Source organism: Marinoscillum sp. MHG1-6, assembly GCF_024714475.1.
Taxonomy (GTDB): Bacteria; Bacteroidota; Bacteroidia; order Cytophagales; family Cyclobacteriaceae; genus JAMZMI01.
This window is the reverse complement of sequence record NZ_JAMZMI010000002.1, coordinates 1-57,671: the sequence shown is the minus strand read 5'-3', so window position 1 is coordinate 57,671 and position 57,671 is coordinate 1. Positions and strand designations below refer to the sequence as shown.

Sequence of the window (57,671 nt, the reverse complement as noted above, 5' to 3'; positions counted from 1 at the left end):
ACTGGAGTTCGATTATACTGACAGCAGTGGCTTCTTACTTTGTGATCGATTTGATACTTCCGGAAACAATGCAAATGAAATTGTTTGGAGAAGGTATTGTTTCGATTGCCTCTATTAGTGTTTTCTATGCTGTATTAGTTGGACTGGCAGTTGGAGGTTTGATTTCATATTTCACAGAATACTATACCGGGTTAGGAAAGCGACCAGTATTGAATATTGTTGAAAACTCATCTACTGGTGCAGCGACAAACATTATTGCAGGACTGGCAACAGGTATGATTTCTACTTTTGCGCCAATCATCTTATTTGCAGGTGCCATTTGGGGCGCTTACGAGTTTGCTGGATTTTATGGGGTAGCTATCGCAGCATCAGCGATGATGGCAACCACTGCGATGCAGCTGGCTATTGATGCTTTCGGTCCAATTGCAGATAATGCCGGTGGTGTGGCTGAAATGAGTGAGTTGCCAAAAGAAGTTCGTGAAAGAACTGATATTCTGGATTCCGTTGGAAATACTACTGCAGCGATAGGAAAAGGCTTTGCGATAGCGTCCGCAGCATTGACAGCATTGGCTCTTTTTGCTGCATATGTGACTTTTACTGGAATAGACGGTATCAATATTTTCAAAGCGGACGTGTTGGCGGCGCTATTTATTGGAGGAATGATTCCGGTTGTCTTCTCTGCTTTGGCGATGCAATCCGTAGGGAAAGCTGCTATGGAAATGGTGAAGGAAGTGAGGAGACAGTTTAAAGAAATACCTGGCATCATGGAAGGAACCGGAGTGCCGGAATACGGAAAATGTGTAGATATTTCTACTCAGGCTGCGTTGAAAGAAATGATGCTTCCAGGGGCTATTACTATCATCACACCTGTGATTATTGGTTTCTTGATGGGACCTGAAGCTTTGGGTAGTTATATGGCTGGAGTGGCCGTATCTGGTGTGCTTTGGGCTATTTTCCAGAATAACGCCGGTGGTGCATGGGATAATGCTAAAAAATCATTTGAGGCTGGTGTAGAGATCAATGGTGAGATGACTTATAAAGGATCTGACGCACACAAAGCAGCGGTTACAGGAGATACCGTAGGTGATCCGTTCAAAGATACTTCTGGACCTTCAATGAACATTCTGATCAAATTAACCTGTCTGGTTGGATTGGTAATTGCACCAATTCTGGGTCAGGTATATGGTTCTGGTGAGCATGCAAACTTGAAACAGGAAGAAGTGAAGGTTGAGGTGTTGGAAAATACAGACACCGTAGCCATAGAAGATCAGAAATAAGATTTCTAATGAATATTTTGTTGAAAGACCCCGGGGACTTAGTGCCTCGGGGTTTTTTGTTGAACTAAGTACCGCCCAAACCGGAGTAATTTCACTCAAATAAAATTTTCACTAACTGTTAAGTAGTTTTAAGATTTGTTCCCAATTTTGAGAACATGAGAATACCTTCGGTTGCGTGCCTTCTGGGATTACTAGTCACACTTCTGTCTTGTTCTGAAGACAAAAATCACTCGGATCAGCCCTATGTTATTCTGATCTCCTTTGATGGATTTAGGTATGACTATGCTGAAAAATTTGGGGCAAAGAATATTATCGAATTTGCACAGAAGGGTGTAAGAGCAGAAAGAATGATCCCTGCATTTCCTTCCAAGACTTTTCCTAATCACTATACTCTTGTGACTGGCTTGTATCCAGATCATCATGGGATTGTTGCGAATGCCTTTTACGATAGAAAACGAAATATATGGTATGAGGTAGGTGCGCCGTCTATGTATGATTCATCTTTATATGGCGGAAAACCTTTGTGGTTGCTGGCTAACAAGCAAAACATTATTTCTGCGTCCTATTTTTGGCCCGGTTCAGAAGTTGCGATAGATGGAATTCGCCCTGAATATTTTAAGAAATACGATGAAAAGGTCCCGGGAGAAGATAGATTTGGTCAGGTGATCGAATGGTTGAAATTACCTGAGAAGGATCGCCCACATTTCATTTCGCTGTACTTCTCTCTTATCGATAATATGGGACATCGGTATGGACCTGAATCGGTGGAAACGAGAGAGGCGGTACTGACCATGGATTCACTATTTGGGATATTCATTGATGATTTGAACAACCTGGAAATAGCGACCAATGTTGTTTTGGTTTCTGATCATGGCATGTCTCCGGTGAAATATGGGGCAGTGTTGCCAGAAATAGCAGATCTGGAGGGGTGCCTTATTTCTGATTCTTACCCACCGATGATTTATTGCGCAGATACATCGAAGGTAGAACAGGTTTATAAGTCTCTAAGGTCAGATGATCGTATTGAAGTCTACCGGAAAAATGAAGTTCCCGATCATCTACATTATGGGTATCATGAAATGGTTGGCGATTTGGTCTGCTTATCGACCTCGCCCGTGATCCTGCTCGATGAACCAAGGCGGGTATATGGTGGTAATCATGGATTTGATCCTACCAGAGACATTAATATGTCGGCATTTTTTGCAGCTTCTGGTCCAGCGTTTAAATCCGGAATAGAAATCGGCCCATTTGAAAACATTCATATTTATCCCATGCTGGCGGAAATACTTGACCTTAGTATTCAGGACAGCATAGATGGTAGGATAGAAGTGCTGGCACCTATATTGAAATAGTTTCAGAAGCCAAGGTATCATGATTTTCCTGGATTATTTCTTAACAATTTTTCATTCACTTTTCATCCTGTTTGTCCTTGCAGGTTGGGCGTTTCCTCAAACCAGAAAAGTGCATCTACTGGCACTTATTTTAGTACTGGCTGCCTGGGTTGTATTAGGGTTTTTTATTGGAACCTGGGGCTATTGCCCGCTGACGGACTGGCACTGGGATATCAAGCGATCACTAGGTCAGGGAGATCTCCCGTCTTCTTTTGTGGAGTATATTCTTGAGCAACTTTTTAGAACGGATCTTCCTTCCGGGTGGGTGGATATTGGGACAGTGGCAGGATTGGTATTTTCAATTGCCATGGCTGCCTATCAAAATACCATTCGTAAATAATCGCTAGAGCTTTCTTTATAAATCTTCGATATTTCGTTTTCGTTTAATGAAGCATGGAAGCGATTAGCATATTCGAAATCCTGAAAATTGGCATTGGCCCATCAAGTTCTCATACCCTTGGTCCCTGGAAATGCTCTTTAAGGTTCTTGAATGAGCTTCAGGAAAAGGGAGTGATCAAGAACGTTTCGCGAGTTCGTGTTACCCTCTATGGTTCCCTCGCATTAACTGGGAAGGGGCATGGGACGGATGTTGCGGTGATGATGGGTTTAACTGGTGCAGACCCCGAGACCGTAGCACTTAATTTGGTGAAGGAAACACCTAAGGATGCTCGAGATCATAAGGGGCTACAATTGAATGGAAACCAGAAGATCATTTTTGATCCGGAGGAGGATATTCTATTCAGGAAAAATGAGCGCCTGGAATACCACTCCAATGGGATGAAATTTTCAGCTATTGATAGCGCTGGAGGACTCATTTGTGAGTCGGTTTACTATTCGGTAGGTGGAGGTTTCATCTTGCATGAATCTGAGACCAATGCTCAAAATGGAGAAGAGGAGGAGGATGTTCCTTCTGTTCCTTACCCGTGTGTTAATTCAGGTCAGCTGCTTGGACATTGTGCAGGCTTTGATGATATCAGCTCGATGGTATTTCAGAATGAATTGATTTGGAGAAATCGCGATCAGATCAACAAAAGGTTAGATAGGATTTGGCAGGTGATGAAAGAATCTATTTATCAGGGGTGCCAGACAGAAGGGAAACTGCCGGGAGGTTTGGATGTGTCCCGAAGATCCTTTGCATTAAATAAAAAACTTATTCGTAGTGAGCATTATTCTGATGCCGATACCTGGGTGAAATTGATCAAGAGTCAGAAATATGAATTTTCAGATATCATAAAATGGATTGGGTGTTTTTCTATGGCGGTAAATGAACAGAATGCCAGCTTTGGAAGAATTGTCACAGCGCCAACCAATGGCTCCGCCGGGGTGATACCGGCAGTCTTGTTATACCTGATTTGCTTTGGAAAGCAGGATACAAGCGAGCATGACATAAGGAGGTTCTTACTGACTGCAGGTCAAATTGGTATATTGTTTAAGTTGGGTTCCACTCTTTCTGCGGCCATGGGCGGTTGCCAGGCCGAAATAGGAGTGTCGTCAGCAATGGCAGCCGGAGCACTAACAGAATGTTTGGGAGGTACCCCGCAACAAGCAGTAATGGCTGCGGAAATGGCTATGGAACATCACCTGGGGTTAACATGCGATCCTGTAGGCGGGCTGGTTCAGATACCCTGTATTGAACGTAATAGTATGGGAGCTGTTAAGGCCGTAACTGCGGCAAACATCGCCATGGACAGCGATCCTGAAGATGCGAAAGTGTCCCTGGATAATGTGATCAAGTCAATGTGGGAAACGGCTAAAGATATGAATAGCAACTACAAGGAAACATCTCTTGGAGGATTGGCAGTAAATGTTTCTGTGCAGGTGTCCGAGTGCTAATTAAATCTTTAGATCAAGGTGATATCCTTCTTTACTTAACTGCTTGTATTTTTCACTATCAAATTTGTAGAGGAAGGCTCCTTTTCTAGACGACGACTTATCTTTTTTGTCCAGCTTGATCAGTAATTCAGTTTTGAGAATTTGCTTTCTGAAATTTCTATCATCTACTGAACCACCATAAATGGTGTCATAAAGTTGTTTGAGTTGAGGAAGCGTAAATTCCTGTGGCAATAATTCAAAACCTATAGGCTTTAGCTTGGCATCAGTGATAAGCTCCTGCCTTCCCAAATTAACCATTTCTTTATGGTCTAGAATTAAATCGGGAAGCTCGCTCAATGAGAACCATCTGGCACCATGAATCTTAGCCTTATCTTTTTTGAGGTCATGAATTTTGATCAGGCTCCAATAAAGTACGGAAACCACACGCCCAGCAGGGTCGCGGTTCACATTACCAAAAACCTGAAGCTGTTCAAGAAAAACATTGGAAAGGCCGGTGAAATTATCAAGGATTCTAACCGCCGCATTTTCAAGGTTTTCCTCTTCTTCCACAAACCCCCCGATTAAGGACCATTCCCCTAAGAAGGGTTCAACTTCCCTTTTAAAGAGCAGTACTTTTAATTCGCTGGCATTGGTGTCATACCCAAATACCAGACAATCAACACTCACCCAAATTTTAGGAGCTAAGTAAGTCATAATTAAAAGAGGTAATTGTGATTCAGAATTGTAATATACAAGCCTGAAATAAAATCATATTGACAAATATACATCATATTAAAATAACCGTTATATTTACGGTTATAATTTAGCAACAACCCAAGTAATTATGAATTCAACTATCGTTGAGGCGGTTAAAGAAGCCTTTCAGGAACATTTTGGTCAGGAACCTGTACTTTTCAATTCCCCGGGTAGAATCAATCTTATTGGTGAGCATACAGACTACAATGCTGGTTTCGTTCTTCCGGCTTCTGTAGGGCAGGGTATTTATTTCGCCGTTTCGCCATCTGGTTCAGACACTGGCTGTAGCCTGGTTTCATTGGATTTTGATGAACGCTATGATTTCGATCTTTCCGAATTAAAGCCTTTGTCTCAGAATTCATGGCAGAACTACATCTTAGGTGTGGTGGCTGAGATCCAAAAGGCTGGAAAGCGTGTTCAGGGTTTCAATATGGTTTTCAGTGGAGATGTGCCAAGGGGTTCAGGGATGTCCTCTTCAGCAGCATTGGAGTGTGGAACATGCTATGCACTTAACACCATCTTTTCTCTTGGTTTTGAAAGGGTTGATATGGTTAAAATGTCACAACTCGCTGAGCATAATTATGCTGGTGTGAAATGTGGTATTATGGATCAGTTTGCAAGCATGATGGGCAAAGCAGATCAGGTTTTGTTGTTGGATTGCCAAAGTCTGGATTATCAGTACTATCCTTTGCAGTTGGAAGATTATTCACTGTTGCTGTGCAACTCTAATGTTAGTCATAACCTGGCTAGTTCAGAATACAATGTTCGGAGAGAACAATGTGAAAGTGGGGTGGCGGTCCTTCAAACCAAATATCCTGAGATAGCATTCCTTAGGGATGCTTCCCTTGAGCAGCTAGAGGAAGTGAAAGGCGATATGGATGAGGTTGTTTACAGGAGATGTAAATATGTGATTGAGGAAAACGAGCGTGTGATATCCTTTACCCAGGCGCTTTCAAATGGAGATTTAACCGGAGCAGGAAACTTACTTAAGGTTGCTCAGGAGGGCATGAGATATGAGTATGAAGTAACATGTCCTGAAATAGATTTTATGGCCGATTTTGCTAACTCAAGAACAGATGTACTTGGAGCGCGAATGATGGGCGGGGGCTTTGGCGGATGTACGCTGAACCTTATCAAAAAAGGATCTGAAGATCAATTCGTTGAGGAGCTTTCAGAGGCTTATCAGCAAAAGTTCAATATGCAAATGACTCCAATTCAAGTACAATTGGAGGATGGTTCTCGCAAGTTGTAATTCCGGTTTTTGAACTTTATCTGAGTATGTTTGCGCCATAAAATGGCGCAAACATTATGAATGGATTGGAGCAAACATGGCGATGGTACGGACCTAATGATACCGTCTCTCTGGCACATATTAAAATGGCGGGTGCGACTGGCGTAGTGTCCGCGCTGCACCATATTCCTAACGGGGAGGTATGGACCGTTGAAGAGATTGAAAAGCGGAAATCCGAGGTGGAAGCTGGGGGACTAGTCTGGTCCGTAGTGGAGAGTATCCCTGTTCATGAGGACATAAAAAGACGTTCCGGTAACTATCAGGAATACATTCAGCGCTATCAGCAGAGTATTCGTAACCTGGCAGCCTGTGGGATAGACATTGTCTGTTACAACTTTATGCCTGTTCTGGACTGGACTCGTACCGATCTGGCTTATGAAGTCGCTGATGGCTCAAGGGCTTTGAGATTTGATGCTGTCGAGTTTGCTGCTTTCGAACTGTTTTTGTTGAAGCGGCCGGGAGCAGAAGCCTCTTATACCGAAGATCAAATTTCCAAAGCTGAGAAGGTCTTTGCTGATATGAGCGAAGCCTCCAGACAACAACTTGTCAATAATATTATCGCCGGTCTTCCCGGAGCAGAGGAGGGTTACTCGCTGGACCAGTTTCAGACTGTTTTGGATTCATATGCTGAGATTGGAGACGGTCAGCTTCGTGAGAATCTTTATGCCTTTTTGCAGGAGATCATTCCTGTGGCTGAAGAAGTTGGGGTGCTCATGGCCATTCATCCGGATGATCCTCCATTTCCTATTTTGGGACTTCCAAGAGTAGTGAGTACCGAGGCAGATGCGAAGCAATTAGTGGAGGTTATCGACAGTCCTAGTAACGGACTTTGTTTCTGTACGGGCTCATATGGAGTCAGGGCAGACAATGACCTTTCCGGTATGGTAAGTCGTCTGGGACATAGGATGAATTTTATTCATCTAAGAGCGACCAAAAGAGATGATGAGGGCAATTTTCATGAAGCAGATCACCTGGATGGAGATGTGGATATGTATGCTGTGATGAAGGCTTTGGTGGAAGAGCAGGAGAGAAGAGTTTCGGAAGGCAGAAAAGATATTCGTATGCCTATGCGTCCTGATCATGGACACCAAATGCTCGATGATCTGAACAAAAAAACCAATCCGGGGTATTCGGCGATAGGCAGATTGAGAGGGCTAGCAGAGCTCCGCGGACTAGAACTGGGGATTAGGAGGAGCAGGTAACTCTTATGGATGTATAGATTATTGAGATAGAATCAAAAGCCACAACCAGTACTGGTTGTGGCTTTTGATTTATGTGATATCTCGGGTCTCTTTTCCGTACCAGACCTTTTTGATAAAGGCTCCAATAGCTGCGAAACCAATTAATATGAATTTCCAAAACTTCGCCAGGAATAGCCCAACAACTTTAAGTATTCCGGCCTTTGCTGCCAGCTTCCCGGCCACCAAAGCTCCAATACCATAAGCAGCTACCTTATCGACTGAGGGGTCAAAGTCAAAATAGGTGTTTCCTTCGGAAAACTCAATCTTACTCAAGAGGGTCTGCATCGCAGGCTTGACCATTTCTAATTGGTCCATGCCAGCTACGGCATTCAGCTGGAGAAATCCTTCTCTACCTAGTACCCTGATATCATAGTTGAGCGTGTGGATTTCACTTCCATCAAAAGCGAGCTCTTTTGCCCAGTGTAATTTTTTGCTGTCCTGATCATAGTAAGGGGATTCAGCCCATCCAATAACCTCGTATCCTGAGTATCCTTGCTCACGTCGAATTTCGTTTTCTTCCGCTGCTTCTTCTTGCATGGTTTCCAGAAGTTCCGCGTAATCAATGTCAGATGCATCATCATCTTCCACGTGTCCATCTTCATCATAATAAAGAACGACACCCCATCCTTCAGGTAGGTACGGGTTAACAGAGTCCGGGAAGATCATCCCAAGTGTTTCCTGAGGCGGGTTTCCCCATGCCTCCGAAAGAATTTTGTTAGCCTCATTCGGGTCCAGGTACTTAAAGTCATCTCCAAGATTAACCTCAGCCAGTCCGTCTCCCAGTTTAATATTTCCATGCTGGTAGGCTAGCATCGAGTCCATTGCATAAGCTTCTTCATAATAGGCAATGAGTTCTTTTATTGCCGCACTATCGAGTCCAAGTGAGTCTTCACCCTGTGCCATGACAAATGAACATGGCAGTAGCCCAATTAAAATTGATGTGATTAAATAATATTTCATACGGTTAGGTTTAATGTTTTGTAAATAATTACATCTCGCCATTAACCGCAAATTGATCAACTATAAATTTTGAATTTTTTTGTTGAGGTGGGAATGAAGGAGCATACTGAAATCCCTAAAAAGTCAAAAAGCATATCAACCAGATCAAAGGATCTGGTTTCAAGAAATAGTTGGCTGAACTCTTCTGTTATTGCGAAAAGAGCAATGGCCATTGAGCCAATCAATATTGTGCATTTTAAGACTCTAATCTTTTTGAAATCAAGTGCAAAGTTGGTGAGGAGTGCCAGGACCCCGAAGGCCATAAGATGACCTAATTTATCACTTTGTGGAAGTCCTGGAGCCAGGCCCTGCAATGTATTTGTTCCGTATATATCTGCAATCAAAATGATGAAGCAGACGAATGTCAAGAATATTGAAACAGGTAAAATCTTGAAATATTTTTCCATTGTGCTAACTGTTTAATCGGCCCGGAGATTAATCCGGGCTGATTGTTCTTAATTAAAATTTGTTTGTAGTTGGTACCAATTAATATTTCGAGTGAAATACATCGTAGTGCTCAGGATAAGAGATAGTCCTATGCTACCCATTAAGAGTGCATAATCTGCCAGTTGGATGGTCACAAACAAAAAGCCGTAAATACCGATGAGCGTAGCCAGAAGCACTAAGGCAAGTTTCTTGTTTTTGAATACACTGAGCGAATAAGAACAGATGGATGCTATGGTGATCATAGAGGACATTGCGTAAGCTAGATTGAAATCAATGTGTTCTGATATAGAAATAAGCAGGACATAAAATAGACAGAGTGCCAGGCCAACCAGGGTATACTGGAAGGGATGTATTTTTCTATTGTTAAGGATTTCGACAAGGAAGAAGACCAGAAAGGTTAATGCAATGGTCATAATGGCATACTTGGCCGACCTCATTGCTTTTTGATAGTCGTCAAGAGCTAAGATCAGGTTTACTCCGAAGGCAGCATTTTTCAAGCTACTGGCATACTTGTTATCAATCCAACTTTGAGGGAAGTTCCTGTTCAAATGTAGAATTTCCCAATCCGAATTGAATCCACTATCTGATACTGAACGGCTGTCCGGTAAGAACTTTCCCTCAAAACTCGGCGACGACCATTCAGATTGTACTTTGACTTTGGTTATCCCTCCAACCGGAACAAACGAGATGTTTCCGCTGCCCTGAAGGTTCAGGTTGAGTGAGAATTCGATTGGCTTTTCGAGGTTTTCGGATAAGTCGGGCAGTTCCACGGTAATCCCAGACGGAACCATTTGAGGAATTCTTGATCCGGGTTTTGGGTACAGATGCTGTTTGTTAAATTCAATTTTCAAGGCTTCGTTGATACCCCTTAAATCAGATATACCTAAAGTGAGAAAGGCTTTGTTCCAATGGATTGATTTCAACCCTTTTGGGTCAATGTCCGGATTAATGATGAAGTGGCCTTCTATTTTGGAGTCCGACCTGTACACGATGATATCATAGATTCCTCTGTGCAGCTGCTCTGTCTTTAATGTACCATCGACATAGAGCTCTTCAGGAAGAATATGGAGAAGTCTGGTTTCTTCATGCTTGATAATTTCTTTCACTATCTCCGTTCTGATCTCTTTGCCATCCTTGAATTTTACTTCTTTTTCAACTTCCTTATCGAATTCATAGAGTAATGGAATACTAATAATAGGGCCATTGATTGTTTGTTCATTGGCCCATTTCGAACGAACCTCCTGATTGGCCTCCTGATTGATTGTTTCCCTTTCTTCGATCAGAGACTTTACGTAAGAAGTTGGAATTAGGAGAAGCAGAATAAGTGAAAGAATTAAGATGAGCTTGATTGAAATGGTGTTTTTCAAAATTGATTGTGCTCTGTCTGGGATAGAATGTTCATTTTTCATTTATATATTATTTAAAAGTACTTTGTAATTCAAAGTTTATGCATAAAATTTTTTATTTGAGTAGTTGTTCTATGGCCTTGATATGCTTCATGAATGCCTTTTTTCCAGCCATGGTTGCTTTATATTTTGTGTTGGGTTTTCGGTTGATAAACTCCTTTTTGACACTGATATATTCATTCTTTTCAAGGGCTTTCAAGTGGGAGGCCAGGTTGCCATCGGTCACATCAAGTAGCTCTTTCAAATTATTAAAATCCAAATGATCGTTGACTACGAGGGCAGACATGACTCCCAGCCGAACCTTATTTTCAAAAGCCTTATCTAAATCTTTGAGGATATTTTTCACGATCCGTATTTGACGTGCATGACTATACCATATATGATGTGAAGGACACCAAATCCTACTGCCCACAAGATTAGTCCATATCCAATAAACTGGCATCCAAATAACCCCAGGAGTATTTCAAGTATACCCAGACTTCTGATATCAGATAGGGTGAATTTGCTGGCATTAACAAGTGCCAGTCCATAGAAAAGTAACGTTAGAGGTGCGATCAAACCAATGAAACCTTTGAATAGTAAAATAATGCACAAAGTACCTCCTGCTATTAAGGGGATAGCCAGATTTACGATGAGTCTTCTGGACTGACTGTCCCATAGTTTTTGGTTGTGTTTGCGAGCTTTCTTCTGAGTAAAATAGATGCCGCTGACAATTGACAGGATTAATACTCCGGAGGCAATCCCAATTAATGTGAGAACAGTTTGCTGATTGAGAATGGCCTTGCGATAGCTGAGGTAATTCTGGTCAAAGTACACGGTTTGATAGGCGAGGTAGGCGCCGATCAATGCAAGGCATCCGGCAAGTACACCGGATATTCCGCTTAACGAAATGAAGCGAGAGGAGCGCTCCATGATTGACTTGATGTCTTTTAGATCTTCGAGGTATTTTTCTTTTGTCATTTTAAAGTACTTTGAATTTCAAAGTAAATATACGAATCTTATTTTGACAAGGTTTAAACGATTAAGTAGAAAGATTTTTTCTCGAGCAAAAGTCATTTTACATCTGATCAGTGTATCACTTCATTCAATTGGCTCTTTAATAAGTCATAAGATCAATTTTATTACAGACTTTGTGTAATCGTTTGTATTTTACTGGAATTATAAGACTATAAATAGTGTAGCAGTATTTGGTGTTATCAATTTTTAAGCTGTAAAGGCTTAACTTTTAGCTTGTTAAGGTGATTATCCTTTGATCTGTGCAACAAAATGAATATTGTTGCGCAGAAAATCAGAAAAGTCAACCAACCTGCTTTACAAGAATATTATGAAAAATAAACAGACTACCATTAATGATTTGGCCCGGGAGTTAGGGGTGACCCCATCAACCATCTCTCGTGCGCTGAATGACCATAGTAGAATTAGTGATGCTACCAAAAAGAAAGTAAGGGAGCTTGCTAAAAAGATGAATTACCGCCCGAACATTATTGCCTCTAGTCTAAGAAGGGGAAGGGGCTCTACCATAGGGGTAATCGTACCGCAGATCAACAGATATTTCTTTGCGAACGTGATTCACAGCATTGAAGAAGTATTAAATAAGAAGGGGTATAATCTTTTAATATGTCAGAGTAATGAAACTTTGGAGCGTGAAAAGCTTAATGTAAAGACGTTACTGGATAGTCGTGTAGATGGGATCATTATGTCCCTTTCCAGCCAAACCAATGATTATCATCATTTGCAGCAAATTTTGGATGCTAATACCCCTTTGGTGCAGTTTGACAGGGTGGCGATGGATGTGGAAACGAGTTATGTAGTCAATGATAATTACGACATGGCCTATGAGGCTGTGAAACATTTGATTGATCAGGGATATACTAAAATAGCTCATCTGGCGGGTCCAACGACGCTCTCTATTTTCTCTGAAAGAATGAAAGCTTATCGTGATGCCCTAAAAAATCATGGACTGGATTTTAATCCACTTTACATGCAGGAGGCTATTATAGAGGCAACCGGAACAAAAGCAGCCAAGGAATTGCTCACCATGGACGATAGACCAGATGCGTTCTTTTGCTCAGGAGATTATTCAGCTTTGGGAGTAATGAATGTTGCTTTGGACATGGGGCTGAATGTTCCTAAGGATTTGGGTATAGTAGGTTTTGCTAATGAGCCTTTTACCACCATGGTTCGACCACAAATTTCATCTGTAGACCAGCATAGTTCTGATCTTGGAACACAAGCCGCTAAATTAATGGTAGATCACGTTGAGTCTGAGGAAGAGATCATAAAAACGGAAACTCATCGGTTCAGAGGGGAATTGATCATTCGGGAATCAAGCCTTAGAAAAGAATAATAGTAGATCAGATTTGATCTACTATCATCAATGTGGCAAGCGCATCTTCAGTTTTGCCTGCAGCAATCAAACTTTTACCAAGTTTGTGTATGCCGTCTTTGATCATGTCTCGCTCGGTTTCGAATTCAAGGAATAGCTCCTTTACTTCATCCTGATTCATAGCGCGATCAATTTTTTGGCTATCTGGTAACGATGCAGATGAAGCCAGCATATCCAAATCTTTTTGACTTAGAATATTGCTGTTTCTGATACTCTGGGAGAGGCTTTGAATACCAATGCCTGTCGTATTGTTATAATCTTTATGTAATTCAAATAGCGCCTCTGGTGTGGTTTTGCAGTAATAATCATCACCCAGACGTCCTACCAAATCGAGCTTACTTGAATTCGGAAGATCGGACGGTTCCATCGCAGATTCGGAAATGTTTATTTTCAGAATTCTAGCCAGCACGAGATTTCCAGCACCTTCCTGATCACCCAAAGAAATTATTTGATCGACTTTACATTCAAATGAGACCGGTGATTCAAGAACGCTTGGTGGGGTGACTACCGATGAGGCTTCAGGGGTAAGCTCTGCCTTTACAAACTCATCTACTCCTTTGTCATATTCTCCACTGGTCAGGTACATTTTATCAGCGATCTCATAATTGACCATATTGATTACCAGTTCGGGTACCTCCCTAAGGTTCTCCAATGTATTTTTTTCCAATCCGCCTTCTTTCAAAGTAGGAGAAAACACAAGAACAGGGGGAGTTGTGGAAACAAAGCTGAAGTAGCTAAATGGACTTAGGTTTACTTTACCATCCTTATTAACCGTGCTGACAAGGGCAATTGGCCTTGGCGCAACCGTGGACTTTAATATAGCTTCAATTTGAGTGTTATTTAATGAAGATATGTCAAAGGTTTTAAAGGACTGGCTCATATAATATAATGTAGGTTTATGAAAAGAATTTGAATGATTCGGACGGTGAAAATCCTTACACACTCAAAAATAAGACTCAGATGTTTCTGAATTCAAAATTGGTAACTTTTTTACAAAATTGTTTACATAATCAATTCGAGAACGATTGATTATGTTAGGGTGATGGTGATTCTTTAGGTTTGTCTGTCCAGATCGTCCATTTTTTTTGTAACATTGAGCTTTTATCTAAATAAGCAATGACTCAACCCATATTTAGCCTCGAAGGGAAAAAGGCAATTATTACCGGCGGCGGTAGCGGAATTGGAAAGGCAATAGCCAAGCTTTTTGGTAAGCAAGGTGCATACGTTTGTATTCTTGATTTTAATGAAGAGTCAGGAAGGGCCGTAGTCCAGGAAATAATTAATGAAGGCGGTCAGGCAACTTTTGCTTTTTGTGATGTTGCTAAGCCCGACAGTGTTTCAAAAGCTTTTAAGGATGTACTCGGAAATGACTCCCTCGATATACTCGTTAACAATGCGGGTGTTTCTCATATTGGAACTGTAGAGTCAACGACGGAAGAAGACCTGGATAGAATTTACCAAATCAATATCAAAGGTGTTTACTTAAGCACGAAAGAGGCAATACCCTATTTTAAAACTGGAGGTGCTATTCTCAACCTAGCATCGATAGCCTCAGTCGTCGGTTTATCAGAACGGTTTGCCTATAGTATGAGCAAGGGGGCGGTTTTAACCATGACTCTTTCTGTTGCGAAGGATTATTTAGATAAAGGCATCCGGTGTAATTGTATGGCACCGGCCAGAATACATACCCCATTTGTTGATGGATTTCTCAATAAGAATTATCCCGGCAGAGAAGCAGAAATGTTTGAAGCTTTGTCGAAAACCCAACCAATTGGAAGGATGGGAAAACCGGAGGAAGTGGCTGCGTTGGCGCTTTACCTTTGCTCTGATGAGGCATCTTTCATTACAGGCTCATGCTATCCAATTGATGGTGGATTTATTACATTAAACTCATAATAACTTACAATGAAATTATTTAGACACGGTGTGGCGGGTTCGGAAAGACCTGGTGTAATGGTAGATGATAAACATTATGATCTGGGTGATCATATCAATGATATAAATGAGGATTTCCTTGCCGATGAGGGAATCTCAAAAGTAGCTGCTCTGGTAGAGAGAGGTGGACTTAAAGAAATTTCGCCTGATCGGTTTGGGTCGGCAGTTCATCGTCCTGGTAAAATCATTTGTATTGGTTTGAATTACAGGAAGCATGCCGAAGAGAGCGGTATGGCCGTGCCGACCGAGCCGGTAGTGTTTTTTAAAGCTTCATCATCAGTAGTTGGGCCAAATGACAATATTATAATTCCAAAAGGGAGTGAGAAGACTGACTGGGAAGTGGAATTGGCAGTCGTTATTGGAAAGAAGGCTAGTTATGTATCTGAAGAGGAGGCACTTGATTATGTTGCCGGATATGTGTTGCATAATGATGTCAGTGAAAGGGCTTTTCAACTGGAGCGTGGAGGGCAATGGGTGAAAGGGAAAAGTTGCGACACTTTCGCTCCGCTTGGACCATACCTGGTGACAAAGGACGAAGTAAAGGACCCGAACAACCTAAAACTTTGGTTGACCTTGAATGGTGAAAAGGTTCAGGATGGCAATACCGATGATTTCATTTTTAACGTACAGGAAGTTGTGAGTTATCTTTCTCAATTTATGTCTTTACTTCCTGGTGATATTATTTCTACAGGTACCCCTGAGGGGGTAGGGCTCGGGATGAAACCACCGAGATATCTGGTGCATGGAGATGTGATAGAGCTTGGAATAGAGGGATTAGGCACTGCTAAGCAAAATGTAGTGGCTTATGAAAAGCTCTGATTGGCGCATTGATGCACATCAGCATTTCTGGCATTATGACCCTATCAAGGATGCCTGGATAGATGAGATCATGAGCAGGATCAAACAGGATTTTTTACCTGAAGATCTTGAGCCAGTTCTCAAATTAAATGATATCGATGGTTGTGTTGCCGTTCAGGCAAGTCAGACTGAGTTGGAAACGGAGTTCCTGATTGGGCTGGCTCAACGACATGATATTATCAAGGGCGTCGTCGGCTGGGTGAATCTTTTGGCTCCTGATTTAGATGAACGGTTGACTTATTATTCAAAAGACCCTTACCTGAAAGGAATCAGGCATGTGGCCCAAGGAGAGTCAGATGATTTTCTGTCCCGAAAGGATGTAAAAGAAGGAATAGGTAAATTGGGTAAGTATGATCTGGTCTACGATATCTTGATATTCGAAAGGCAGTTGCCCGCAGCGATCGACCTGGTCAAGTCGTGCCCGGATTTACCTTTTGTTCTGGATCATATCGCTAAACCTTTGATAAAGGATCAGGTAATTAGTCCGTGGAAAGAAAACATAAAGGAGTTGGCGGCATTCGACAATGTCATGTGCAAGGTTTCCGGAATGGTAACAGAAGCTGATTGGAAGGGGTGGAGAAGAGAGGATTTCGAGCCTTATCTGGATGTAGTTTTTGAGGCCTTCGGTGCTGATAGAATTATGTTCGGATCAGACTGGCCTGTATGTCTTTTAGGCGGCGAATATTCGGAAATAAAGGGCATTCTGTCCACCTACACGGAATCTTTTTCATCAGAGGAAAAGAGGAAAATATGGGGAGCGAATGCTGTCAGGTTCTACAAATTATAACGAAACAACATTACCCAAATTATTCCATCATGGAACTAAATCTTAGAGGAAAAGTAGTTGTGATCTCCGGTGCCGCAGGTATACGTGGCAGCATTGGAGAAACCATACTGAGAGCACTGGCTAAGGAGGGCGCACTTCCTGCCATCATTGATCGCAACGATCGTGGATTTGAATATCAGAAGGAATTACAGGAGCAAGGTGTTGATGCCCTTTTTGCTCAGGCAGATGTTACAGATCATGATCAGATCAAGTCTGCTGTGGAGCGCATCATAGAGAAGTACGGAAGAATTGATGTCGTCATTAACAATGTTGGAGTCAATGATGGTGCAGGTCTTGATAACACGTATGAGGCCTTTGTGAATTCATTAAAGCTCAATCTGATAAGTTATTTCTGTGTGGTGAAATATGCGTTGCCTGAATTGATCAAATCTAAGGGCAACATTCTCAATATTGGGTCCAAGGTAGCTTATACCGGCCAAGGTGGCACCTCTGGATATGCCGCCTCTAAAGGAGGGGTGTTGGCACTTACCCGTGAATGGGCAGTTGATCTGATCAAACATCACATCAGGGTTAATGCAATAATAGTCGCGGAGAGTTGGACGCCGGCTTATGATAATTGGCTGAAAACATTGGAAAATGGAGAAGAGAAACTTCAATCTATCGTTAGTAAAATCCCATTTGAACAACGTATGACCACTCCGGAAGAACTAGCGGATACAGCACTTTTCCTGATTTCTGATCGGTCGTCTCATACCACCGGTCAGCATATTCATGTCGATGGTGGCTATGTACATCTCGATCGTGCTTTGCTTACTTCTAAAGAACAGTAACCCAATATTTATTAACTCATGAAAGAAAAAGACTCTACCCCGGTCGTCAGCAAGGAATATCTTGTGCCGTTTATTTTAGTGACCACATTATTTGCGCTGTGGGGGTTTGCAAATGATATCACCAATCCAATGGTGGCCACTTTCAAAACGGTAATGGAAATTTCCAATACGCAAGCCTCTCTGGTGCAGTTTGCATTTTATGGAGGATATTTTACCATGGCGATTCCTGCGGCATTGTTTATCAAGAAGTATACATATAAGTCAGGGATTCTCATGGGGCTGGCACTTTACGCGGTAGGGGCTTTGATGTTCTATCCGGCAGCAAGCTTCGAGATGTTCGGCTTGTTTCTTATCTCATTATACATACTTACGTTCGGACTGGCATTTCTCGAGACCACTGCCAATCCGTTTATTCTGGCCCTTGGTGATCCAAAGACAGCTACAAGGAGGCTTAACCTGGCACAGGCCTTTAACCCAATTGGAGCCTTACTTGGACAATTTGTGGCGATCAACTTTATATTGGTGGCCTTAAGGTCATCAAATGGTGATTTTTCCGCTTTGGAACTGGCGGAAAAAGCAGTAATCCGGACCCATGACCTGATGCTGATCAGAAATCCCTATGTAGTTCTTGGTCTGGTAGTCGTGGGAATTTTGGTGGTCTTCTTTGTTTCCAGGATGCCTACGAAAGGAGATAAAGTTCATGACCTGAATGTAGGAGAGTCATTTAAGCGCTTGTTTGCTAATTCAAAATACATGTTCGGTGTGGTGGCTCAAATGTTTTACGTGGGGGCTCAGATCATGTGTTGGACCTACATCGTTCAATACGGTGAAAGCATCGGTATGACCAAGGCGGAGGCGCAGAGCTACAATCTGGTAGCTACTTCGATGTTTTTGGCCTCACGTTGGATTTGCACTTTCTTACTGAAATACATCAGTGGACCAAAGCTTATGATGATATTCTCATTTGGAGCTATCATAATGATGCTAGGTACTATTTTTATCGGAGGTACAGCTGGGCTTTATACGCTGATAGGTGCCTCGGCATTCATGTCACTGATGTTCCCGACAATCTACGGAATAGCGCTGGATGGATTAGGTGAGGACGCTAAACTGGGTTCGGCCGGTTTGGTGATGGCCATCGTCGGAGGTGCAGTGATGCCTGTTTTGCAGGGAGCGATACTCGATTTTGGAGGGCCAGCGTATGACGATTTGTTAATTCTTGGGGTTCCCGAAGTTAATTTTTCCTTTGTGCTGCCTCTTGTTTGTTTTATCGTGATTGTGTTTTACTCCCTGTTTGCATCTCGTCAATCAAAAGGATCCTTGGAGTCCACACAGAGCTAAATCATAAGGTTTTTTAAAAACTATGACTTTGTATGAATAATGATTCAAAGTCATTTTGTATGTTTGTAAGAACAATCGATTGCATTAATCGGTTTTAACCCTATATCTTTAAATGATGATTTTGCGCATTTTCCCCGTTATCGGATTATTATCCATTCTTTTCGCCTGTACTGGATCCCAGGAAGCCCCTTTGTCTACTTCTGAAACTAACGATGAGACATCATCTCTTTATTCAAACCTTGAATTTGAAATGCCTCTGGTGAAAGCACCGGCGTTCCCGGATTATGCTGTAAACATTAAAGACTTTGGCGCACAGCCAGGCGGTCTGTTTGATAACTCAGATGCGATTGCCAGTGCCATTGAGGATGTTTCTGAAAATGGAGGTGGAAAAGTGATTGTTCCCAGGGGAATTTGGCTGACAGGACCGATCAAGATGAAAAGTAATATCAATATACATCTGGAGGATGGTGCACTGGTTCAGTTTTCGGCTGACTTTGATTCGTACCCCTTGGTGGCGACCAGTTTTGAGGGGTTAGAGACCTATAGATGTATTTCTCCAATTAATGCCGTTGGTTTGGAGAATGTAGCCTTTACCGGAAATGGAACATTTGACGGTGCCGGGGATGCCTGGAGATTTGTCAAAAGAGGAAAAATGACTGAAGGACAGTGGAAAGCACTCCTTAGTAAAGGGGGAGTACTTAGTGATGACGGCAACGTTTGGTTTCCTACAGAAAAATCGAAAAAGGGATATACCGGTGGTCCATTTAATGTGCCTAATGCCGATAGCAAGGAGCAGCTTGAGGAGATCAAAGATTTTTTGAGGCCCGTGATGGTAAGTATTGTCAGCTGTAAAAACGTGCTTTTAGATGGCCCAACATTCCAGAACTCTCCAGCCTGGAATATCCATCCATTAATGTGTGAAAATGTAATTATCAGAAACCTGAGTGTGCGTAATCCATGGTACTCTCAAAATGGAGACGGACTGGATTTGGAGTCATGTAAAAATGCGCTGATCTATAATAATACTTTCGATGTGGGAGATGATGCCATTTGTATTAAGTCAGGTAAAAATGAAGATGGAAGGAAAAGAGGAATGCCCACAGAAAACGTCATTGTTAAAAACAACATCGTATATCATGGACATGGTGGCTTTGTGGTTGGAAGTGAAATGTCCGGAGGAGTTAGAAACCTTCATGTTTCTAGTTGCACTTTTATGGGAACGGATATTGGACTCAGATTCAAAAGTACACGTGGCAGGGGAGGTATTGTAGAAAATATCTACATCTCGGATATCGATATGATCAATGTTCCGGCTGAAGCTATTCGGTTTAACCTATTCTATGGAGGACAATCTCCGGTATTGGAAGAGGGTCAGGAAGAGAGCAATAAGAGCCCGGAAACACCGGCTATGCCTGTGACCGAGGAGACCCCCTCTTTTCGAAACATCTATATGAAAAATATCAATTCGGTCGGATCCAGCGTGGCCGGGTTTTTTCAAGGGCTACCAGAAATGAATCTCAAAAACGTAGTGCTGGAAAATGCAGTGCTGCACGCGAAAAAGGGAGTGACATTTATAGATGTTGATGGGGTGACCTTTAAAAATGTGACCATTCTCAATGAGCAGGGGGCACCTCTGACTGTATACAATGGGAAGAATGTGAGTATTGATGGTTTTGAATATTCAGAGGAAATGGAACGAGCATTGAGAGTTTTTGGCAGTGGAACGGCTAGCTCTAGCTATAGTATTGATCAGTCTAAGGTCTTCATCGGAGAAGAGGTTGAGGCTGAGGAACTGACCTTCAAATAACAGATGATAAAGATGAAAACTGTAGTTGTGTACATAGCAATGGTCATTAGCTGTATGGCCTTTATTCAGAAGGATGTGATAAGTATTCATATGATTGGAGATTCTACTATGTCAATTAAGGAGACCAAAGCGCGCCCGGAAACCGGGTGGGGGGAGCCCTTCTCAATTTTCTTTGATGAGTCTGTTCGCGTGGTCAACCATGCTAAAAACGGCAGAAGCACCAGATCCTTTGTAGAAGAGGGGCGTTGGGATGTTGTCATGAAGGATTTGAAGAAAGGAGATTATGTCATCATTCAATTTGGTCATAATGACGAGGTGCAAACGAAAAAGACATCCACCAACCCGGATGAGTTTAAGGCAAACCTTGTGAAGTATGTTAAGGATACCCAATCACAAGGGGCGATTCCCATATTGCTCACATCAGTGGCACGAAGGCATTTTGATGAATCTGGGTTTTTAATTGATACACATAAAGAGTTTGCGGATATTGTCAGGAGAGTGGGGTCGGAAGAGGAGGTATACTTTATAGATATGGATAGCATATCACGTGGTGAACTGACTCGATTAGGGGATGAAGCGTCCAAACTGCTGTACCTGCAATTGGAGGCAGGAGATCATCCCAATTATCCGGAAGGGAAGATAGACAACACCCATTTTTCTGAATACGGGGCCAGAGTATGGGCTCAAATGATATTGGATGAAATGGAAAAACTTGAATTAGAACCCGCCAATAGATTGACCAAAGGCAGGTACGTGAAGTAGTAGCATTAACCTCTCCCAGCAATAGGAAAGTCACTCATTCTGAGTGGCTTTTTTTATGTCAGCCTGTTGATGAGTTGGTATTGTCATTGGTTTGCAGTTCAGATAAAATCGTTATCAAAATCATAATAAACGCATATTTTTTATGTGATTTGATAAAAAATCATCAATAGACCCCTGCTTTTTAAAGTCTTTTGTTTGGTTTTAAAAATTAAATATCTAAATTGGTCAACCAGTTTATGGTCAACTAATTTAGAATTAGCATGGATTTATTAAACAACTTTAGTGAAATCGTCATTGAGAAGCCTGTTGATAAGATCATTAAGCAGATTAAGGAGCTTATTTCAACAGGACAGCTCAAAGCCGGTGATAAACTTCCTTCAGAAAGAATGCTTAGTGATAGGTTTGGTGTTGGACGTACTTATGTTCGTGATGCCATCAGAAAGCTTGAGTTTTATGGAATTCTAAAAACCCTACCTCAGAGTGGTACCGTAGTGGCAGGGTTTGGGATTACAGCGCTTGAGGGCTTGATTACCGACGTTCTTGAGTTGGAAGGAACTGATTTTCATGCCCTGGTGGAGACTCGTGTTTTATTGGAGATCAACTCTGCAAAGTTTGCAGCGATGCGTCATACACGAGAAGACATTGTAAGCATCGCCAATGCCCTGACAACCTATGAACAGGCGGTAAAAAATGGTAAGGATACGGTAGAGCATGATTTGCTTTTCCATCTGAAGATCGCTGAAGCCAGTAAAAATCCAGTGTTAAAGTCTTTGATGTTGATCGTGACGCCGGATATTCTCACTTATTTCAAAGAGAATAATGTTTGTGAGGGGTCTCGACCCTTATCTGCTCTGGATGAGCATTATAAAATTCTAGAATTTATTGAGAAGCGAGACCCGGATAGTGCAGAAGAAGCAATGAGGGAACACCTCAGCGATATTCTGAATTTTTCATTGACAAAAAACAAATTGATAAATGGCGGATAGATAAAGAAAAATGGATTAGCAAAGGCTAATCCATCTGGGCAGATTTTCTGAAAATTCTCGATCAATTGGAACCTGAAGAGTATTTTCTTAGTGCAAATCCGCGGGGTAAAGATAGCAAATTAATTCCTTTTATCCCCAGGAGTCACCCCCAGTCTGTTTTTCTGTTTGCTATCAGAACCCTTAAACAACTTAACGTATGATGAAGCCTCTACATTTCATGATTCGAGGTAAATCCTTGATTCTGGTGTGTCTTTTGATGCTGGGCACAGCGCTTTCCTGGGCACAGGAAAAAACACGCGTCGAGGGACAGGTTCTTTCCAGTGATGGTGAGCCTCTTCCCGGAGTGACAATTTTAGTGAAAGGAACTAAAGGTGGGACGGTAACGGACCTTGATGGTAATTTCAGCATTTCTGCGAACCCCGATGACATTCTTATTACTTCCTTTATTGGTTTTACAACAGTAGAGACGGAAGTTAATTCCCAAACAAGTTTACAAATCTCAATGGACCCTGACTTGCAGGAACTTGAGGAGGTGGTAGTTGTAGGATATGGTACTCAGAAGAAATCCCATTTGACCGGGTCTGTATCCAAAGTGACTAATGAAACCCTTGATCAAATCCCATCCGGACGTATGGACGATGCACTGGTTGGACAGATTTCAGGGGTCAATATTCAACAAACCAATCCTTCGGCAGGAGAAGCACCCACCATTACGGTGCGAGGGCAGGGGTCCATTTCCTCATCTGGATCGCCGCTCGTAGTGGTTGATGGGATTGTTGTTGGTAGCGATTACCTAGGAAGTGTGGATATGAATGATGTTGAGTCGATTGAATTGCTCAAAGATGCGGCGTCTTCTTCTATCTATGGTTCGAGAGGTGCTAATGGAGTATTGATGATCACTACCAAAAAAGGAAAAGAGGGACCCACCAGATTTACTTATAATGGATACACGGGATTTAAATCTGTTCCGGAAAATGACATTCTTAAAACAGTTGACGAGTGGGCAGATTTTGTCAGAGCCAATAACAATGGCGAGCTGACAGATAAGATGGAGTACATCATGTTACTCGGAACAGAAACTGACTGGCAAAAAGTAATGATGGATGGTGGTATGATTCAGAGCCATTCGATTTCTGCTAGTGGGGGTACAAAGAATACCAGGTTCCGAGCTTCTGTCAACTATTTGGATGATGAGGGTGTGTTGCTAACGGACTCTTACAAAAAGATAAACTTTAGAATGACCGTGGATAGTAAATTGAACAAAAGAGTTCGGTTTGGCGCTACCATCAACCCAAGTTACACTTCTCAAAGAAGGTTTCCTTTAAGAGTGCACGATGCCACAAGACAACAACCATGGACGCCTTTATATCTGGATGAGAATACTATCAGATATGTCAATCCGTATTACAATAATGGACAATTCGCTGATGCCCAAATAGGTGATTATGCCTGGGAAAGAATGTTTGATAGATATGATCTTGCGACCGGGGAGCCTGTAGCCTCAGGTGGAACCACAATCAGTTCGACCTCCAACAATAACCCATTGTCAATGGTACTGGAGCGTGAAAATTGGCTTTACTACACAAAAGTATTTGGTAATACTTATTTGTCGGCAGAGATCATTGATGGGCTTATCGTGAAAACGTCAGTCGGAGGCGATTTTCGGTATAGAAGAAACACCTATTGGACCGGTATCGAGGGTACTAGAAATGGTCCCAGAGACTCACGTTCCAGGCAGGCTACCGGAGAGGATGTTCACGTGGTAAACGAGAATACGATTAATTATAATCGAACTTTTGGTAATCATGAGTTCGCGATTCTTGGCGGGATAACCTTTGAAAAATGGCAAGGTTACGACTCTGACATTGATGCTTCCGGCTTTGATTTTGACTACATCCAAACAATACCTTCAGCAAATGTTACCGGAGCATCTACAAGTGCCGATGAAGAGGCTCTGGTATCGTATCTGTCCAGAATTAACTATGCCTATGGTGGAAAATATCTGGCTTCTGTAAGCTTTAGAGCGGATGGAAGTTCCAAATTTGGTCCGGATAGAAAGTATGGGTTTTTTCCGGCATTTTCTGCAGGATGGAGAATATCCGAGGAAGGATTTCTACAAAATAACCCGATTATATCAACTTTAAAACTGCGGTTGAGCTATGGAGTTTCCGGCTCAAATAGTGGCATTGGTCGATATGCACATATTGGTTTAGTTGAGCCTATTGCTGCCGTTTTAGATGGTGGTCTGGTTTCAGGCTTTAATGTTGGTAATATTTCCAATTCTGAATTGGGATGGGAGAAGCTGGTAGAATATAATCCTGGGTTAGAATTTGGCGTGTTTGATGATCGACTGTATATGTCTATTGATGTCTATAATCGTCGTAGCAAAGACCTCTTGCTATATCAGGAAATCCCATCAATTACCGGATTTACTGAAGCGCTGGTCAACTTAGGTGTGGTTGAAAACAAGGGAGTGGAATTTGAATTGATTTCACGGAATCTGGTTTCACGCAGATTAAAGTGGAACACATCAGTGATTTTAACTCATAATAAAAATACACTTGTTGACTTCGCAGGGGCTGATGGTTTGATTTCGGTAGTAGATGATAAGCGACCTGCTCAATGGATCGCCAAAGAAGGACATCCAATATCTTCTTTTTATGGATATGTCTACAAAAAGGATATTCCACTGGAATACATCAGGGATCCTTTATACCCGATCAATTCGGAGTCAAAAGACGTTTATGTAAAAGATTTGAATGGAGATGGGATAATTGATGATGATGACCGTACCATCCTGGGCTCTCCATATCCTGATTTGATCTGGAGTGTTACAAATACCTTTAGAATGGGACCTGTGGATTTGAGCTTCATGTTTCAGGGAAGCCTGGGAGCCGAAGTTCGTAACATGGATCCACAGTATTACGGTAACCAGTTCTCAAGCAGCAGCGACTACACAGGAGATTTTCCGGATGCTGCTTTTGTACGTGAGAGAATATTTACTAATGACATTGTAATGGATGCTTCGTATGTAGCCCTTCGAACCTTTAATATCGGTTATACACTTCCCGGGAAATTCACCAATGCAGCGGGAATCAGAAGTGCGAGGTTTTATGCCAGTGCGCAGAATTTGATCTACATCATGTCGAATGGATACCGTGGATGGAATCCTGAGGGTATCAACGAAGGGCAGGCTCAGCCCGTAACCTACGGATATCAGAGAGGTGTACCGCCTATTTACAGATCAGTATCCCTCGGTTTAAATCTTGAATTTTAATAATGAATGCCATGAAAAATATATTTAAGACAACGATCATCGCATCATTAGCAATTGCACTTGGTTCATGTGACCTGGATCTGGAACCTGTATCAGCAATTGGAGAAAATGCATTTTTTAATACTACTGAAGAAGTAGAAGCCGGAGTAATAGCGATGTACGATGGTCTTCAGGATGTAGTATCCAGAGAGTTTGCTCTGACTGAAATGAGATCAGGGAATACGGAAAGTCGTAGTGGGGAAGGCGATTGGGCGCAATTTGAATCTTTTGAGGTTAGACCAACCAATGTGGCGATAACCAACTACTGGACATACAATTACAACGTTATTTTCAGAGCCAATACAGTTTTGAAACATCTTGACGTAGTAAGTGATTCTTCATTGTATAACCAGTACGAGGCTGAAGCCAGATTTGTGCGTGCACTTGCCTATTTCAACCTCGCAAGGACCTATGGAGGAGTACCATTAATTGATCAGGTGGTGATTCAGTCTGACAAAGAGTTCTTCGAACGTAAAACCTATGATGAAACCATGGAATTCATAGTGGATGATCTCGAGTTTGCGGTTGATAATCTGCGTTCCAGATCCGAGATGATGGAAGGGAGAGCGACAAGCGGAGCAGCGAAGACTTTACTTGCTAAAGTGTACCTAACATTAGATAATTATGCTGATGCATTACCGTTGTTAAATGATGTTACAGCAGATGCTGATTATGCGCTTGTTGACAATTATTCAGACGTATTTTACAATGAGAATAACTCGGAAATCATCTTCAATATTCAATTCGTAAATGACAACACTACCGAGAGTCAGGACTTTTCATTCGAGATGACCCTGGTGGGAGCGATTGTGCTGAACCAGGTAACTGACCATTTTAAAGCAGCTGTTAGTGGAGATGATACGGAGAGATTACCGGTGCTTATCAATCCTTTAGTAGATACAGAGGTAGGAAAATACATTAGTTCTTCGAGTAATGCCAGACAATGTGGCAATGACTGGATTGTGCTGAGGTTAGCGGATGCGCTGCTATTAAAAGCAGAGGCAATTATGGCAGGAAATGCTAGTACCACCAATTCAGATGCTATTGATGCGTACAATTTGGTACGCGCAAGGGTTGGTTTGAGTACCCTGGCGACGGATGGTTCGGAAACCCTGACAAAGGATATGTTGCTGAATGAAAGAAGGGTAGAACTGGCTTTCGAAAATCATTATATCTATGACCTGATCCGGTTTGGTGAGGCTGAGAATGTTTTGGGCGCTATTGCTGCAAGTAATGGAGACACATTCACGCCTACAGATTTGATCATGCCTATACCTCAAAGAGAAATTGATACGAGTGATGGGTTATTGACCCAAAACCCGGGATATCTATAAAAAATTAGTTGGAGTGAGTCAATATCAGTCTGAATCCCGCGGTTTGTACCGCGGGAACGGCTGACTCATGTCAAAAGAAAATCTTGAAACAATGAAAATTAATAGAAAATATAAGTTGAATGTATGGGCTGGTTTACTGGCTGTACTATGTGTAATAATCACCTTCTATGGTTGCAAAGAGGATTTGCCTGAGGAAGGGTCACTAGGAGATGATACTCCTCCGGAAGCAGATTTTAGTTATGAACCAGATGGCTCGGATTATCAGTTGATCAATTTCACTAATCTTTCGATTAGTGCAATCAGTTATGTTTGGGACTTTGGCGATGGAGATACAACTTCTGTCGAGCACCCTTCACATAAATATAGTGCTGATGGCACTTACACAGTTAGTTTGTTAGCTATGGATGGTAAAGGTGATACGGATACCACAAGTATGGATGTGGTGATCATGATGAATACGGTGCCGGAAGCAGGCTTTACTTATGAAGCGCAAGCGGGTGATTTTAAAACGATCAACTTTACCAATAACTCTAAAAATGCTACAAAATACCTTTGGGACTTTGGTGACGGTAATAAGTCTGTAGAGATCACTCCATCGCATACTTACGCCTCAGAAGGTACTTATACCGTCTGGTTGTTTGCAGAAGATGCTGATGAAGATAAGGACTCAATTTCTCATGTGGTGGTGGTGACAGATCCATTAGGTCCTCCGGTAGCCGCTTACAGCTATGAGGCTGACGCAGGAAATTATCAATTAATCCATTTTACCAATGCTTCAGCGAATGCAGATTCCTATGAATGGGATTTTGGTGACGGTGGTTCGTCTACAGACGAAAGCCCATCATACACTTTCACAGTGGATGGTACTTATGATGTACGCCTGATCGCAATCAATGCGAGCACGAAAGATACGCTTACTCAAAGTATTGAAATTAAGGACAGGGTACTCATTACACCGGAAATTGCCAACCCTTCTTTCAGTAAGGATTTGGTAGACAAAAATGCCAATCGTGATGAGTGGAGAAACACGGCGCTGGAGACCAGTGCAGATGCTCTGTTTGGTAATGGTACATGGGTGATCCAGATGTCTAGCTCCGACAATACAGGTGACGGCGGTTGGTGTGGAGCGCTTCCATTTGGTGCTGATCCTCTGGTAAGTAGAAGATGGGCCTATCAGGTAGTGACCGTCCAGGATAATGTTGATTACACACTCAATTTCTTTGTCAGACAAGATGCGGGTAATACGCTTTATGTGGACATCTATGATGGAGCATTTGATGATGCAAGTGTAATTGATGATGCAAGTAGAATTGTTGCTTCCGAAACGTTTGATGATGCCAGTGGTCATAGCACAGGCAGTTATGTAGCAGCGAGCTTCAACTTCAACTCCGGTGACAACACTGAAATCGTTATATTCATTACGAATGACTATGCAGGTGGAAACAACACCAGTCGTTTTGACGATTTCGAATTGATAGTGAATCAATAATTTTTAAACCAGCCCGGAGTCAGGAGCTTCGGGCTTATAAAATGAAGTATATGAAATCGATTTTAATGGTATTTGTACTATTTGTATCACTGGCATTTATGCCTAAAGGCGAACAGGCTACTGGTTCGGATACAAACGAAAATGGTAAGAGAAAGCCAGTCATTTTGAATGCTGGTTTTGAAGAAGAAGGAGAAACAGGCTTTAGGGACAATTGGTTGAACAAGTCTTTGGGTGGACCCATCCAGATCACCAATGGCCCCATTTTCGAGGGGGTGAAGGCTGGCAAATTACCTGATGAGGGGGATAGAATTGCCTATCAGCTAGTTAGGGTGGAACCAAACACGGATTATGCCATTTCATTTTACTACCTGTTGAGAAGTGAGCCAGCGGGAAGTTTGACTGTATCCATTTTGAATGGCGACGTTCAGAGTAAGGCCCAGGTTGAGGGTGGAACAATAAGTACGCTAAAGCTGAGTAATGAGGACTATGATAAAAGGTACCGTCCCGCATCTATTCAGTTTAACTCAGGAGACAACGACGCTATTGGTTTATTCCTAACAAATGAGGGCGTTGATGCAAGGTTTGATTCATTCAAGATTGAAGAAACTGTAGAATAGGATGAAAGGATTTCTGGTCATAGGTGATTTAGTATCTCATTTTGGTTTATGGTTCGTAGCCGTAATCGTTTTTGAAGCCATGATTGGTGCTGGTTGCAAAAAAGATGATTATCTGAAGCGTCCCAGTGGAGATATTAAGGTGTCAGATAATTTGAAGGATGATGACCAATCAATTTCAGGTTCTGATACCACTGGCGAGCAGTCTAATAGCGGGCAAGAAGGAATCGATTACTTCCTGCCAAAGGTAGACCTATCGCACTGGAAGGTCTCCCTGCCCATTCCGAGGGAGTCCGATGGCAAACCCTATGAGGTACAACCGCCGGAAATTTTGGATTATGCCACCAATGAAGTGCTACTCCCTTTTATGCGCAATGATTCTACGGATGGCTCTCTGGTATTTTATTGTTATTCCAATGGTTCCTCTACTGGTAACTCCACTTATTCGAGAACCGAGCTTCGCGAGCAAATGGAGCCGGGAAGCAATCATGTGAACTGGACTTTTGCACAAGGGGGTCATTTAAGAGGTACTTTGGCTGTTCCCGAGGTGACCAAAGATGCAGAGGGAAAATTCCACCGGATCATTATCATGCAAATTCATGGGATCCTTACTGCCGAACAACAAGAGGCCATAGGTGCGAAGGATAGAAACGCTCCTCCGGTACTGAAGATATTGTGGACTTACGGAAAGGTTGAAGTTCGGGTGAAATACCTAAGAGATCCTGAGACCACCGGCAACGACTTGTTGTACACAGATGCCTGGACGGACAAAGGAGTGTTTTTCAATGAAGAAGTGGGACACGATCCATTTACCCTTGATGTAAAGGTTTCTGCAGGTCGTTTGGAGGTCAGCCTCAATGACTCTGAAACTCAGGTCTATGAAGGAGTAGATATGGATAAATGGGGTGTCTTTGAAAATTATTTCAAGGCAGGAAATTATTTCGTAACGCATGATGACGGAGCCCATGCCGTGGTTAAGTATTATGACCTGTTAGTAGCGCATTAATAATTGTAGAAAAGAGCAGAATGAAAGTATATAAGTACATATTAGCGATAACCGGATATCTGATCTTCACTCAGCTATTTGCTGAGGTGAGGCTTCCGGGCGTCTTTTCGGACCACATGATCCTTCAAAGAGATCAACCAATCAACATTTGGGGATGGGGAGAAGCAGGTCATGAAATTGAGGTTACGGTGGATGGTGTTTTAGCTTCGAGTACTGTGGAAGAAACTGGCAGATGGAGTGTTGAATTACCTGCACATCAGGCCGGAGGACCGTACAATGTATCAATTGTTGACGGTAATAACGAAACCCTGCTTAAAGATGTCATGTATGGTGATATCTGGTTTTGTTCTGGTCAATCTAATATGGGGTGGAAGCTGTCCAATGCTACCGGGGCCAAAGAAGAAATGGCTAAACCTGACCAACCCATGATAAGGTTGTTGACAGTGAGGCGCACTATGAGTGCCCAACCGCAAGATGATGTCAAAACAGAAGGATGGGAGATATGCTCATCTTCCTCTATGAAAGATTTTACAGCTGTAGGTTACTTTTTCGGACAATACCTTCAGGAAAACCTTGGCGTGCCGATTGGACTTATTAACTCTTCCTGGGGTGGAACCAACGTACAATCCTGGATGGGTGAAGCTGCCATTAAGCCTTTTGATCAATACGAAGAGAAATTGACTGAAATGGAGGGAATGGATGCTGACCAAATGAATCGCGAGGGAAAAGATGCTTATTACAGTTGGTTGGATGATATGGAAGCTCAGGATGCCGGTTCGAAGGAGGAATGGTTCAAAACTTCTTACGACAAGTCCGCCTGGGATCTCATTCATATTCCTACTTACTGGAAAGACGTGCCGATCAACCCAAGAACGGGCATTGTCTGGGTGACGAGAAAGTTTGAATTAGGGGAGGAGGAGCTGGCAGGTGATCTTCAACTGAGTATTGGACGCGTGGATGATGAAGATATTACTTTCATCAACGGTCAGAAAGTTGGGGAAAGCACTACCAAGGACCTGGAACGACTCTATAAAATATCTCCTGATGTATTGGTGGCAGGGGAAAATGAAATCACGATCAGGGTAAAAAATAAGAAGACCATTGGCGGCTTTAGAAGTGGTGCTGATAAGCTCTATATAAAATCCGGGAAGGCAAAGACATCTCTGGCTGGAGACTGGAAATATTGTTTGGGTACGCCGGCCGATTTCCCGGAGCCTCCTTACCGACTTCATCCAAATGATTATCCGACACTGCTTTACAATGGAATGGTGAGCCCGGTAATTCCAATGTCGATCAAAGGAGTTATCTGGTATCAGGGTGAGAGTAACGTAAAGGAAGCAGATATCTATGATGACATGTTTAAAGGCATGATCGCCCAGTGGAGAGAAGCATGGAATAATGATGATATGCCTTTTCTATTCGTTCAGTTGGCCAATTATGGGTACCCATCCTCCAAAAAAGGTGAATACTATGCCCAGTTGAGAAATGCTCAGTTGGCTGCATTGGAGCTTGATAATGTGGGTATGGCGGTTGCCATAGATATAGGTGAGTCGGATAATATACACCCGGCTAATAAAAAGGACGTTGGAGTGCGCCTGGGGCTTTCGGCTATGAAGATAGCCTATGATAAGGATGTAGTAAACTCCGGTCCTATGATTAAGTCTTTCAAAAACAAGAAAGGCACCATGACCATCTCCTTTGACCATTGCGAAGGATTACACACCAGCGATGGTATGAAAAAAGTGCTCGGTTTTGAGTTGGCGGAGATAGATGGTGAGTTCAAGCCGGTTACGGGAGAGGTTGAAGGTAACAAAGTCATTTTAAATACTGAAGGTATGAGTGGGCCCCTTAAACTGAGATATGCCTGGGCAAATGATCCAATGCCATTGAATTTGGTCAACGGAGCGGACCTGCCGGCTGTACCATTTACTTCAGAAAACCCAAACCTGTAGAATGATTTTAGACAGTATTAAATATTGTTCAATTACACTTCTTACGTTGGCTCTTTTAGCCTGTAAGGCGGGGAATTCCAATGTTGTTCATGATATGGAATCTCTGAGAGCTGCTATCAAATCCGCAGTTCCCGGTGATGAAATCATTATGGCGAATGGAACCTGGGAAAATGCAGAAATCAGGTTTGTTGGAACTGGCAGGGAAGATGCACCGATTACCCTTCGGGCTGAGGAGAATGGGAAAGTGATCCTGTCGGGACAGTCAAATTTGAGACTCTCGGGAGAATACCTCGTGGTTTCCGGTCTGGTATTCAAGCGTGGTTATACGCCAACAAGTGCGGTAATTGAGTACAGAACATCCAGTAAAGATCTTGCTCATCACTGTCGGGTAACGAATTGTGTGATTGATGATTATTCAAATCCGGAGCGATTTGATGTGGATAGTTGGGTTTTGATTTTCGGGAAAAACAATCGATTTGACCATAACAGCCTGATAGACAAGCGCAATCTGGGTGTGACCCTGGCAGTAAGATTAAAAGGGGAGGAAAATCAGGAGAACGGACACATCATAGACTACAATTATTTTGGTCCAAGACAGAATCTTGGTGCAAATGGTGGAGAAACCATTCGTATCGGAACCAGCCATTACTCGCTGAGTTATTCAAATACTGTTGTGAGTAACAACTACTTTGATCGTTGTGATGGCGAGCATGAGATTATCTCCAACAAGTCATGCGGTAATATCTATCGCGATAATGTCTTCGATCAATGTCGAGGTACATTAACCATGCGACATGGTCACTATACTCTGGTGGAAAACAATTATCTATTGGGTAGAGGCAAGCCAAATACGGGAGGCATTCGAGTTATTAACAAAAATCAAACGGTGCGAAACAATTACCTTTCAGAAATAACGGGATACAGGTTTCGCGGAGCTTTGGTGGTCATGAATGGAGTGCCAAATTCCCCACTCAATCGATACGGTCAGGTGGTTGACTCAAAAATTGAAAACAATATTTTGGTGGACTGTGATCACATTCAATTATGCGCCGGAAGCGACACCGAGCGGTCCGCCGTCCCAGTGGGCACATCTATCTCCGGCAATCTGATTTTGTCTAAAACCAACTTAAACCCATTCACTATTTACGACGATGTATCGGGTATCAAGCTGGAAAATAACATCATTAACGATGATGCTGAGGTTCCTTTCAAAACTGGCTTTAAATTCGAAAAATACGAGGTAGAATCTACGGGTGATGGTCTGAAGGTGCCAACCAAAAAACTGTTGAAAAGAGCAGGTCTGGACTTACCTAGGTTGCCAGTAGAAAAAGTAGACGTCGGAGCCGATTATTATACTAAAGATTGGGAGCGCGTTGAGTTTAGGTCAGGTGAGTTGATCGCAGTACCTCCCGGAACGAATACCATATTAGAGGCATACAACAATAGCAATGCAGGAGATGTACTTGTGTTGGAGAATGGAGGAGAATACCCCTTTACTAAACATATGGAAGTTAGGCATACCGTGACAATTAGGACTAAATCGGGTGAAAAGGCCAGGATTTCCTCCGAAAAGGAGTCCTTCTTCCGAATCGTAAATGGTGGATCTCTGGAGCTTGACAACCTGTTACTTGATGGATACATGTCCCCGGATATGGCTGGCAATAGTGTGGTAAGCACCAGCAAATATTCCATGAATCAAAACTATAAGCTCTTCGTCCGGGACTGCGATATACGGAACCTGGACGTTAACCATTCATTTAACTTTCTGAAAGTATTCAAAAACACATTTGCCGATACCATTCGGCTGGAGAACAGCAGCTTTAAGAACATTACGGGAGCTGTGCTCCACATTGCTGAAGAGACGGAGGATATTGGGCGCTATAATGTGGAACACGTTCAGATAGCTGATTGCCGATTCGAACAGGTTCAGGGTGCAGTGGCATTTATTTATAGAGGAGGAACTGATGAAAGCACTTTCGGGCCAATCGTGAGCCTGGAGGGTAATAAATTCAATGAATGTGGGATGGGAGTCAGAAATAAGGTAGGAGCCTCAGTGAAATTTCATGGTGTACAAAACCTTTCGGTGGAGAATTGTTCATGGACGGATAGCGCCCCATTGAACATATACCTAACCAATGGTGAGCCGATTACTTTGATAAAAGATTGTGTTTTTGAGCGGTCCGGTTCAATCGAATACAATAGGGCAGAGTTCGAAAGGGAAAATATTGAGATCATAAACTAGAAAGCATTGAAATTAAGGTTATACATATTATTCCTGGTTTGTTGTAGCGGGGTTAACCCTGGATTTTCTCAACCTGGTCCTTCATTGATCATGACTCCTTCAGGAGTGAGGACCATCCAGGAAAACCGGGGGAAAGCCCCACTTTTTGACCAGACCTTGAGTGAGTTGGTTATAAGGGTTGATCAGGCAATGTCCGAGGGGATTGACGTACCTGTGCCTAAGGATCTGGCAGGAGGGTACACTCATGAACGTCATAAAAGTAACTTCTTCCTGTTGCAGGAGGTTGGTATTCTCTTTCAGATCACAGGAGATGAAAAATATGCGCTGTTCATTAAGGAAACACTATTTGCCTATCGAAAAATGTATCCTACGCTGGGGCTGCATCCCGAAGAGCGATCTTATGCGCGAGGTAAAATCTTTTGGCAATGTCTGAACGATGCGAATTGGCTGGTTTATGTAAGTCAGTCTTATGACTGCATCTACGGCTGGTTGACAGAGGCAGAACGAGAGGAATTGAATAATGAGCTTTTCCGACCGATGGCAGATTTCCTGTCTGTGGAAACACCACAGTTTTTCAACAGGATACATAATCACAGTACCTGGGGAAATGCTGCTGTTGGGATGATAGGTCTGGTGATGAACGATTCGGAACTTGTGGAACGTGCACTTTATGGGGCAGGAACTACGAGTCTTTCCACCACTGCTGAGGACAATGACGGAGCTCGCATCAAGACGAATGACGAAATGGGATTTTTAGCCCAGATAGATCATGCATTCTCACCGGATGGCTACTATACCGAAGGTCCATATTATCAGCGATATGCGATGTATCCATTCCTGATTTTTGCTCAGGCCTTGCATAACAAGCGACCTGATCTGGGTATTTTTCAATACAGGGATGGTGTACTCCTGAAAGGTGTCTATGCGCTCCTGAACCAAACTAATTCGGCAGGGGAGTTCTTCCCAATCAATGACGCACAAAAGGGCATGTCCTGGTTGTCGCGGGAATTGACCACGGCAGTGAGCATGGCTTATTACTATGATGATCGAAATCCCTCATTGCTATCAATTATCGAAAAGCAGGAAAGGGTGCCTTTGAATCAGACCGGTATGTCAGCGGCTTTGGCTATTGCTGGTGGCAAATCTCAACCGTTTCTTAAGAAAAGTGTCGAATTACGAGATGGAGCCAAAGGAAACGAAGGAGCTATAGGGATACTAAGAGCAAATTCAAATGAAGATCAGGTAACTCTGGTAATGAAATACGCCAAGCATGGCATGGGACATGGTCACTTTGACGAACTGGCGATTTGTTCCTATTTCAATGACAAGGAAGTACTGGCGGACTATGGAGCCGCCCGATGGGTCAATATTGAATTGAAAGATGGAGGAGGTTACCTGAAAGAAAATAAGACCTGGGCCAAGCAGACTATTGCGCATAATACCCTGGTGGTTGACTCAAAATCACAATTCAATGCCAATGTTCGCAAGGCTGATGAGTATCATCCTCGGCCATATCTCTTTGATGTGAACAACCCTGATGTTCAGGTGATGAGTGCTATTGATACGAACAGCTATCAGGGCGTGACCATGCATCGTACGGTAGTGCTGATTAAAAACGAGTCCTTTGAAAACCCGGTAATGCTGGATTTGTTTAAAGTGACTACTAGTGAGGTACATGATCTGGATCTTCCTTTCTATTTCGATGGGGAGTTATTGAAAACAAACGTAAAGCTGACTCCTGAGAATGAGGTTTCCGTATTGGGTGACAAGTACGGGTACCAGCATTTGTGGAAGCAGGCTATGTCGAAGGGTGAAAAGGTGCTCAAGGGAACCTGGTTCAATGAAGAGGTATTCTACTCGATCACAACTACGAGCTCAGATGAAGATGAAGTGATCATGGGTTTGCTGGGGGCAAATGACCCCAATTTCAATCTGAGAAGAGAACAGCCATTGATCCTTAGACGTCCGAATGTTACGAATACATTATTCGCATCTACAGTGGAGGTCCATGGTCACTATTCTCCAGTGACCGAACGCCCGATTAATAGTCACAGCAAGGTTGAATCGGTTGAGGTGTTGCTGAATGACGACTGTTACTCAGTGGTGAGTTTCACAGCTATCAATGGTGCATCATGGACTTATGCGATGTGCAGTTCGGATTCTTCGGGTGAAACAAAGCACAAATTGAAACTGAAAGATCAAAAGCTCGAATGGGTCGGTCCATTTATGCTAACATTTAATAAAATAAATAAGAGTAAAAATGACAAGTAGAGAATTTCTATTTACCAAGGAATTGCCATGGGAAGAAGTCGCTCCGGGAGTGAGAAGGCAGTTGATGGGATATGATGAAAGTATATTAATGGCTCGTGTTTTATTCGAGGAAGGAGCGATTGGTAGGGTCCATGAACATCATCATAGTCAGGTGACTTACGTGGTGAAGGGCAAGTTTGAATTGCAGGTTGGCAATCGTAAAAAAGTGATTGGTCCTGGGGATGGTTTTTATATCCCTCCTCATGTAGATCATGGTGCGGTTTGCCTGGAGCCCGGAGAACTAATAGATGTTTTTAGCCCGATCAGAGAGGATTTTGTCAGGCTCAAGGAAGAAGAACTACCTGTAGACTAACAGGAATAAAGAGATAAGACTATGTATGAAGTCCAAGAAAAAGTGATAGTAGAACAGACCGAAAAGCCGCGCTCCGAATTCCCCGATTCACAATCTGAGGAGCGTGGTTTGAAGGTCAAAGGTCTAAGATGGTGGATCATTGGACTGATCTGTCTTGCCACGATCATCAACTACATTGATCGGTCAGCCCTTGGTATTATGTGGCCAAGCATATCCGGGGATCTGGGCATGGATAAAGCTGATTACGCGTTGATCCTCAATGTTTTCATGGTAGCATACGCAGTGGGGCAGTCAGTTTCAGGTCGTATGTTCGATAAGATAGGAACAAGGATAGGCTTTGTCATTTCCATTGGGGTCTGGGGCATTGCTACCATGCTACATGCTTTGGCGCGGGGTATATTTTCCTTTGCTTCCTTTCGGGTCTTACTGGGGCTTGGAGAGGCTGGAAACTGGCCAGGGGCTGTCAAGAGTAACGCGGAATGGTTTCCGTCTGATGAAAGGGCTTTTGCTCAGGGGATATTCAATACGGGAGCCGCATTGGGCTCGGTAGTGGCACCACCATTAATTGCATTGCTGTGGGTGGCTTTCGGGTGGAAGATGACCTTTTTGGCGGTAGGAATGTTGGGTTTGCTATGGATAGCTCCATGGCTATTGGTTAATAAAAAATCGCCTGCAAATCATCCGTGGATCACTAAAGAGGAAAAGCTGCATATCCTTCGAGGACAGACTCAGGTAACGCAAGAGGTTGAAAAGAGTGAGAGAGGCTTGAGTATGAAGCAAATACTTTCCTACAAAGAGTCATGGGCGGTGTTGATCTCAAGGTTTTTTGTTGAACCGATTTGGTGGCTGTTCGTTGGTTGGATGCCTATTTATTTGGCAGATACTTATGGCTTTAATGTAAAGGAGATAGGCTTTTTCGCCTGGGTTCCATACGTGGGAGCAGCCCTTGGAAGCCTGTCGGGAGGCTATTTTGCCGGCAGACTAATGCTGAAAGGTGCATCGGTGGATAAAGCACGCAAGACCACCATTACGATTGGAAGTACAATTATGTTTTTAGGCCTTCTGGCTACCATTTTTCTGGCCAATAGCCCTGAAAAATTTGTGGCGATTGTGGCATTTGTGTTGTATGGTTTTCAGTTTATCATTAGTAATATTCAGACGATGCCCAGTGATTTATTCAGTGGCAAGTCTGTAGGATCGTTGGCAGGTCTGGGAGGTACCGTTGGGGTGTTTTCGGTAATCATTATGAACTTCCTGGTGCCGGTCATTTCGAAATTTTCATACATACCCATTTTTATACTCATTGCTGCCTTCGTGCCGCTTGGAGTCCTGTCAGTGTATTTGCTGGCAAAAGAGATTAAACCATTAGAAAGAAAGTAAAGTAATATTCAATAACGCAATTAAATTTTATTAAGATGATACTAGAGAATAGGGTAGCTATTGTCACAGGAGGAGCACGTGACATTGGTAAGGCTGTTTCCAAAAAATTAGCTCGTGAAGGAGCAAAGGTGGTGGTCAACTACTTCGATAATGAAGAGCAAGGTAAAGGCACCGTAAAGGAGATATTGGAGGAAGGAGGAATTGCTATCGCGGTGCGGGGAGATATGACCAAAAAGGAAGATGTTCAAAATCTGGTTGATCAGGCAGTGACTGCCTTTGGAAACGAAATTCATGTGTTGGTAAACGTAGCCGGTGGTCTGGTAGCGAGAAAGTCGATTGAGGAGATGGATGAGGACTTCTTCAATTTCTTATTGAGGTTGAATCTCAACTCAACTTTCCTGACCACTCAAGCAGTGGTAAAACATATGCCGGAAGGTGGATCAATAATCAACTTTGCTTCTCAGGCGGCGAGAGATGGTGGCGGACCGGGAGCCTCGGCCTATGCTACAGCTAAGGGAGCAGTGATGACCTTTACCCGCGCCATGGCTAAAGAACTGGGTCCTAGAAACATTCGAGTCAATGCACTTTGTCCTGGAATGATCGCTACCACTTTTCATGATGTATTTACCGCAGATCAGGTAAGGGAAAAAGTGGCTAATGGAACACCTTTAAAGAGAGAGGGTAATGCCCAGGAAGTAGCTAACCTCGTGGCATGTCTGGCTTCTTATGAGACATCTTTTGTTACTGGGACCAACATTGATATTAATGGAGGGTTAGCATTCTCGTAGTTTGTTATGGTGTGAAATGGGGTCGGTTTGACGTGCCAGCTGTAGAGCAAGTAGGTTGATTTTTTCTAAGCAGTCATTCCGGCCTCTGTTTCTTTTATTTCTAACAACCAGTCTATTTTTCAAGGGTTTGGCCCTTTTAAGAACAACCAATTATTATGTTAAAAAAGAATAGGATAGGCATTGCTTTGATTATGCTTATTGTGTCTCACTTAAGCGGATACGCTCAGACAAAAACAGTAGTAAGCAACTCAACTGATTTTAGTAATGCAATTAAAAATTCAGGATCGGGTGATACGGTTGTTATGCTCGATGGAGTTTATAATGGAGTCTATTTATCCGTCTACTCCAGCGGAGAGGAAGGCAACCCGCTAGTCATTATGGCGGAGAATATTGGAGGGGTTGAATTCACCGGAACTTCCGGTTTCGTTTTGAAAGCTGTGAGCCATGTGGTGATACAGGGTTTTAAGTTCTCAGGAGGAACCGCAACGGCCATCAAACTAGAAGGGTGTAACAATATTCGCATTACGAGAAATATTTTTGATCTGCAGGAAACCACCTCTCTGAAGTGGGTCTTGATTGGAGGAAAATGGGATGCTCCTGATTTAATTAGCCATCACAATAGAATAGATCATAACACTTTTCAAAACAAGTCAGAAGCAGGTAATTACATTACGGTTGATGGCTCCGGAAACGGTCAACAATCGCAGTATGACTTGATTGATCATAACCTTTTTAGAGATAACACACCTCGTATCCCAAATGGTAAAGAATCTATTCGGGTGGGTGTCAGCACGCTTTCCAGATCCAGTGGTTTTACGACCCTTGAGTTTAACTATTTTGAACATTGTCATGGTGACCCCGAGATCATCTCGGTCAAATCCTGCGATAATATTGTACGCCACAATACGCTGGTCGATAATCAGGGGACCATTACTCTTAGACAGGGAAGCAGGAGCAGAGTGGAAGGAAACTATATTTTTGGAAGTGAGGATGCCTGTAACCTTGATGGTAACTGCCCTGGCGGTATAAGAGTTTATGGAGAAGATCATGTAGTGGTTAATAATTATTTGCAGGGATTGAAAGGGGATCGATGGGATGCTCCGATCACATTGACTTATGGGGATGCTAAAAGGGGAGGAACCAGTCTGGCAGCTCATTACCGCCCTGATAATATCATTATCGCCTACAACACGCTCGTGGATAATGACTATGGAATTCAAATAGGTTTTGACAATGGGGGTAAATATAACCTTCCACCTAAGGATGTGATCATGGCATTTAACCTGGTGACGGGAAGCACCAATGAACTAATCAAATATTATAACGATCCTGAGGGAATGGTATGGGTTGATAACGTTTTTTACCCTACGGGTTCAGCGGTACTCACGCAGGATGGCACAAAAACATTTGGTTCCGATGAAATATCGGTGGCGGATCCTCAACTGACATTCGATGCAACTACCTCCTTATGGAAATCTACTGAGAGTACGCAGCAGTATTTGAAAGATGATGAATTAATTGGATCAATGATTAAAGATGTTCATGGCGACCTCAGAGGCAGTATGACAACAGTGGGTGCTGATGAATTCAGTATGGAATCCATCCGGTTTGCACCGCTAGCAGTTGATGATGTGGGACCATTTTCTTATCACCTGGAATATGAGGAAAGTACGGTTTCTTTTGATCAATCATCATTGATTTTACCAGTGATGGGGGGCGCAAAATCCGTTACGGTTGAAGCTAATGGGGACTGGTCAATCACCAATACCGCTGACTGGATTACTTTGGATAACGCTACCGGAACAGGTAGTTCAACTATCGAGGTAACAGTAGCGGAAAATCAAACGAGCGCCAACAGGATTGCCACAATTGTGCTTGTGGGAACATACCGTGTTTCGTATTTGACGATTGAGCAAAGTGTCAATGAATATACTTTGAGTAGCTTGGGTAATAAAGGACTATTCGTTTTTCCGGTGCCATCAGATGGAAAGATTCAAATTAAAAGCCAGCAGCTTAACGAAATTCGAACTTATGAGATCAATGACCTTTCAGGACAACTAATCAATAAGGGTAATCTCAATACTGATGTTCTTGATATCTCTCATCTAAAGCGTGGGGTCTATATCCTATCCGTGGTAGGAGGGAATGGCCAGAAAGAAACTGTCAAGTTCTCCGTGCTATGATTCAATGTTTTAAAATATTCAAAGGAAAGAAATATGCTGACTGATTCAAATTGGCTTAAGCTGATGAAGCTTATTATGGTAGTGACGCTTATTCTCAGCTGTCGTTCCATTGAAACTCAGGATAACCCGCCTGAACTGGAACAAGAGGAGAAGAATATAGCATCACAGGAAAAGAAGGGCGGAGACAATCATGAAGGACTTCCAAAAGATGAATTCAAGAGTTACCTATCGACGCCCTCTTTTAGTCTCAATGACGCGAATGCCAGGTTCTATATGAATGTTCCGTATGGTGATTTTGACAGAACTCGGCTGGACCTGTTCAAAGCTTCGGGCGAGGAGCCAGGCCCTTTATTTATCTACATTCATGGTGGAGGATTTGTGAAAGGCGATAAGGACCGAAGCTATGGTAGCTCATACTTTCAGGGTTTGATTAATGCCCTCCTTGACCAGAATATCTCAGTAGCCATGATCAATTATAGGTTTGTGGAGAGGGATGATCAGGAAGGCTTGATCAAGCCATTAGGCGATGTGAAAAGAGCCTTGCAATTCTTAAGGTACAATGCAACAAAATTTAATTTAAATAAAGAGAAAGTGGTGCTGATGGGTAGCTCTGCTGGAGCCGGAGCTGCCATGTGGTTGGGGTTGAAAGACGATATGTCTGATCCTTCAGCTCAAGACATGGTTCTTCGTGAATCCACCAGGGTATCAGGGATTCTTTGTACGTCCACTCAAGCGTCATATGATGTCTTTATTTGGGCTTCGGATATTTTTGAGGAGTATCTGAGTGAAGGTTTTAGCTACGCTGAGGTGGAATCTATGATATCGGCGGCTCGAATCAGAAATTACTATGGAGTTTCCACAGATGATGCATTGAACTCTGAAGAGATTCAGATTTATAGAAAAGAGGTTGATTTTGCTGGTTACGTCAGTTCTGATGACCCAGTGATCTATGTTGCAAACAAGAGTGTTCCGTATAAAATCCCTGAAAACTCCTCAGAACTTTATCACCACCCTTTACATGCCAAATGGTTGAAAGATAAATGTGATGCCGTAGGGTTGAAATCACATTTTTACATACCCGATATGAATATTGATTCGCGTGAAGGTCTTAATACACAGGAATTCATCATTGGAATACTTAAAGGAAGCTAACGAACGTATTGATATTGGTAAGAAGGTCGAATGCTCGATAGTTGCTTGAACTGAACTAGCTTTCATTGGTTGACCCACAGTGGAGGTGCTTTGAGCATTTGGCCTATTACCCCTTTTTTTAGAACAGATTTATTGACCAGATTTGGGTATTAATACGCGGAATGGCGTCAATGCGCATGAATTTATAACTGAAGTACTAATTGGAAATTGATGGATCAAGAGCATAACTCTTGTTTTATAGTGTGTGGAGTATCCGGTAGTGGCAAAACCACTATCGGTAAACTCCTGGCTCAAAAGCTGGGATTACCCTTTTTTGATGCGGATGATTATCATCCAACACCCAATATTAATAAAATGAAAGCCGGGACGCCCCTGACGGATCGTGATCGTAAAGCATGGTTGGAGGATTTGCGTATTGAGGTTATTCAGGCACAATCATCCTCCGGCTTTGTGTTGGCCTGCTCGGCTCTCAAAGAAAAGTATCGTGAATACCTTTCCTCAGGATTCGGGAATATACAATGGGTGATCTTACTTGGTGACCGACCCACTTTGCTGAATCGGCTAGGTCAGCGCAAAGAGCATTTTTTCAACGCTGATCTGTTAGATTCTCAATTGCAGTTGTTCGAAAAACCGGAATACGGTTGGAAGTTTGAGGTCACCCAAACACCGGAAAGTATTGTGGATGATGTCCTTGATAAAATAAAGGAAGTGGATGTTTAAATTTCTTCGCTCTTTTCTACCAGCACGCCCTCCGCAATCATTGAATATTCCACATAGCTTTTGGAAGCATCATAAATTACACCAGCCCCATCCGCATAGAGTTGGGCCATCAAAGGATCCATTTCACTTTTCTTGAGCTCTCCCTGGACGATGACCTCTTTCCCTGCAATATTCTTTGGAACGAAGAATTCGTAATCCTTGAAAGTAACCCGAATAGGAAAGCCTTCATCATTTTTCAGGATCATCCAACTGCCTTCTTCCTGATCAACTTCTTCGACAATGGCAGCGAGCTTTACAGAACTGGTTTCAAGGTCTGCCTGCTGGGTGATGAGCTTAATTTCCTTTGCGTCTTTAGGTTCAATCTTCGTCCCAAATGAATCATATTCTTTACTGGGAGTACAAGAGAAAATTCCAATGAATATTAGACCGATAAGTAATAATGAGTATTTCATATTTACAATTTATTCAAAAAGTCCTGAACTCAGGTAGCGCTCTCCTGTATCGCAAACGATAAATACGATCACTCCCTGGTCTATTTCATTGGCGACCTGTGCAGCTGCAGTCAGTGCTCCACCGCTACTCATCCCTGACAGGATGGCTTCTTCTTTAGCCAATCGCTTGGCCATAGCCGTGGCATCATCCTGGGTTACATCGATGACGCGGTCCACACGCTCCGGTTCGAATATTTTCGGTAGAAACTCCGGTGACCATCTGCGAATTCCCGGGATGCTGGATCCTTCAGTAGGTTGGGTGCCAACAATCTGGATGTCCGGATTCTTTTCCTTAAGAAATCGGCTCACACCCATGATGGTACCTGTGGTGCCCATGGCAGAGACAAAGTGGGTGACTTTCTCTTGTGTATCCCGCCAGATCTCTGGTCCTGTGGTTCTGTAGTGCATGCCGTAGTTATCCGGATTGGCAAATTGGTTCAGCATGAAATAGCCTTCTTTCTCTGCCATTTCCTCTGCCAGCTCGCGTGAATACTCGATGGTTCTTTCGGCAGGAGTAAGGATCACCTCGGCGCCATAGGCTTTCATTACCTGGATGCGTTCTGCTGTTGAGTTTTCAGGCATGATCAGGGTCATTTTCAGTCCAGCCGACTGGGCGATCATGGCCAGTGCTATCCCAGTATTACCACTGGTGGCCTCAACCAGTCGGTCACCTTTTTTAACATCTCCACGCTCGATGGCGCCCGAGATCATTCCATAGGCAGCCCGGTCCTTGACACTTCCTCCGGGGTTTTGACCTTCCAGCTTGGCATAGACGGTCACCCCAGGTTTTTGCACAATATTTTTAATCTCCACTAAGGGAGTATTTCCTATCAAATCGAAAAGACTCATGATTTAATCCTGTTTTACGATGATCACATCGGGTTTATCCTCGTTGTGCATTTCCGCTTTATAATAAATTCGGGATTCGGCCGGAATACTTCGGGTCAGCCATACGTTTCCGCCCACCACCGAGTGGTGGCCTACTACCGTGTTGCCTCCTAAGATGGTCGCTCCGGCATAGATCACTACATTGTCCTCGATGGTCGGATGCCTTTTTACCATGGCATCTTCTTTATTGACACTGAGTGCTCCAAGCGTAACTCCCTGATAAACCTTTACCCAGTTACCGATCACGGTGGTTTCACCTATGACGATCCCGGTTCCGTGGTCTATGCAAAAATACTCACCTATACGAGCACCCGGGTGGATATCGACCCCGGTTTTGCTGTGGGCATTTTCAGTAATGATCCTTGGTAAAATATCAATACCCAGTTGCAACATCAAATGAGCGATGCGGTAAGCCGCAATGGCATAAAATCCCGGATAGGACCTTACCACCTCTGCATGGCTAACGGCTGCCGGGTCTCCTTTAAAAGTGGCCTCTATGTCTTTTTGAAGCAACTCATAAATTTCCGGCAACTGATCAAAGAAAGCTACGGTCTTATCGTCACCTGATTCTACGATGAGTAGGTTCATCTTTTTCCTCAGCACTTCAAATGCATCGCCCAATTCATCGATATTCTGAATCGGGGAGGTGCTGTAGTTTGGAAACAAAACCCCCATTAACTGATTAAAGAACTCAATCACCTGTGCGCTGGGGGGGGACTGTCTGCAATCTTTATGTGCCTGATATACTCTATTTAAGAAAGAAGAATCCATACTGCTCATATTCGGTAATTGATATTGATTGTGAACGCGAATCATTCCGTAAGCGTTCGTTTGACGGCAAAGATAATTGCCTTGAGCTTGTTATAGGGATAATTAAGGCAATTGCATAAAAAGATGTGTATATGTTGTGGATACACTGTGTAAAACCTATGGATTATACCTTTTTCCGACGTGGAAAAGTGGTTCAAAACAAGTAAGTAGAATATTTTAAAACCTGCAAAAATGGACCTAGCTTAGTTCTTACCAATCGAGAGATATGAAGCTGAAACGATAGTTTCCGGACGACTTGGAGGAAGTGGATCATTGCTACGGCAAGATTCGACGAAACCAAAGACTTCGTTTTCAGGGAAAATCGGTTTACCCGAGAGGGCCCTGAAGAGGCGTCAAAACTGTAGATTGGCGATCATTAATACCAAGGTGTTAGTTGATTGAGAAGGGTGCTTTCGCAAGAGGGCACCCTTTTTTGTTTTATGGCTGGCTGCACATCCCTCGAGGCGGAACTTATCATTAACTTTAATGTTCTCTATCATAAGTTTCAATAACCTAAAAAATCTATTATGAAATTTCTCAAATGGAATGCATTGTGTTTAATTCTTGCCGCCTTGACTGTCGCATGCAGTACTAATAAAAAAAGTGATGAATCTGCTGAGGAGACAACCGAGCAAATGGATACGACCAGCTCCATTACACTAACAAAGGCCCCAGATTCACCTCAGTATCCGGAGGCCTCACTTTCCAAAAATGGAGTGGCCATTACGCCAAACGACTCACTGTTTACAGTAGAGTATGATTTTGAGGTGGCAAACTATGAATTGGGCGTACAAACCGAGGATGCTGCTACCCGGGGAATAGCCAATTCTGGCAAAGGACAACATATACACTTTATCGTTAATAATGGACCGTATTCGGCACATTATATGACGGGTGTGATTGATCAACTGGCAGCAGGGAATTATGTTGTACTGGCGTTCTTGTCCAGATCATATCATGAAAGCGTCAAAAGCGAAGGTGCCTATTATATTGAAAATATCACCGTGGGAGATGTAGCATCGGAGGAAGTGGATTTGGATGCACCTCATTTGTTTTTTAGCAGGCCAAAAGGTACTTATGCTGGTGCCGATACTAAAAAGCTAATGCTGGATTTTTACCTTCTCAACACCACTTTATCCGCTGATGGCAACAAGGTAAGAGCGACGATCAATGGGGAAGAGTTCATGATCGATGAGTGGGCGCCATATTACATCGAGGGCCTCGAAAAGGGAGAAGTTGCTATCAAACTAGAGCTGGTTGATGCGACCGGGGTGGTAATCCCGGGGCCATTCAATAGGGTTGAAAGAACGGTGATGCTCGAGGAGTAAAAGTATCCTTCTTTTCTCTGTATCATTCGGGAGGAAGTTTGCTTTATTAACCTGGGAAAGAACTGTGACAAACTAAGTTGCGTTCATACCTTATACAATGAGAAAGTCCTTCCTCCTGATCTTTTTTATTACTTGCCTACTTTACGGTGGGTATACCCAAACTATTAATTGGGAATCGATTTTCTATCATGATGACGAGTTCAGATACCTAACTAATAATGATTTAGCTCCCGCATCTAATTGGCGTGAAGTCAGCTATGATGACAGTGCATGGTCCCTTGGGATTGGAGGGTTTGGTTATGGTGATGGTGATGATTCCACTGAGCTTAACAACATCCTTTCCGTATTTCTTAGAAAGGAGTTTACGGTCATCGATAAAAATGAGATAGAGAAGCTCATTCTTCATATCGATTATGATGACGCATTTGTAGCCTTTATCAATGGGGCGGAGATAGCGAGATCTCCAGGGCTGAATGATCAATATCCAGCATCCGGCACTTTGTCAACCTCTCAGCATGAAGCGCTGATGCCTACAGGTGGGTCGCCGGAAGCCTTTTCTATTGACCCTGCAAACCTGATAATTAGCGGCACCAATGTTATTACTGTGCAGGTCCATAATGTAGATCCGACTTCTTCCGACTTGTCCTCTAATGTTTGGCTAACAGCGGGTTTGAATACTGAGATTTCCAGGTATAAACCTACGCCAGAATGGTTTTTTCCACCCGTGGAATTATCAGAACTGGTTTCAAACCTTCCTATTTTGGTGATTGAAACCAATGGACAGACCATTCTTAACGACCCAAAGATCGCTGCGCAAATGGGGATTATTTACAATGGACCAGGGATGACCAATTCAATCTCGGATAGCTTCAATGAGTATGATGGTGCGATTGGAATAGAATTAAGAGGCAACTCAACCCAAACATTTCCAAAGAAACCCTACCTGATTGAAACAAGGGATTTACTGGGCCAAAATCTGAATATAGGTTTACTTGGTATGCCTCCTGAAAATGACTGGATTTTACGGGCCTCCTACCTGGATCATACTTTCATAAGAAATAGTCTGGCGGATCATCTCTCACGCCAGACGGGTAGGTGGGCGAGCAGAGTTCGGCACGTTGAGGTGGTGCTGAATGGTGAATATCAGGGTATTTACTTGCTAATGGAGAAGATCAAGTGGGATAAAAACCGACTGGATATTGATAAGTTATATCCGTACGAAATATCGGGAGAGGAATTGACAGGAGGGTACATTTGGGAAGTGACAGGGTTTGGTAATGATTTTGGAGAAGCCAGAAGGCTAAAGTATCCCGGGATTGATGTAATCACTAATGAGCAACTCAACTACATCAGAACTATAGATGATAGCTTTAGATACACCATGACGCAAGGCTCATATGTATATGCCAACCCTAATTCCGGATATGTTCAACATATAGATGTGCTTTCATTTGTTGATGAGATGCTGGTCCAGGAAGCGATGCGAAATTGTGATGCCTATGGATGGAGTGGTTACTTTCATAAAGATAAGAATGGTCCAATCAAAGCTGGGCCGGTTTGGGATTTTGATCAGGCTGCCGGCAATTCTACTTACCCGGACAATGGAGTTGTGGGATTATGGATGGCGCAACATCCGGATACCTGGAATACGCCATTCTTTTGGTCGTTGTTACTGAATGATCCGTTTTTTAGGTATTCATTGAAACTACGTTGGGAAGAATTGCGCAAGAAGGCATTTAGTGATGAGAATATTTTTCATTTTGTTGATTCTATTGCCAGTGAACTATCGGAGGCCCAGGTAAGGGAGTTTGAAAAGTGGCCGGTATTAGGAGCCAATATCTGGAGAGAGTCTGCAGGGTATCAGTCACGAGATACTTATCAAAAGGAGGTGGATTATTTGAAATCGTTTATTCAGGCCAGGTGTCAATGGTTGGATAATGCCCTGAGCTATTTAACCAAACCGTCCGGCTACCCTCAAATCATTCCAGTCCCCAGTGATACGATAAAGGTGAATATCGCTGATGGGAGAATTGATGTGAATGTTCGGAGCTATTTTAGATATCCATATTCAAGCAATTTGCAATATTCACTCGGTGATAGCCTACCCAATTTTGCATTGTTTAAGATGTTTGATCCGATAACACTAAGAATTCAGCCCCTCAATTTTGGAATAGGTCATTTCACAATCACTTGTAAGGATGTTTATGGTAACAAAATGGATAATACGTTAATTGTTGAGATAGGTGATTTTGATGAGGTGGGCAATGAAGACTTACTGAGTAATGACGTATGCTGTGAAGATCGTGTTTCCATTTATCCGAACCCTGCGAATAAAGAGATTACTTTCCAACTGGATGATGAATCGTCGAGAATATTGAATGGAAGAATATACGACATGTCAGGCCAATTGATTAGTTCCATCGATGCTCCTAAAGAGAATAATTCACAAGCCCATTATAACTGTGAGTCCTTAAAAGGCGGTCTGTATTTTGTAGAGCTCACCTTAATTTCAGGCGAAAGGCTCTGGTCCAAGTTTTTAGTTGACTAAAACCATTTAGAAGCCTTATCAAAACCATGATTGAGACTCATTTATTTATCGGTCTCTCCTGATTACTTTTTGATCACCGGAGTGGTGATCACGTCACCTTCTTTAGTAAAAAGAGAGAGCACATAATAGCCTGATTTTATATTAGATATATCTATTATCGGCAGTGGGATTGATTGGAAATTGCCTTTAGAAATGATCTTGCCTGAATAATCTAACAATAGATAATTATTTAGTTCCTGGGTTGTGAATATGTTCAGGATGTTTTCCACCGGATTTGGATAAACGGTGACTTTCTGCTGTGATGTTGAGTTGCTCAATACAATCTCTGTAGCATCAAACTCCTGATCCATCCATTCCATCCTGTAAGTGATCCATGTCTTCAGGTAGGAGATTTCTTCTTCATAAGTGGTTCCAACATAGGTATTTGGCCAAACAGCATTACCCATCACAGGCCATCGAGCAAAGTTTCTTTGGTAAGGCCCATTCAGCACTGTAGCAAGAGAGTCGATGACATTTAGAATTGATTCTGTAGAAAATTCATCAGACCTTAGGCTCTGCCACCGCTTTTTGAGTGCGTATAAATAAGATTGATCCTCCAGGAATCTTTCCCACCAAAACGGATTTAACGAAGTTTTGTCACTGCAAAGACTGTTCTGATCCCAGACCCATCCTGAGTAGAGGGTAGCTTCGCAATCATTGTTGTTTCCGAGGGTAAACTGGAAATTCAAGGGCGGTCCCATGATCAATTTTCCTCCATTACTATCCTTATCTTTATAAAGGTGTGCATCTCGTCTGTAGCCGTCAACATTCTTTGTGAGTTCTACAAGTAGGGAGTAGTTGATAAAAGAGTATTTGTTGGCATAGTTTCCATAACCACCAACCGAATTGGTGAAATTTGCTCCCTTGAGCACCGTTTCAAAAGTTTTTACATAGTCTGAAATATACTGAAACTGGGTAGCTGTGATCTCCTCTTCTTTCGGGTACACTATTTGAAAATTGATCACCTGAGATGCATCGATCCGGTCGTTGGGCGGGTATTGGGAAAGCCAGCTTTTGACATCCGGATCGCTTTTCACTTTATCAATCTTGAAAATATATCCGCCCGTGAGATCATCTCCAGTGTTTTCATCAATGTTGAGTTTGGCGATGTCAATACGTGATGCATCTCTTTTAATCTTTTCCATGAAAATGTAAACACCTTTATAGTCCTCATTGACTACCACCTCGCACAATTGAATACCCGATCCGTAGTATCTGGTTTTTTGCCAGAGGTAAAAGGCAAGGTAATTTCTGATCAGTGTTTTATCAGAATAAGGCCCATGCAGTTCCCAGTCTTCTTCTGAGCCCATTCCGAGGATGGGCGCAGAAATATCTTCATTGATAGCGCTTCGAAGCTCAATGGAATAGCTTGGTTTACCATCTACCCAATTGTTTGTAAGTGGGTTGAACTCTACTCCAATATATCCGCTGTACTCATTTGGCGTATCATTAATGTAATTAGTCAGCCCATTTCCTTTATGGATTATCTGCATGGTACCGAAGACTTTCGAGCTATCATTAATAGTGGTTTCGCTGGTGATCTTCACGATTGGAAGATTTGAACTAGTCAATGTAACCTGTGCAGAAGCATTGAAAAACGTAATAAATACAATTATTTTGACGAAAGTGGTAGTTGAACGCATCTAAAATCTGATAATTCTATTACTTGATTGCACCTGTAAGTTAATTCATTGTTAAATTGAACCCTGAATTATTACAGATTCTTTATGTTCGATCAGTTTCTGGAGGGGAATCAATACTACGATTATCCATCTTTTGAAGTTGCCCTCTATTCTCTCTTATTAGCACTAGTTTTAAGCTCAATTATGGCCTTCACCTATAAGTTTACTTACGAGGGAGACCATTTTTCTAAAAACATGTTTCAGGCCATGATCCTGAGCTCCCTGGTTACCTCCATGATCATGATGGCGGTGGGCAATAACCTTGCAGTGGGCTTTGGGATCATCGGTGCGGTGGCGATCATTCGGTTCAGGACCAATGTTCAAAATCCAAGGAACGTTATCTTCATCTTTGCGGCACTCTCTATTGGTATCGCTACTGGCGTTTATGGATATGCTGTGGCGGTGGCGGGCACCTTTATTTTTTGTCTTACTGCCATCATATTGAACTATTCCAGCTACAGGGTAAAGGCTCTGGATAGCTATAGCCTGGAATGTGGGATATTCGAAGAGGCAACGCTTGAGACTTTTCAGAGTAAGCTGAATGAGCTTTGTACAGAACTGGAGCTTCAGGATATTAGACAGCGTATCGATCGATCCAATAGATATACTTTTCTTTTTACGCTAAAGGAGGGACTGGATATTGAGTCGGTATATGAGCACATGAAAATGGACGGAGTGGAAGAGCTGAAAATTAACCGTAAGCGACAATTGTTAGAGCAGCTATGAATGTGAGGAAGTACGTATATGTGGTTTTTTGGTCTGTTCTGTCCTTATTTCTTATCCTAATCTCATTAAGGTACAGAAATAAAACAGAGGCCATGATGGCGGTGGTGGAGTCTCAACTGATCGCCATCAGTTATCAAAAGCCTGTGATCATAGAAGCGATGTATGTAGTGCCCGGACAAGAAGTCAGAGTAGGGGATACATTATTGCGGGTGTCCAGGCCGGATCTGTCCCTGGAAATCGACAAGAAGCGCAATGAACTGGAAAGATCCAAATCAGAAAAGCTACAATCTGAGCAGAATTACAGAAGCAAGCTGGCCCTGTCGCGACTGGAAGCGGAAGGTAAACTGAACCGCCTTCAGATGGAGTTAACCGAAATAAATACCCGCATCAGTCAGCAACATTCTATCAACCAAAAGCTGAGAGGTGGTGAGGGAAATGGAGGTAACTACTCCTTCTCAGATTCATTGATGATGATGAAGAAGGCTTCCATTGAGCAAGAATATCTGGATGTGAAAAACTACCTCGACAAAGAGCTCGACCGTCTCAGGCTTAAGTTTCATGATGAGCAAAGCCTGATTGACAAGATCATCACAATCAATATGAGGGAGCTTACAGCTTTAGAGGAGGAATATTCATCACTCATTCAAATCGCTAAAATCAATGGGATCGTCGGGGTCGTGAATGTCCAGCTGCATGAGTTGGTTCCGCCCTATAAGTCGGTGGTTTCTATTTTCGAAACCCGGCCTTCATTGATCAAGGCTTACATGAATGAAGCTATTTCTTATCCTGTATCAGTTGGGGATTCTGTCAAAGTGGTTTCTGAGAATCGACTGTACAGCATAGAAGGTGTGGTGCTTGAACTGGGAGCCAGGATTACCGATTTGCCGGACAAAATACAACCGGTCACCACCACAAGAAGTTACGGGCAGGAGGTGTTTATTCGCATCCCGGCTAATAATCAGTTCCTCAATGGTGAAAAGGTGTTTGTACACCCAAAAGACGCTGAATGAGATTTTATTTTTCCCTGATCATTTTTTGCATTGGAGCACTAACCGTACGAGCTCAGAGTACTGTGAGTCAGGTGCTGTCATATCCTGTAAGTGAAACAGAAATGATGGAGGTGATGGCCTATGAGGAGTTTTTGGACAATCATAAGTTTAATTCTCCATGGTTGCGTGAAATGGACTTTAGGGTGCGCTCCAATGATACGGAGCTTGGACTGGAGGACTACAGGCTGCGATTTGGGTTAATCAACCCCCTTGAGATCATGGCCAATCGAGATTATCGAAAACTACTACAAAGTCAGCAGACCTTTCAGAGAAAAAGAACCATCAATGATGTTCTGCTCCGGAGATATGAAATTCTCCTCGAAAGCTATTTTCTCTCTAAGTCGGATCAGCATTTGAGGGGTTATCTGGCTATTCTTGAGCAGGTCCAGGACATAGTGATGACCGAGGGACAGGACTTGTCCGATCTGATAGACATCCAGTACGAACTTGTCAAAACAGAAATGGAACAGATCGAGCTGCGGCAGAAGAAAGAAATATTACAAGCTGCCCTTGCTGAGTACGGGCAGGATTCTATGATTGCATGGGATGACTATTCAATCGTTGGGATCGCCCAGGTGGTTTTGCAAATAGAAAGTTTGGAAGATACGGAGCGCTCTATGCAGCTGGTAGCTGAATTTAACAAGCTGGAAGAGGAGCGATCTATACTACAAATTAAGAAGGCAGAAGCCTTTAGTAATATCGGATTTATACAGGCGGAATATGACAGCGAAAGAGGGAATGCAATAGACGAGCATGCCGGTTTTCAGGTTGGTTTTAATCTCCCGGTCTTTGGAAAGGATCGCCCTGATCTGCAAAGAAGGGAATTGGAGTTGGTCGAGCAGGAGGCAGAGTATGAAATGGAAAAGCAGGAGGAGGAGCAACAATCTGAGCTGGCGGTGAGTCAAATTCGAAACCTGAACAGACAGTATGAGATGCTGGAGACGAGGCAGGTAGCGTTTTCAGAATTGCAGGGGGTGGTGAGCCGAAATGGTTCGAATGTGAAAGGCTACCTTCGGATGGCTGAGTTTGAACTGTTTTTAGCTTCTAAATCTTTAGCTGTGGAAGCGGATATCCTAATGAAGTATATCCGGTACCTGAGTCGTTACGGAAAGCTGTCGGATCTGCCTTACAGAAACTACCTGTCTTCCCTACCGGAGGAATTTGAATTGAGCTTTGAGTGAAGTTTAATCGCTGATGAGCATGGATGGTTGCTGCCGTTTGAGCGTGCAGCGGAACTCCAGTCCTGATTGTCCAAGAACCGTGTTATTATACGGATATATACGGAACTATACGGATAAAAACACGGCTAATTGATTGTTTTCATGGTTCTTTGGGTAGGTGATTGCTTATTCACGTTCCTATCAGGTAAATGATTATTCCTGATTCTTCTAAAAATGGGGAGTAATACCCAATAAGTGAGATAAAACCAATCTTTCTACCCCTTTTAAATGTTTTAGGGGGAGTCCTGTATGATGAGAATTGAAACCTATTTGCGCTATATACAAACCATATCAGGCCATCATTCTGTCAGGAGCACAGAAATTTATACACATGTAGCGGTGATTGGCCTACAGGCAATTCAAAATCCATTAGCTTTAACCTGGATACAAGGCGTATATAATGCACAAGTGCACTATATTCGGTTGTTATGTATCAGTGGTGCCAACTCAAAATTCATCTTCAATGAGAACAACTATTATCGCAACACTTCTAGTCGCCCTTTTCAGTTGTAACTCTGAAACCCGAACTTCTAAACCGTTTGTTATTCATGGCGACACACTTGGCTGGTCCGACTCACTTTATATTGACTTTCAAGGCGGTTACTATTCTGACTCCCTAACAGTATTTGTCAACGGTGAACCTTTTACAACTTTCACGGATCTCACAACTGATCCAGTATGGAGCTGGGCTGGTGCAACCGCTATTCCAATTTCAACAACAGAATCCATTTCTGTATGTCTTTTCCGAACAGACAAAACAGACAGTCTAACCCTTGAACTTCCAACGAACAACTTCATCGGAATTTCCAACTATGCCGAACGAGGTTGGCACATAGAAACTTCTAAGGAACCCTTCATTTACGAATAAACCCGATACATAACATTGTGTATGGCCGCATGTGCGAACTGAGCATTTAGCCAACTTTGGCGGAACTCGACCGTGAATCAGCCGCTGAGGATACTTTTCTGCTTTCTACCAAGCTCAGTTCGCAGGAGTTTTTTTATCTTCTGAACGCACTGCCACTTAGATACTTTGGAAGCACCGGCAGATTTCACTATTTTGCTGCTACTAGCCAGTGGGGCGCACACAGCGCCATACACGGGCGTTAGAGAGAATATGAGGTACCTGCTACTTTTACTTACAACCCTTATCATAGTCGCATGTGAACAACAGACACCAAAAATCAACTTTTATGCGGCTGAAGATTACGATACTCTTTTCCCTGTACAAGATGGCGAAGGACATTTTGTAACAGGCGGACTCGTCAACTTGCTTGAAAATGGCTTGGTTACATCCGCTTTATTCACAACGATATCTTATGACACTATCAAAGATGAAGTCTTACTAACTAAAGAGAATTACTTTCACCATGACTCTACCATGAACTACGGGTTCACTTTTGGAATTGCATACATTGACCCGATTGCTGAGCAATTCAATCCTGAACCAGCAATTTTATCAAAAATCGGTCAACTGGAAGTTCACTATGCATCCGGCGATACTATCACATATGTGGACACTCTAAAGTTTGTACGAATCAACCCTCTGGTGCATCAACGCCTAAGTGGTGAACTCCAAAACAACAAGAGAGTAGGATCATGGACAACTTACTATGACAATGAACGAACTCTCGTTTTACGGAAATCAAATTTCAAGGAGGGCTTAAGACATGGATCAGACTCTGTTTTCTATCCTGATGGTAAACTATCAGTGGTTGCTAACTGGATAAATGGTAAAAGAAACGGGACAGTTGAAACATTCAGTGAGTATTCTGGTAACGTTACAAGTAGAGTAACTTTCTCGAATGGTGAACCGACTTCAAAGCTCTATTTCTTTGACCATTACAATAACCCAATAGATAGCATCGACACTAACTCTCTCTAACATGTGCTAGCACGAATGCGCCTAATCATCTTTCTGCTAGTTTCATCTGATCGTCATCGCCCCGCTAGCCATTCTGAAATTTCATCTCCCCTAGCCAACTTTCGTGCTTTTGGATTTTTACTTCTCAACGCAGTGCTTCGTAGGCATAATTGTGGGTGTTGGCTAGCAGAGCTATCTTAGTGCTTTCTGCCAAGCTAGGGGCGCACTCCTGCTAGCTTGGCGTTGGCATTCATTACGTCCGAGAGATAATTGAGCAATAAACAAATACTTCTAACTCTTCTTTTAGGTCAACTTTTTAGTTGGACAGGAATTTTGATGAATTATCATCTTGGTGCTCCCTATGTACTTTTTCCCTTTCTATTTGGGATTTCGGTTCCGCTTGCGAACTGGAACGCAGTTAAATATGTAAAGTGGCGTTCCACAGTAACATTAGGAATAATTTCAACTGCATTGTTTTTCGGAACAACTGCTGCGGTGATCGCTCTTGGTAATATCCATATCGTTCTGTCCTTTACTGCTGTTGGATTATCAGGTTTTGGATTCTTGCTGTTCAACTCAGCATTTATCTCTACTATTCGGACTAACTTCTTAACTGGTGGCATAACATTCATTTTGGTGGCCATCTCAATCCCAATTGGCAAGGAAGCGCTGGAACTACTCAACAAACAAGGAACTGACTACACCTTCCTTTTCTCGACCTTCATGACAACACTTGGAATATGTTCTAGCAGGCTAACATCTGAACGAACAAACTGAAAAAATGAAATGCCAACATACGATGATGGCGCATGGCCTTACTTAGCATTTTGCCAAGTGTCTGCTGAACATCCCACTTATCTGCCGCCAAGAAAGTGTAGTGCTTTCTACAATCTTCTGCTTGTGGGAGTTTTTTATCTGGAATGGCGCAGTGTAAGTCTGATACTTTGAATGCACCGGCAGATAAGCTACTTTTATCGCAATTAATTAAGCTCGGAGGCCACAGCGCCATATCTGGGCGTTATGTGTAATATCTGCAACTCGAACAGATGAACTTCCAACAAAAACTTGCGGACTTTGTACTTGGCAACCGAACAATTAGCCAACATCCAGACATTGCACTAACTGGAATGAACGAACAACTGGAATCTGAGTCCCTTTCAATTTTAGCAGGTATGAACGAACGGGATAACTCATTCGAACTAGAGCAATATTTCCGACAAATGTTATCTGAACTTCAGATTGAACTGCCAACTAAGATGGAAGCTGCCAACATTTTGCTGAACCACTTCATGACGCGGATGATCGCTGAACCAACTTGTGCATTTGAACTAATGACCAAGATTCAGAATCATGTCTACTACGCAATTAAGTGGCCAGAAACTCGCTCAGAGAATACCAAGAAATATGTGGGGCAAGAACTAGGTCTGGAACATTTGTACACCTGGTATCGAGAACTCCAAGACTTTAAAGATGGCAGCCGATTATTCTACTACAACGAACTACCGAGGGACGAACAAAAAATGAAGTTTGAGGAACACCTTGTCGAAGAAGCTCAGAACTGGTTGAACGCCGGAAAAACATACACATAACAGACGCTGATCGGGCATATGTCTGAGTGCATTCTGGCTGGTTTCAGTGCAACTCGACCGTGATATCTGCCGCTGAGATTCAGTAGTGCTTTCTACTTACTTCTGCTCGCAGGATTTTTGGACTTTCAGAACGCAGTGCCAGTTGGAACCGTTGTGAGCTTCGGCAGATTTCACTACTTTAGTGCTATTCACCAGCTGTGGACATACGCCCGATAGCTGGTCGATATCTATGATAAAATCAAGCCATTTCAACTTTTTTTAGTGCAATTCTATCCTGATATGGTGTCCCTCTCTTAACTACCGCTACTACCCTGTGCAGTAGCTTA

General features: G+C 42.8%; 49 protein-coding genes (1 of these 49 running past the window's edge). 38 read left to right on the top strand and 11 right to left on the bottom strand.

All coding sequences use genetic code 11. The features are described 5' to 3' along the window. The 4 genes from NXR94_RS04110 to NXR94_RS04095 form a co-directional block, all read left to right on the top strand. Positions 1 to 1,277, top strand: partial view of a sodium-translocating pyrophosphatase gene (locus tag NXR94_RS04110; RefSeq protein ID WP_258103313.1) — the 3' portion only. It extends 958 nt beyond the left edge of the window; 1,277 of the gene's 2,235 nt are visible here — the last part of the coding sequence; the start codon falls outside the window, past its left edge; it ends in the stop codon at positions 1,275 to 1,277. A 155-nt stretch (positions 1,278 to 1,432) separates the two neighbouring features. Then, positions 1,433 to 2,629, top strand: coding sequence for an ectonucleotide pyrophosphatase/phosphodiesterase (locus NXR94_RS04105; protein WP_258103312.1), 1,197 nt, complete (start codon positions 1,433 to 1,435; stop codon positions 2,627 to 2,629). 19 nt (positions 2,630 to 2,648) lie between these two features. Then, on the top strand, positions 2,649 to 3,008 hold the full coding sequence (locus NXR94_RS04100; protein ID WP_258103311.1) for a DUF2784 domain-containing protein: 360 nt from the start codon (positions 2,649 to 2,651) through the stop codon (positions 3,006 to 3,008). A 53-nt stretch (positions 3,009 to 3,061) separates the two neighbouring features. Further along, positions 3,062 to 4,501, top strand: a complete 1,440-nt coding sequence (locus NXR94_RS04095; protein ID WP_258103310.1) for an L-serine ammonia-lyase — start codon at positions 3,062 to 3,064, stop codon at positions 4,499 to 4,501. Here NXR94_RS04095 and NXR94_RS04090 read toward each other — a convergent pair whose 3' ends face one another. Beyond that, positions 4,502 to 5,194 (bottom strand): NUDIX domain-containing protein, encoded by a 693-nt coding sequence (locus tag NXR94_RS04090; RefSeq protein ID WP_258103309.1) that lies wholly within the window; start codon positions 5,192 to 5,194, stop codon positions 4,502 to 4,504. A gap of 130 nt (positions 5,195 to 5,324) precedes the next feature. On the opposite strand from NXR94_RS04090, the gene galK reads away from it, so the two are divergent. Continuing rightward, complete coding sequence (galK, locus tag NXR94_RS04085; protein ID WP_258103308.1) at positions 5,325 to 6,488, top strand: galactokinase; 1,164 nt, start codon at positions 5,325 to 5,327, stop codon at positions 6,486 to 6,488. A 56-nt stretch (positions 6,489 to 6,544) separates the two neighbouring features. After that, complete coding sequence (gene uxuA / locus NXR94_RS04080) at positions 6,545 to 7,729, top strand: mannonate dehydratase (protein WP_258103307.1); 1,185 nt, start codon at positions 6,545 to 6,547, stop codon at positions 7,727 to 7,729. A gap of 69 nt (positions 7,730 to 7,798) precedes the next feature. Here the strand turns inward: uxuA and NXR94_RS04075 are convergent, their stop codons facing one another. Genes NXR94_RS04075 through NXR94_RS04055 form a run of 5 tightly spaced genes read right to left on the bottom strand, consistent with a single transcriptional unit; the run spans position 7,799 to position 11,580 of the window. Further along, entirely contained in the window at positions 7,799 to 8,728 is a 930-nt protein-coding gene (locus tag NXR94_RS04075) for a DUF2167 domain-containing protein (RefSeq protein WP_258103306.1), read from the bottom strand. Between the two features lie 56 nt (positions 8,729 to 8,784). After that, entirely contained in the window at positions 8,785 to 9,174 is a 390-nt protein-coding gene (locus NXR94_RS04070) for a VanZ family protein (protein ID WP_258103305.1), read from the bottom strand. Between the two features lie 48 nt (positions 9,175 to 9,222). Continuing rightward, the gene (creD, locus tag NXR94_RS04065; RefSeq protein WP_258103304.1) at positions 9,223 to 10,623 is read right to left on the bottom strand and encodes a cell envelope integrity protein CreD; all 1,401 of its coding nucleotides are present in this window, start codon (positions 10,621 to 10,623) and stop codon (positions 9,223 to 9,225) included. 52 nt (positions 10,624 to 10,675) lie between these two features. Then, positions 10,676 to 10,966 carry a transcriptional regulator gene (locus NXR94_RS04060; protein ID WP_258103303.1) on the bottom strand — a complete coding sequence of 97 codons (291 nt, stop codon included), beginning with the start codon at positions 10,964 to 10,966 and terminating at the stop codon, positions 10,676 to 10,678. Continuing rightward, on the bottom strand, positions 10,963 to 11,580 hold the full coding sequence (locus NXR94_RS04055; protein WP_258103302.1) for a hypothetical protein: 618 nt from the start codon (positions 11,578 to 11,580) through the stop codon (positions 10,963 to 10,965). The genes NXR94_RS04060 and NXR94_RS04055 overlap by 4 nt, the downstream gene beginning before the upstream one ends. Positions 11,581 to 11,944: 364 nt before the next feature. Here NXR94_RS04055 and NXR94_RS04050 point away from each other — a divergent pair, with 364 nt between their 5' ends. Then, positions 11,945 to 12,967 (top strand): LacI family DNA-binding transcriptional regulator, encoded by a 1,023-nt coding sequence (locus NXR94_RS04050; RefSeq protein WP_258103301.1) that lies wholly within the window; start codon positions 11,945 to 11,947, stop codon positions 12,965 to 12,967. 7 nt (positions 12,968 to 12,974) lie between these two features. Here the strand turns inward: NXR94_RS04050 and NXR94_RS04045 are convergent, their stop codons facing one another. Continuing rightward, on the bottom strand, positions 12,975 to 13,886 hold the full coding sequence (locus NXR94_RS04045; RefSeq protein WP_258103300.1) for a flavin reductase family protein: 912 nt from the start codon (positions 13,884 to 13,886) through the stop codon (positions 12,975 to 12,977). 248 nt (positions 13,887 to 14,134) lie between these two features. Here NXR94_RS04045 and NXR94_RS04040 point away from each other — a divergent pair, with 248 nt between their 5' ends. The 22 genes from NXR94_RS04040 (at position 14,135) to NXR94_RS03935 (ending at position 43,111) form a co-directional block, all read left to right on the top strand. Next, positions 14,135 to 14,902 (top strand): SDR family NAD(P)-dependent oxidoreductase, encoded by a 768-nt coding sequence (locus NXR94_RS04040; protein WP_258103974.1) that lies wholly within the window; start codon positions 14,135 to 14,137, stop codon positions 14,900 to 14,902. Positions 14,903 to 14,911: 9 nt separating this feature from the next. Beyond that, the gene (locus NXR94_RS04035) at positions 14,912 to 15,760 is read left to right on the top strand and encodes a fumarylacetoacetate hydrolase family protein (protein WP_258103299.1); all 849 of its coding nucleotides are present in this window, start codon (positions 14,912 to 14,914) and stop codon (positions 15,758 to 15,760) included. Further along, positions 15,747 to 16,586: an amidohydrolase gene (locus tag NXR94_RS04030; RefSeq protein ID WP_258103298.1), complete on the top strand. Its 840-nt coding sequence runs from the start codon at positions 15,747 to 15,749 to the stop codon at positions 16,584 to 16,586. The genes NXR94_RS04035 and NXR94_RS04030 overlap by 14 nt, the downstream gene beginning before the upstream one ends. A 29-nt stretch (positions 16,587 to 16,615) precedes the next feature. Beyond that, a complete protein-coding gene (locus NXR94_RS04025) occupies positions 16,616 to 17,416 on the top strand; it encodes an SDR family oxidoreductase (RefSeq protein WP_258103297.1) in 801 nt (266 codons plus the stop codon). Positions 17,417 to 17,434: 18 nt separating this feature from the next. Then, complete coding sequence (gene fucP / locus NXR94_RS04020; RefSeq protein WP_258103296.1) at positions 17,435 to 18,757, top strand: L-fucose:H+ symporter permease; 1,323 nt, start codon at positions 17,435 to 17,437, stop codon at positions 18,755 to 18,757. 112 nt (positions 18,758 to 18,869) lie between these two features. Next, the gene (locus NXR94_RS04015) at positions 18,870 to 20,564 is read left to right on the top strand and encodes a glycoside hydrolase family 28 protein (protein WP_258103295.1); all 1,695 of its coding nucleotides are present in this window, start codon (positions 18,870 to 18,872) and stop codon (positions 20,562 to 20,564) included. A gap of 12 nt (positions 20,565 to 20,576) precedes the next feature. After that, positions 20,577 to 21,326 carry a rhamnogalacturonan acetylesterase gene (locus tag NXR94_RS04010; RefSeq protein WP_258103294.1) on the top strand — a complete coding sequence of 250 codons (750 nt, stop codon included), beginning with the start codon at positions 20,577 to 20,579 and terminating at the stop codon, positions 21,324 to 21,326. 260 nt (positions 21,327 to 21,586) lie between these two features. After that, positions 21,587 to 22,312, top strand: a complete 726-nt coding sequence (locus tag NXR94_RS04005) for a FadR/GntR family transcriptional regulator (protein ID WP_258103293.1) — start codon at positions 21,587 to 21,589, stop codon at positions 22,310 to 22,312. 196 nt (positions 22,313 to 22,508) lie between these two features. Continuing rightward, the gene (locus NXR94_RS04000) at positions 22,509 to 25,589 is read left to right on the top strand and encodes a TonB-dependent receptor (RefSeq protein WP_258103292.1); all 3,081 of its coding nucleotides are present in this window, start codon (positions 22,509 to 22,511) and stop codon (positions 25,587 to 25,589) included. A gap of 11 nt (positions 25,590 to 25,600) precedes the next feature. After that, positions 25,601 to 26,962 carry a RagB/SusD family nutrient uptake outer membrane protein gene (locus tag NXR94_RS03995; RefSeq protein WP_258103291.1) on the top strand — a complete coding sequence of 454 codons (1,362 nt, stop codon included), beginning with the start codon at positions 25,601 to 25,603 and terminating at the stop codon, positions 26,960 to 26,962. Positions 26,963 to 27,053: 91 nt separating this feature from the next. Continuing rightward, on the top strand, positions 27,054 to 28,451 hold the full coding sequence (locus tag NXR94_RS03990) for a PKD domain-containing protein (protein ID WP_258103290.1): 1,398 nt from the start codon (positions 27,054 to 27,056) through the stop codon (positions 28,449 to 28,451). 50 nt (positions 28,452 to 28,501) lie between these two features. Further along, entirely contained in the window at positions 28,502 to 29,068 is a 567-nt protein-coding gene (locus NXR94_RS03985; protein WP_258103289.1) for a hypothetical protein, read from the top strand. A gap of 1 nt (position 29,069) precedes the next feature. Continuing rightward, the gene (locus NXR94_RS03980; protein WP_258103288.1) at positions 29,070 to 30,071 is read left to right on the top strand and encodes a polysaccharide lyase family 7 protein; all 1,002 of its coding nucleotides are present in this window, start codon (positions 29,070 to 29,072) and stop codon (positions 30,069 to 30,071) included. 20 nt (positions 30,072 to 30,091) lie between these two features. Continuing rightward, positions 30,092 to 32,023: a sialate O-acetylesterase gene (locus NXR94_RS03975; protein ID WP_258103287.1), complete on the top strand. Its 1,932-nt coding sequence runs from the start codon at positions 30,092 to 30,094 to the stop codon at positions 32,021 to 32,023. 94 nt (positions 32,024 to 32,117) lie between these two features. Further along, positions 32,118 to 34,265 (top strand): polysaccharide lyase 6 family protein, encoded by a 2,148-nt coding sequence (locus NXR94_RS03970; RefSeq protein WP_258103286.1) that lies wholly within the window; start codon positions 32,118 to 32,120, stop codon positions 34,263 to 34,265. Positions 34,266 to 34,271: 6 nt separating this feature from the next. Continuing rightward, positions 34,272 to 36,536, top strand: coding sequence for a heparinase II/III family protein (locus NXR94_RS03965; protein ID WP_258103285.1), 2,265 nt, complete (start codon positions 34,272 to 34,274; stop codon positions 36,534 to 36,536). Further along, on the top strand, positions 36,526 to 36,888 hold the full coding sequence (locus NXR94_RS03960; RefSeq protein WP_258103284.1) for a cupin domain-containing protein: 363 nt from the start codon (positions 36,526 to 36,528) through the stop codon (positions 36,886 to 36,888). Before NXR94_RS03965 ends, NXR94_RS03960 begins: the two co-directional genes overlap by 11 nt. Positions 36,889 to 36,909: 21 nt before the next feature. Continuing rightward, positions 36,910 to 38,268, top strand: a complete 1,359-nt coding sequence (locus NXR94_RS03955; protein WP_258103283.1) for an MFS transporter — start codon at positions 36,910 to 36,912, stop codon at positions 38,266 to 38,268. Positions 38,269 to 38,303: 35 nt separating this feature from the next. After that, positions 38,304 to 39,056, top strand: a complete 753-nt coding sequence (locus NXR94_RS03950) for an SDR family NAD(P)-dependent oxidoreductase (protein ID WP_258103282.1) — start codon at positions 38,304 to 38,306, stop codon at positions 39,054 to 39,056. Positions 39,057 to 39,211: 155 nt separating this feature from the next. Continuing rightward, positions 39,212 to 41,239, top strand: coding sequence for a chondroitinase-B domain-containing protein (locus NXR94_RS03945; protein ID WP_258103281.1), 2,028 nt, complete (start codon positions 39,212 to 39,214; stop codon positions 41,237 to 41,239). A gap of 63 nt (positions 41,240 to 41,302) precedes the next feature. Further along, entirely contained in the window at positions 41,303 to 42,391 is a 1,089-nt protein-coding gene (locus NXR94_RS03940; RefSeq protein WP_258103280.1) for an alpha/beta hydrolase, read from the top strand. A 210-nt stretch (positions 42,392 to 42,601) separates the two neighbouring features. After that, on the top strand, positions 42,602 to 43,111 hold the full coding sequence (locus tag NXR94_RS03935) for a gluconokinase (protein ID WP_258103279.1): 510 nt from the start codon (positions 42,602 to 42,604) through the stop codon (positions 43,109 to 43,111). On the opposite strand, the gene NXR94_RS03930 is transcribed toward NXR94_RS03935, so the two are convergent. Genes NXR94_RS03930 through NXR94_RS03920 form a run of 3 tightly spaced genes read right to left on the bottom strand, consistent with a single transcriptional unit; the run spans position 43,108 to position 45,261 of the window. Then, positions 43,108 to 43,563, bottom strand: a complete 456-nt coding sequence (locus NXR94_RS03930) for a DUF4920 domain-containing protein (RefSeq protein WP_258103278.1) — start codon at positions 43,561 to 43,563, stop codon at positions 43,108 to 43,110. The genes NXR94_RS03935 and NXR94_RS03930 overlap by 4 nt on opposite strands. A gap of 9 nt (positions 43,564 to 43,572) precedes the next feature. Beyond that, on the bottom strand, positions 43,573 to 44,451 hold the full coding sequence (gene cysM, locus NXR94_RS03925; protein WP_258103277.1) for a cysteine synthase CysM: 879 nt from the start codon (positions 44,449 to 44,451) through the stop codon (positions 43,573 to 43,575). Positions 44,452 to 44,454: 3 nt separating this feature from the next. Continuing rightward, a complete protein-coding gene (locus tag NXR94_RS03920) occupies positions 44,455 to 45,261 on the bottom strand; it encodes a serine O-acetyltransferase (protein ID WP_258103276.1) in 807 nt (268 codons plus the stop codon). A gap of 566 nt (positions 45,262 to 45,827) precedes the next feature. On the opposite strand from NXR94_RS03920, the gene NXR94_RS03915 reads away from it, so the two are divergent. Both NXR94_RS03915 and NXR94_RS03910 read left to right on the top strand, forming a co-directional pair. Next, entirely contained in the window at positions 45,828 to 46,628 is an 801-nt protein-coding gene (locus NXR94_RS03915) for a hypothetical protein (protein WP_258103275.1), read from the top strand. 97 nt (positions 46,629 to 46,725) lie between these two features. Then, complete coding sequence (locus NXR94_RS03910) at positions 46,726 to 49,176, top strand: CotH kinase family protein (protein WP_258103274.1); 2,451 nt, start codon at positions 46,726 to 46,728, stop codon at positions 49,174 to 49,176. Positions 49,177 to 49,238: 62 nt separating this feature from the next. Here the strand turns inward: NXR94_RS03910 and NXR94_RS03905 are convergent, their stop codons facing one another. Next, positions 49,239 to 50,762, bottom strand: a complete 1,524-nt coding sequence (locus NXR94_RS03905) for a CotH kinase family protein (protein ID WP_258103273.1) — start codon at positions 50,760 to 50,762, stop codon at positions 49,239 to 49,241. A 180-nt stretch (positions 50,763 to 50,942) separates the two neighbouring features. Here NXR94_RS03905 and NXR94_RS03900 point away from each other — a divergent pair, with 180 nt between their 5' ends. The 7 genes from NXR94_RS03900 (at position 50,943) to NXR94_RS03870 (ending at position 57,345) form a co-directional block, all read left to right on the top strand. Then, complete coding sequence (locus NXR94_RS03900) at positions 50,943 to 51,623, top strand: DUF4956 domain-containing protein (RefSeq protein WP_258103272.1); 681 nt, start codon at positions 50,943 to 50,945, stop codon at positions 51,621 to 51,623. Between the two features lie 2 nt (positions 51,624 to 51,625). Continuing rightward, the gene (locus NXR94_RS03895; protein WP_258103271.1) at positions 51,626 to 52,633 is read left to right on the top strand and encodes a hypothetical protein; all 1,008 of its coding nucleotides are present in this window, start codon (positions 51,626 to 51,628) and stop codon (positions 52,631 to 52,633) included. Next, positions 52,630 to 53,853, top strand: a complete 1,224-nt coding sequence (locus tag NXR94_RS03890) for a hypothetical protein (protein ID WP_258103270.1) — start codon at positions 52,630 to 52,632, stop codon at positions 53,851 to 53,853. The genes NXR94_RS03895 and NXR94_RS03890 overlap by 4 nt, the downstream gene beginning before the upstream one ends. Before the next feature lie 502 nt (positions 53,854 to 54,355). After that, positions 54,356 to 54,760, top strand: a complete 405-nt coding sequence (locus NXR94_RS03885; protein ID WP_258103269.1) for a hypothetical protein — start codon at positions 54,356 to 54,358, stop codon at positions 54,758 to 54,760. Between the two features lie 165 nt (positions 54,761 to 54,925). Continuing rightward, positions 54,926 to 55,777 carry a toxin-antitoxin system YwqK family antitoxin gene (locus NXR94_RS03880; RefSeq protein WP_258103268.1) on the top strand — a complete coding sequence of 284 codons (852 nt, stop codon included), beginning with the start codon at positions 54,926 to 54,928 and terminating at the stop codon, positions 55,775 to 55,777. A gap of 315 nt (positions 55,778 to 56,092) precedes the next feature. Next, positions 56,093 to 56,533, top strand: coding sequence for a hypothetical protein (locus NXR94_RS03875; RefSeq protein ID WP_258103267.1), 441 nt, complete (start codon positions 56,093 to 56,095; stop codon positions 56,531 to 56,533). Positions 56,534 to 56,883: 350 nt separating this feature from the next. Then, a complete protein-coding gene (locus NXR94_RS03870) occupies positions 56,884 to 57,345 on the top strand; it encodes a hypothetical protein (protein ID WP_258103266.1) in 462 nt (153 codons plus the stop codon). Positions 57,346 to 57,671 lie beyond the last annotated feature (326 nt).

Bases quoted from the DNA above. Each gene is read 5' to 3' on its own strand.
- NXR94_RS04105 (WP_258103312.1), top strand. From the start codon at position 1,433: ATGAGAATACCTTCGGTTGCGTGCCTTCTGGGATTACTAGTCACACTT.
- NXR94_RS04100 (WP_258103311.1), top strand. From the start codon at position 2,649: ATGATTTTCCTGGATTATTTCTTAACAATTTTTCATTCACTTTTCATC.
- NXR94_RS04095 (WP_258103310.1), top strand. From the start codon at position 3,062: ATGGAAGCGATTAGCATATTCGAAATCCTGAAAATTGGCATTGGCCCA.
- NXR94_RS04090 (WP_258103309.1), bottom strand. From the start codon at position 5,194: ATGACTTACTTAGCTCCTAAAATTTGGGTGAGTGTTGATTGTCTGGTA.
- galK (WP_258103308.1), top strand. From the start codon at position 5,325: ATGAATTCAACTATCGTTGAGGCGGTTAAAGAAGCCTTTCAGGAACAT.
- uxuA (WP_258103307.1), top strand. From the start codon at position 6,545: ATGAATGGATTGGAGCAAACATGGCGATGGTACGGACCTAATGATACC.
- NXR94_RS04075 (WP_258103306.1), bottom strand. From the start codon at position 8,728: ATGAAATATTATTTAATCACATCAATTTTAATTGGGCTACTGCCATGT.
- NXR94_RS04070 (WP_258103305.1), bottom strand. From the start codon at position 9,174: ATGGAAAAATATTTCAAGATTTTACCTGTTTCAATATTCTTGACATTC.
- creD (WP_258103304.1), bottom strand. From the start codon at position 10,623: ATGAAAAATGAACATTCTATCCCAGACAGAGCACAATCAATTTTGAAA.
- NXR94_RS04055 (WP_258103302.1), bottom strand. From the start codon at position 11,580: ATGACAAAAGAAAAATACCTCGAAGATCTAAAAGACATCAAGTCAATC.
- NXR94_RS04050 (WP_258103301.1), top strand. From the start codon at position 11,945: ATGAAAAATAAACAGACTACCATTAATGATTTGGCCCGGGAGTTAGGG.
- NXR94_RS04045 (WP_258103300.1), bottom strand. From the start codon at position 13,886: ATGAGCCAGTCCTTTAAAACCTTTGACATATCTTCATTAAATAACACT.
- NXR94_RS04035 (WP_258103299.1), top strand. From the start codon at position 14,912: ATGAAATTATTTAGACACGGTGTGGCGGGTTCGGAAAGACCTGGTGTA.
- NXR94_RS04030 (WP_258103298.1), top strand. From the start codon at position 15,747: ATGAAAAGCTCTGATTGGCGCATTGATGCACATCAGCATTTCTGGCAT.
- NXR94_RS04025 (WP_258103297.1), top strand. From the start codon at position 16,616: ATGGAACTAAATCTTAGAGGAAAAGTAGTTGTGATCTCCGGTGCCGCA.
- fucP (WP_258103296.1), top strand. From the start codon at position 17,435: ATGAAAGAAAAAGACTCTACCCCGGTCGTCAGCAAGGAATATCTTGTG.
- NXR94_RS04015 (WP_258103295.1), top strand. From the start codon at position 18,870: ATGATGATTTTGCGCATTTTCCCCGTTATCGGATTATTATCCATTCTT.
- NXR94_RS04010 (WP_258103294.1), top strand. From the start codon at position 20,577: ATGAAAACTGTAGTTGTGTACATAGCAATGGTCATTAGCTGTATGGCC.
- NXR94_RS04005 (WP_258103293.1), top strand. From the start codon at position 21,587: ATGGATTTATTAAACAACTTTAGTGAAATCGTCATTGAGAAGCCTGTT.
- NXR94_RS04000 (WP_258103292.1), top strand. From the start codon at position 22,509: ATGATGAAGCCTCTACATTTCATGATTCGAGGTAAATCCTTGATTCTG.
- NXR94_RS03995 (WP_258103291.1), top strand. From the start codon at position 25,601: ATGAAAAATATATTTAAGACAACGATCATCGCATCATTAGCAATTGCA.
- NXR94_RS03990 (WP_258103290.1), top strand. From the start codon at position 27,054: ATGAAAATTAATAGAAAATATAAGTTGAATGTATGGGCTGGTTTACTG.
- NXR94_RS03985 (WP_258103289.1), top strand. From the start codon at position 28,502: ATGAAATCGATTTTAATGGTATTTGTACTATTTGTATCACTGGCATTT.
- NXR94_RS03980 (WP_258103288.1), top strand. From the start codon at position 29,070: ATGAAAGGATTTCTGGTCATAGGTGATTTAGTATCTCATTTTGGTTTA.
- NXR94_RS03975 (WP_258103287.1), top strand. From the start codon at position 30,092: ATGAAAGTATATAAGTACATATTAGCGATAACCGGATATCTGATCTTC.
- NXR94_RS03970 (WP_258103286.1), top strand. From the start codon at position 32,118: ATGGAATCTCTGAGAGCTGCTATCAAATCCGCAGTTCCCGGTGATGAA.
- NXR94_RS03960 (WP_258103284.1), top strand. From the start codon at position 36,526: ATGACAAGTAGAGAATTTCTATTTACCAAGGAATTGCCATGGGAAGAA.
- NXR94_RS03955 (WP_258103283.1), top strand. From the start codon at position 36,910: ATGTATGAAGTCCAAGAAAAAGTGATAGTAGAACAGACCGAAAAGCCG.
- NXR94_RS03950 (WP_258103282.1), top strand. From the start codon at position 38,304: ATGATACTAGAGAATAGGGTAGCTATTGTCACAGGAGGAGCACGTGAC.
- NXR94_RS03945 (WP_258103281.1), top strand. From the start codon at position 39,212: ATGTTAAAAAAGAATAGGATAGGCATTGCTTTGATTATGCTTATTGTG.
- NXR94_RS03940 (WP_258103280.1), top strand. From the start codon at position 41,303: ATGAAGCTTATTATGGTAGTGACGCTTATTCTCAGCTGTCGTTCCATT.
- NXR94_RS03935 (WP_258103279.1), top strand. From the start codon at position 42,602: ATGGATCAAGAGCATAACTCTTGTTTTATAGTGTGTGGAGTATCCGGT.
- NXR94_RS03930 (WP_258103278.1), bottom strand. From the start codon at position 43,563: ATGAAATACTCATTATTACTTATCGGTCTAATATTCATTGGAATTTTC.
- cysM (WP_258103277.1), bottom strand. From the start codon at position 44,451: ATGAGTCTTTTCGATTTGATAGGAAATACTCCCTTAGTGGAGATTAAA.
- NXR94_RS03920 (WP_258103276.1), bottom strand. From the start codon at position 45,261: ATGGATTCTTCTTTCTTAAATAGAGTATATCAGGCACATAAAGATTGC.
- NXR94_RS03915 (WP_258103275.1), top strand. From the start codon at position 45,828: ATGAAATTTCTCAAATGGAATGCATTGTGTTTAATTCTTGCCGCCTTG.
- NXR94_RS03910 (WP_258103274.1), top strand. From the start codon at position 46,726: ATGAGAAAGTCCTTCCTCCTGATCTTTTTTATTACTTGCCTACTTTAC.
- NXR94_RS03900 (WP_258103272.1), top strand. From the start codon at position 50,943: ATGTTCGATCAGTTTCTGGAGGGGAATCAATACTACGATTATCCATCT.
- NXR94_RS03890 (WP_258103270.1), top strand. From the start codon at position 52,630: ATGAGATTTTATTTTTCCCTGATCATTTTTTGCATTGGAGCACTAACC.
- NXR94_RS03885 (WP_258103269.1), top strand. From the start codon at position 54,356: ATGAGAACAACTATTATCGCAACACTTCTAGTCGCCCTTTTCAGTTGT.
- NXR94_RS03875 (WP_258103267.1), top strand. From the start codon at position 56,093: ATGAATTATCATCTTGGTGCTCCCTATGTACTTTTTCCCTTTCTATTT.
- NXR94_RS03870 (WP_258103266.1), top strand. From the start codon at position 56,884: ATGAACGAACAACTGGAATCTGAGTCCCTTTCAATTTTAGCAGGTATG.